We start from the raw sequence: 56,893 nt of genomic DNA, 5'->3' as shown, positions 1-56,893 counted from the left end.
GTAACGCTCGACCTCCGGACGCGACAACCGATCGAGGCGCAATTCGCTGCAATATCCGTGAATCTCGAGATCGCGGTGCAGGCGAGGGATGGGATGCCCGCCGACGGAACTGTCGGCCGGACGATAGGAGCAGAGGACCAGCACGCGTGCTTTGCCGTTCCCGCGCGCGAAGCGAGACAGTACGTCGAGTGTCGCGAAGTCGCTCCAGTGCAGATCTTCGAGAACAAGAACCCAGGGGCGGTCGATGCTCAGCGCTTCCAGAAGATCGCAGAATTCGCGCAGCATCCGCTCGCGCGTCGCGCCGAACACTTCGTCCTGGAAAGCCGCGCGTTCCGATGCGTCGATGACGCCTGGCAATTGCAGGATCCAGGTGGGGGCGTGGGCGCGAACGGCCGAAATCAATTCCGGACCGTTTGCGCGATAACGGCTCACCAGCGCATCGATGAGTGGAAGAAAGACTTCGTCTGTTCCGAACCGTTCGGTGCAGCGCCCATAGAGCTGATCGAAGCCCTGTTCCGTCAGCTGCTCGAGCGCCTTGGCGATGAAGGCCGTCTTGCCGATCCCGGCTTCTCCGGTGACAAAAGCCATCTGCCGTTTGCCAGACAGGACGTGCCGCGTCATCTGGTCGATCGTCTCGAAGGACGGGGTCCGGCCGACCACCAGAGCGGAGATTTCGGTTTTCAGAGGTACGACCGCGTTCTCGACCTCCCTGGCCGCTTCCCGAACCGTGCCGATAAAGCGGACGCCTTTGCGCGGCAAAGTCTTGATCAGCCGCTGCGCCTCGCCGGAATCGCCTATTCCGGTACGGGCCGCGTTGATGCGGGTGGTGAGCGCTGACTCCGAGACGATGCGCCCGCCCCAAATTGCACCGATCAGATCGTCCTTGGTCACCACCCGGGTGCGGTAGCGGATCAGATATTCGAGGATGTCAAAAACCTGGGGCTGCAACGGGATCGTACGTCCGTCACGGCGCAATTCCCGCCGGTCGGTGTCGAGGACAAACTCGTCAAATAGGTACAGCAAAACAATGCCTTCGGAGGTGTGCGCAAGGCGGATATTCAACCGGTACGCGGGCCCGAAAGCAAGCACACCCTTCAGAATCAAGGAAACGATAAGAACAAATTAAGCTCGCCTTAAAGCGTGGCCCCGCGTCCCGCTCGATACTTCCAGCCGTATCCGGTCACTCACACAAGGTGTTCGTGTCATGCGCTTGGAAGATAAGGCACGGCGTCTCACCCGCGTGTTCTATGGGTTGTTGCTTCACAAGATGTTTCAGTCGCTCGTGGCATCCTCCGTACCATTGTTTAACGGCAGAGCTTCACCCAGAGGCGATGCGTCAATTTCAGCGAGTTCGTTTGTCGCCTCCACGGGGTCTTCCCGAAAGGAAGGCTGGTTTGGGCGCCTCCTTCAAGCGCTCCACCATTCGCGACGGCTGCAGGCAGAGCGCACCCTTCGACAGAATCGTCACCTGACCGACAATGGGTGGCCCCAGTTTGCCTCTCGGTCAGATGTTGGAGGGCGAGACAATGCCGGTCAGTGAAAAGTCCCCCGAACGCAAGCTTCGGATTTCGGCGCCGGGCGAGAATACGCTGCTCGCAACGATCGCCATCTGCGTTATCATTTTTCACATCCTTGCAGCCACGACGTTGACGTCGACCCGCCAGAGCGATGCCGGGGCACCGCCCGAGCCGCCCGGACTGTCGTCCGGGGACTGATCGCCAGCTCGCTATTCCAGGATTTGACAGACAAGAAGGGTTAGCTCATGGGCGACGTGGCGTCGTTTTGCCTGCTCAGCATCGCCGTGTTTTGCGGCGCTTTCGTCTCGGGCCTCGCGGGCTTTGCCTTTTCGGCGGTGGCCGGCGCGATTCTCCTTCACGTTCTCCCACCACGGGAGGCGGTCCCGCTGATGATGGCCTGCAGCATCACCGTGCAAGCCGCGGGTCTTTGGGCCTTGAGAAAAAGCATTCGCTGGAAGCAGAGCTCGGGACTGGTCGTCGGCGGATTGCTCGGCGTTCCGATCGCCGTGTGGTTGCTGCAAGCTGCAGACGCCCGGATCTTCAGGGAGAGCTTTGGTCTCGCCGTCGCCTGCTACGCGGCCTACACGTTATTCCGGCCGGTGCTCTCTCATCGCTTGCAGATGAATGCGGGACGTAATGCATTGATCGGCTTCGGTGGAGGCTTTGTCGGCGGGTTGACGGCAATGCCGGGTGCAATACCGACCATATGGTGTGACATCCACGGCGTGCCAAAAACCGAACAGCGCGGAATGGTTCAACCCTTCATCGCCGCCATGCAGATATTCGCACTTGTTCTCATGCTGATCCGAGGAGATCTGTCGACAAAGGTCCTGGTTGACTTCGCCGTCGGCATCCCGGCGCTCGTTGCAGGAACGGCGCTCGGGATTTTTGTCTTTCGCTGCGTCGATGACGCGCTGTTCCGGCGAATTATCCTCAGCATCTTGCTGGTTTCGGGACTGTTGCTGGTATTGTAGTTACGCCGGTCGCGCCTCCAGTTACAATGGCAGCCATTCGAGTACGGCGCGCAGTAGCGCTGTCGCCGTAATCCCTTAAGCGTGAGCCGAACCATTCGGTGGGCCGTGCTGCTGCCCCGGTCGAGGGTCATCCTTCGCTTGCCAGAGGCTGCTGCTGGTCAAAACGCGCGACCTCGCGGGTGCAGCTCCGTTGGGCGGGTTGTCGACGGCGTCCGCCTCCTCCAAGTCAGGCAATACCTAAAATTCGATCGATCTGATTAGGCCGACCTTATGCCCGTTCGGAGGCGGCGGGAATGATTTTACCGCGTGTTCAGGTCTGGGTGGTGTCATCGCCCATTGCTTTGAAATCCCGCTTTTGTCGTTCGATCATTTTCAAACTGCGAGCGCATCAATGGCTGCTATCACGTCATTCCTGGCCGAGTTGGACGAAGCAGTTGCGAGAGGAAATCCCGAGAGTTGTCTGCGGGCGCTCTGGCATGCGGCGGACATCCTGATCGCCGGCACGTATTCCGAGGAGCAGATCTGGACGTTCGGTGAGGTCATCGGTCGTCTCGCGCAGGAGATTGAAACGAGCGCGCGGGCGAAGCTCGCAGGAAAGCTCGCATGCAGCTCAAACGCGCCCTATGCGTTGACCCGGCAGATGGCAAGCGACGACTGCATCGATGTCGCATGGCCGGTTCTCAGTCAGTCGGAGCGCCTTGACACCGAGACATTGATTGCGTGTGCCAAGAACAAGAGCCAGCAACATTTGCTTGCAATCTCCAAGCGACAAACGGTCCCCGAAGCGGTCACCGATGTCCTGGTGGTGCGGGGATCTCCCGAGGTCGTAACCTCGGTCGCTTCAAATGCCGGGGCGAACCTCTCCAAATCCGGATTTCTGCACCTGGTGCGGCGGTCGGAAGGGGATTCGATCCTCGCTGAATCGGTAGGACTTCGAAAGGATATTCCTCGACATCTCTTCCACCAGTTGATCGCCAAAGCCTCCGAAGAGGTGCGGCAAAAGCTGAAGAGGGAACGTCCGGATATCGAACATCAGGTCCATCGCGTCGTCGTCGATGTCACCGGGGCCATTCACGCCAGGTTTGGCCCGGCGTCGAAGGATTACTTCACGGCGAAACGCACGGTGGCCAAACTGCACGAGAGAGGCGAATTGACGGAAGACAAGGTCTTCGAACTTGCTCACTCTCTCAAGTTCAACGAGACCACCGTTGCCCTGTCGTTGCTCTGTGGGCTTCCAATAGACGTCGCGGAACGGGCATTGATCGAGAAGGATCGTGAGCCGGTGTTGATCCTGGCCAAGTCTCTCGATTTCTCATGGCCCACCACGATGGCGCTGCTGTTCCTGGGCGCGGCCAACTACCGGATAACCGTTGGCGAGCTGGATCAATTGAAGATCGATTTCCACCGGTTGAATGTCAAAGCGTGCCGGGAGGTCGTCACCATCTACCGAACGCGAAAGGAAGAGGTTTTCGGCGGCTCCTTTCAACAGCCTCGACGCATGATCTAGGACCGCAATCCCGACCTCAGACATCCGTGGATGTGGGGGCGGCTCACGCAATGGTGAGCGTGCCGATGTGCCGTTCGCGCAGCTGTGATTTTCCACTGCGTGTCTTTTCCCAAGCGCATACCTAGCTAATCCTTGTCAAAAAAATTCGCAGGAAACGCTTTCAACAGAGCAGCCGATTCTAGCCAGCGCGAACGCTCCGCACGAAAACAACAACCGTTCGGAGTACGATTATGATTGGATTCAGGACTTCCATTATTGCAGCGATGATGTCGATTGGCGCGATAAGCTCTGCAAGTGCCCAGTGCCCGACGTGGGCGACTCAAAATCCAGCTTCGTTTCAGGCGCAATATCCCAATAGGGATATATTGAACGACTGCGAGTTAACGCCAGCAGGCAGAATGGGCCTCGAACTCCCTGGCGGCGCGGCTCCCTGGTATGGGGCCAACAGGACTTATGGGGCAATGCCTGGCGTTGCTCAACACCACAGCTTTCAGCACCGATCGCGGTGAGTAGTGGCCGTTCTTTTCGGGACGGTTGCGTTGCAGGCCCAGAAATCGGGAGACAAGTCGATGACATCACGAACCGACGAGGCCGCGCAGTCCAGGCTTATGGCGGACATCCCGTACGATCAGCAGACGAAGATCACCATCGAGCGCAGAGGCCAAATTGTACTGATTGGCATCAATCGACCCTACATCGACAACCGGCTGGATCCGGATGCGACAGAAAGCTTGGCGAGAGCATACTACGAGTACGATCGGGATCCCTCGCTCCGTGCGGCGGTTCTGTTCGGCTATGGCGACCGCTTCTCCAGAGGTGTCGATGTCGATGCCTACAAGGCATTCGCTCAGTCTGGAAAAAAGATGATGGATGGGCCCGGCTTCATCGACCCTCTAGGGCGGACCAGGCCAGCGCTCACGAAGCCTCTGGTTGTCGCGGTGCATGGCGACACCTGGAATATGGCGCACGAGCTTTTCCTTGTAGCGGACATACGCGTAGCGTCGGAAGACACGGAGTTCGGTCAGGATGAGAACACGCACGGCCGTTTTCCCGGAGGCGGTGCAACGGTTCGTTTCCCCAGAGAAGCCGGATGGGGAAATGCCATGCGGTTCATTCTAACAGGCGATCATTGGGGTGCGAAGGAAGCCCTCCGGATGGGAACGGTTCAGGAAGTGGCCCCAAATCGAAATGCGGCTCTCGCGAAGGCTGTCGAGATCGCCAACAAGATCGCCGCATGCGGCCCTCTCGGCATTAAGACGTCCCTGGCCTCCTCCCATATGGCGCTCGAAGACTCTCAGACGGCGCTCGCTAAGCTCGGCGTCCAATATAGTGCGCTGCTCACGACCAGGGATTTCCAGGAAGGCCGTGATGCCGAGGCACAAAAGCGTCCACCCGTTTACGAGGGACGGTGACAACAAGCTCGCGAACGGTCGTGTTGCGTTCGCGTATCGCCAGCGTATTTCGTTCTACCAAGTCTCGCCGAAGGGCAGGCGCTCTTCGACTGTTTGGCGACGTGCCACGCCTCATTGGGATGGCGGCGGGCTGGATAAAGAAATCGTTGGGTGCATCGGGACGGCGAGCGCGCGTCCATTGGAGGTCAATCACCGCGTCGATCAGGACATAGGCGACGTGGACCCCTTTTGGCCCCAGATTCCCTGCGATCGACTCGGCACGATTACGGTGACAGTTTCATGAGCCATCGAACCCGCGAAAGCGGCCGGAGTCATTGAGTGCACTGTCACCGTAATCTCAGAATTGGTTGTTTCGCTGGTTGACGAAAGGGCGAAGCGGAAAGGGCGGGGCCAAGCGTCGCACGGTCCACTTCAGAGGGCTAAGCGGAATAGCGCCATAGAGCCGCCGAGGGCAGCCTTTGACCCATCTCGACCATCCCCCGGCGAATGCCGGTTGGGCAACGGGCTCGCTAAATTGCCGCACAGACCGCTGCAAGGTGCTAACCTCACCAGCCAATAGCGTGGCCCGTACAGGGGGGACGCATGCGACGGCGGGAGTTCATCGAATATCTCGGCGTTTTTGGCGCTGCAGCAGGATCGACATTGTTTGGTCAAGGCTCAAGAGCGCAGCCCGCGCGAAAACGTCCGCTCATCGCATGGGCAGGAGCTGCACCTCCGGAGGTGACGTTGCCCCAATTCATGGTGGACTTGGCGTTCGGCAATTTCGTTAAGGGGCTCTCGGAGTTCGGCTACGAGCAACGCCGTAACATCGATATCATTCGGCGAACGGACATCTTCCGGGACCGGGTACCATCGATTGAGGAGATGGTGGCTCTGCTCAAACCCGATATCATCGCTGTGCCAGCAACACTGGAAGCCGTCGCTGCCCGAAAGGCAACATCGACAATACCGATTGTCTGTCCCCGCTTGCCGATGCGGTCCATCTCGGCTTGATTGCCAGCGAAGCTCGCCCAGGAGGAAATGTAACGGGCATTGAGGCCTACATCGCGGGTTTGCCGACCAAGCAAATTGAACTCGCGCGAGAAATCGTGCCGAAGGCAAGGCGCGTCGGACTGCTCATCAACATGAACGATCCCAAGGGTCCGCCTCAAGTCGGGGATTTGAGGGCAGCTTGTGGGGCTTTGAGCCTCAGCGTGGTCGAAGCCGATGCCAGTACGGCGCAGGACATTCCGAATGCGCTCGCTGCGCTGGCGAACGAAGGGGTCGATGTCACCGTTGTCCTTCAGACGAACCTGCTGCTCAACATGAGCGAGCAGATCGGTGCTATCGCCCTTGAAAAGCTGCTGCCGACCGTCTTCGGATATCGCGAGCACGTTGTCCACGGCGGCCTTGTGAGCTATGGCGTTGACTTGCGCTGGTGCTATCGTCGCGCCGGCTATTTCGTGGACAAGATCCTTAGGGGGGCACACCCGGGCGATCTTCCCATCGAATTTCCAAGCAAGCTTTGGTTGGCAGTCAACCTCAAAACGGCAAAGGCTCTCGACGTGGCTGTACCGCCAGGGCTCCTCGCCCGCACCGACGAAGTGATCGAGTGAGGACGGCTTACTTCTACTGATGGCCCCAATGCGAAGTGCAAGCGAACGGCGAAGTGGTCCGCTTATCGGGGCGGACCGGAAGTGACCGGCCGACTTCCCAAGCGCCGTTTTTGACCCGTTGCGGACATTGCGTCGCACGGTTAGGGCGGGCTGCCAGCCCTTTTCTCGCTCGGCTCCCGGTTGAAAAATGCTAGGCTGTATGCCTCAGTCGGGCGCTTCAAACGAGTAACTCAATGAGGCGGCGCGAGTTCATCACGCTCGTCGGCGTTGCCGCGGTTATGGGCCCGAGCCCGGCGCGGGCGGAGCAGACGAGAAAGCTACCCATCATCGGATTCTTGGGCCCGGCCTGGTCGGCCCAGGATTTCGAGGATCGGTTGCGCGAACTCGGTTGGATCGCGGGGCGGACCGTTGCGATCGAGTATCGCTCTGCGGAGGGACATACCGAACGCTCCAAGGAAATTGCGACGGAGTTTGTCCGGCTCAAGGTGAATGTCATCGTCACGGTGGGGGGATCTCCGACTCTCGCGGTAAAACGCGCGACATCGCTCATCCCAATTGTCTCCATTTCTGGCGACCCTGTTGGCAGCGACCTCGTCGCAAGTTTGGCCCGACCGGACGGCAATGCGACCGGCCTGGCGCTCAACCCCATCAGTCTTGCCGGCAAGCGCCTCGAGCTGTTGCGCGAGGTTGTCCCAGGTTTCCGCCGCTTGTCCGTTATGGTCAATGCCAATAGCCCCGGTTTCAAAAACAGGATGGATGAGGTGCAAGCGGCGGCCTCCGCCCTCGGCCTCGAGGCGACGATATTGGAAATCCGGCGCGCAGAGGACGTTGCATCGGCTTTCGAGGCCCTCAGGGACCGTGCGGACGCACTCTATGCCGTCGGCGTCCCACTCACCTTCGCCATTGCGACCCGAGCGCTGACCGCGCGAATTCCAACGATGTTTGAATACCGAGAGTTCGTCGAGGCGGGCGGGCTGATGTCCTACGGCGTGGACGCAACCCACCTATGGCGGCTTGCCGCGACCTTTGTCGACAGGATTTTGCGCGGGGCGAAGCCCGCCGACTTGCCAGTCCAACAGCCGACCAAGTTCGACCTCGTCATCAATCTGAAGACCGCCAGGGCACTCGGTCTGAAAGTACCGGAGTCATTCCTGTTACGCGCCGACGAGGTGGTTGAATGAGCGCGGCTGCCGGGCAGCCAGCAAGGGACCGCGGCCCAGGAACTGGCTGGAACGTATGTCGGCCCGAGCTGCATGGTTTGAGACGAGAGCAAATATCGCTGCATTGGACAATAGGCCGAGATTTCGCGAGAGCGGCACGGCGGGCCTCCAGCTCTTATTTTGCGTTTGCGAATACATCCGCTGCGTAGATGAGCTTGCCACCCACGACCGTCAGCAGAGACGCCGTGGCGCCAATTTGCTCGACGGGGACGGACATGAAATCCCGGTCGAGAATCGCGAAGTCGGCGAGCTTGCCGTTTTCGAGCGTGCCGCGCCGCGTCTCGTCGAAGCTGAACCAGGCGCTTCCCACGGTGTAGAGGCGCAAGGCCTCTTCGCGGCTGGGTGTTTCGTCCGGGCCGCGCGTCGAGTGTCCACCGACGGTCTTGCCGTCGAGCATCCATTGCAGCGCCACGAACGGATTGTAGGATGCGACCCGATGCGCATCCGTGCCGGCCCCGACATGGACGCCCGTGCGCAATGCCGTGACGATGGGCGGCATCTGGCGCGCGGCTTCGCCGGCCTGCGCCACGATACGGTCGCCTCCGAGGTACATCGCGTCCTGCATGGTCCAGCCCACACCAAGGGCCTTCATCCGCGCCAGCGTTTCGGGCGAGGTGTTGTCGAGATGGGCGATGGACCAGCGCAGCGGCGCGATCGGCGTCTCCTTGTTGACCTCTTCATAGAGGTCGAGGAGCTGATGGACGGATTTGTCTTCCTGCCAATGGATGGTGACCGTCAGCCCTTGTTTTGCCGCCCAGCGAATGATCTCGAGGAACTTTTCCTTGGTGGCCGCGTCGGGCGCGTTGTTGTTGTACATGGCGCCGGTGATCCGCTCGCCGATTCCGTTGAATCGCAGCATGTCGTCGCCGAATCCCATCGGCAGGAACGGCGTGAGAGTCTTGTACTCCTCGAACTCAGCGCCGACATTCTGGGCGAACAGGCTGAAGGCGACCCGCACCGAAAGTGATTTTTCACGCCAGAGCTTCTGCAAGGCGGCGTAGTGGCTGGGATAAATGCTGAAGCCGCCGGGATCCACGATCCCGGTAATTCCGAGACGATTGAGCTCCGTGAAGAACTGCCGGGTTCCGGCGACATTCTCTTCGAAATTGGGCCTCGGCAGGCGATCGAACAGCGCGGAGATACTGACGATGGAGCCGTTGAACCAGCCCGTGGTTTCGCCCGATGTGGCACGCTCGGCCGTGATCCCGGCCGGCAACTGATCCGCGGAGATCCCGAGGGCTTGCTGCGCCTTCGGCGTCATCAGCAGCGCCGAATAGAACAGCTGGATGTAGGCCGGATTGTCGGGCACGGCCGACATCACCTCGGCGAGCGTCGGCCGCCGCTTCTCCGCAAATTGCAAGTCGCTCCAGCCACCGGCCACGATGATCCAGGACGCCGGGCGCGCTTTGGCCGCCTGGCGCAAGCGTTCCATGGCTTCGCCAATGGTCTTTGCGCCGATCCAGTTGACCTCGGTGGCGTAGGTGAGGCCGGCGCGCACGGCGTGAATATGGGAATCGATCAATCCCGGAATGATCGTGCGTCCGCCGGCGTCGACGCGGCGCGTCGCGGGCCCGATCAGGCCTTCCATGGCATCGTTGCCGCCAACTGCAACGATCTTGCCGTCGCGGACGGCGAGCGCCTGCGCGATCGTCGATGCAGGATCCAGCGTCACGATCTTTGCGTTCGTGACAATGAGGTCGGCCGTTTGTGCGTAAGCCGAAGTGGCCCAGCACGAGATCACCAAAATCGCCAGAAGCTTGCGCATGTTCAGTCCCGGAATGAGAGAGGCAGGAATGAGAGAGGCAGGAACGGCGCCACACATCCGCCGCTGGATGCGCTCGCGGGCATCGCGTGTCGCAACGGGGAGTGTCGCGATCTTGATCATGTCTGGCTCCAACAAAATCAGCCGGTCCACCGGAAAATTCGGTCAAGGCCCAAATCATTGATTTCGCAGCCCGCCTTCGCCCGTCGGGCTTCGGCGCGGCAGCCTTCGCCGCTTCGCTTGCCATTTGCGGCACCGGTTTGCCTAGCCGAAGCTCGCGAAGCGTGTCGGGACCAATCAAAAGCGAGTCGCTTAACCCATTGATTTATCGTGGCCTGCCAAAAATTCGCGAGTCGAGAAACCCAAGAATCATGAGTCGATTTTCACCAAAAGCCAAAACTCGTGAGTCGATAGGGGAAGCGCGCTCGATATTGAGTTCTGAGTTCGCGTTGCCCGCTAAATGTCGTAGGTCGAAGTCTCGTCAAAGGCAGCCTAGCGGGTCGCGACTCGTGAACTAGGCCGCGAATTCTGACAAAAGCTCGAGCCAACCACCTAGTCCTTGATGGATGGAACTCCGCCTGAACCAGGGGCTCGGCTCTTGATCCTAGCCACAACTCCGGCGGCGAACTCACTCTTGCTGCTCAGCCCTCTCAAGGCTGAAACAGGGGATCGATTCCCCTAGGGAGCGCCAGCAAGTGTTTTTCAGTCACTTACATCAACAAATAGCGGCGCTAGCGGCATTCGATAGCGGCAATTCGCGGGGCCGCCACGCTCGCCGGGCGAGTGCTTCGTGAAGTTGAATTTGGTTGGATATGGAAATCGACGAAAACCTGATCCGCCGCGACCTGACGTCGGCGCAACGGGCGAAGCTGATCTCCAAGCGAAAGGCGGCTTGACGGCCTTATGGACAGTTTCGCTAAGGACACGGCGGCAAAATCTGGCAAGTCCGAGCGATCGATTGAGCGCGACGTAACCCGCGCCAAAGCGCTAGGCTCCGACCTTGATCGCGTGGCCGGGACGTCGCTGGAGAAGGAGCGCTTAACTGGACGCGCGGGCGTGCTGCAGACCACAGTAGCGCTTGTTCCAGATTTAACCTTCCGCGACGACATCAAGCTTAATCCGCGTCTTCGATTGCACCCGAGCTGCGGAGCGCTAACCTCTCTGCACCGGACATTGCCCCGTCCGGGTTCACCATGGCGAGGTCGTCGCGCCAAGATACTCGGCGCGGCGGCTTCGTTTATCTACCGCAACGGTATGAGCTTCATTTGGCGAATAAGCCCGACGATGACCGGTTCGATCTCGTTGAGATGCGACGACAGATCACGAACTTACGCTCGCAACACTCTGACAATCTTCTCGTCACATCGCGATTGAACCGCTTCTTCGTGAAGATTGCATTTTTATCTGAGCCGAAGGATGCAGCACACGCGCAGCACCTGCGGTCCGAATTCGCGCGGACGCTGCAAGGTATTGAAACGATCGTCACCCGGAGGCCATCTGCGAAGCGATCTGGTATCGTTAAGCGGCCCAAGTAATGCTAACGCGGGTGCGCTCTTGCGCTCGCCGGGTCCGGGGCCGATGGTCGATGGAGTCGCGAAGTCGTCCTCGTTTCGCGTATCGAAGCCGCATCGCCGCGTTGGCGTTGATGCACCGCATTCCGAGCTTCGCAACATCGCCGGATTTCGTCGGGGAAGGTGGTCTACTCGCTTACGGTGCGTCGAGACGGCGTCTTTTTATTCGATCAGCTTACCACGTCAAAGGAATCCTTGAGGGTGCACGAGCCAGCGACTTGCCCGTCGAACAGCCGACACGGGTCGAGTTATGGATCAACGTTAGAACTGCAAAAGCGCTCAAGCTCGTAGTTCCGACGACACTACTCGCACAAGCTGACCAAATAATTGAGTAGACGCAAAGACGTCTATTGGCACGAGCCCGACCAGTCGCGTTGGTCTGGCAAATTCCGTTCACGCGAGTAGACCGGAAGTCACCGGCTCAAAGGTGGACCGGTGCGTACGACCCGGACCTTGGCACGGGACCTCTGTCCTGGGCTTTTCATTAGGACCACGGCGGCTCTTCGCTCGCCCCGATTGCCTCGTGGTGGATTGTGAAGCCCGCCGAACGTCAGCAACACAGTTCTTACAGAGGCAGGATCGAAACCAATATCCTTGGCGTTTGGTGGATGTGCCTCGCTGCCCTTCAATCGGAGCGTCAAGTGCAACTGCTCGCAAAGGTGCCGAACCACGAGATTGACCTGATCGTCAGTCATGATCTGCTTTTCCCGCTACCATCTTGCGGCCCAACTGGTAGCACATCTGATAGCCCTACACGCAACGACCCCGCCTCGCGAGTCGCGTGGTAGGGCCGCCTGCCGTCCGGACTTGGGCTGGATGAGTCGAGCCGGCCAACTCAATTTATTCCCGGTCAAAGTGAAGAGGTGACTGCGCAAAAGGAGCACTCCGTTGGGTATCCTAATGTGACAGATCGATTGTCCTAATTCGGACAGCTCCAGGCGGCTGGCCGCACGCTAAGGGTTCACTCGGGAGGGTCATTCCCCTTCGGCTCTTGTAAAAACTTTGGCGGATGAACTGACCCCTGAGCTGCGACCATCGATCTATCGGGCCTAGTGCGCGACCTCGGAGGTAAGCCGCTTCCCGACATCAGTAGTCACATCGTGACACGGTAACGAAGTCTCAACCCTACCTGGCTCGACCCTCATTTGTGTTTTGAGTTTCCTCGTTTGTATGCTTGAGCATCGCTTTGAGTTCTTCTTCGAGCGATCGCGGCGAAATTCCGAGTGAACCGAATCCCGGCCGGCTGCCCGAGACCATCGTGTCGATCTGCATAAGCTCAACCTGATTGCGCGTGAGCGGCGGGTGCGGCAGGATCTCAGCGAGGCCGGCGGCGGCATTCCAGAAAGCAAAGGGTACTCGCACCAGCATTGGCCGCAATCCGGCGGTGCGCGCAATGGTCCGCAACAGGTCGCCGTATGAGTAAACGCGCGGGCCGGCCAGTTCGTAGATTGGAAACGGTCTTTGTGTTTGCCGCAGGACCTGTGCGATCGCCGCGGCGACGTCGTCCACGTACACCGGCTGAAGCCTCGTCCTGCCGTCGCCGAATAGCGGATAAGCCGGCAGGGTCCGAAGCAGCCCAAGAATTGTCGTGAGAAAGGCGTCGTCCGGCGCGAACATTACCGCCGGGCGGATAACGACTGCGCCAGGGAATGCCGCTTGCACAGCCACCTCGCCCTCGCCGCGATTGCGAATATAGGGCGACGGCGATGTGGGGTCAGCGCCTATGCCTGATAGGTGCACAAACCGTTTGACCCCGGCCCGCCGTGCCACTCCAGCGATCCTGGCGGCAGCTTCGACGTGCACCGAATGAAATGTGTCGCCTCCATGCTCGGTGTAAAGGCTGATCGCGTTGACGACGCCGTCGGCACCCATAACGGCGGCCTCTACAGAGCGCTCGTCATGGGCATCAGCGATGACCTGTTCCGCGTTGTCGCCCTCGGCCCGCGCAGGATGCCGTGAGGCTATACGCACCGTAACGGTGGAGACGCTCAAATGGCGTACAACGCGACAACCAACGAAGCCGGTCCCCCCAAACACGGTCACGCGGTTCATTCCCCGGTCCATCCCACGATCCTGCGCAACGTTCTGTATTGACCCGCCGAGCGCCGCGCGCACTGCCTCAGTGGCCTCCGCCGGCGAACTGCCTTTGTTGAGATGATGTGAGATCACATCAATCAAAATGTGCGCTGCAGGGCCGACCGTTTGCCACTCTTTCCTAGCTTGATCGATTAGCGGCTGCGCCTCATTATAGAGCGTTTCCGCCTGTTCGATGATCGGATGTGCCTTACTGAGAAGATCGATCAGCGCCTTGGTCGCGGGCAATGACCGCTCAATTTGTTCAAGCTGCGCGTCGCTGAGACCGGAAACGTGACCAATGACTTCAATGAGCAAGTGTTTCAGCATAGCGCAACCTTGCTGGTAGCGACGCACTAACTCAGGGCAACCAAGCGAAAGTAGGCACGGGCTCGGGGGGCGTCAGTTGTTGTCTCAGCCGACAAGGGCCCGGCCGCCAAGCTCTCGGAGCTTGGAACAATCGCGCGCAATGGTGGATGATATTTGATCCACATCGTTTATGTCCAGCATCTGGACCCAAATTTTCGTTAGCTGCCTTGGGCAAGGCCTTTGGGGAGTGCAAGGCTGACAAGTCTTGGAACGTCCTAGAAAACACGACGTCGGGCCACTCTGTTAGGACACATCCGGCGGGGCCGCCTTGCCGAAAGAGGCGCGGTATTGAGAACTGTCCTGATGGACGGTGATGGGCCTCAGTGCCCAAGTCGAACGGCTTGAAGCGGTGGAGACGGGTCGGCGGCACCGCTGGTCCGAGGACGTGCGTGTGGCCATTTCCCGGCGAAACCGGTACGACACTTTCATTCAGGGATTATTTTTCGGGTCGGCAGAACCTTTAGCGTTACCCAGCCGATCTTGTCGTGACCGCCAATCTTCCGCCAAGAAAAACGATTCTTGTATCGAATACTTGGAGAGCTGTGAAAGGCGATGAGCGGAGAGGTACGTGGGCAACCGCGTGCACTGGCCTATTCTCTGAACCTCAGAGACGCGCTGGCGCGCGGAAAAAAACGTCGCGAAACCCGATAGGGGGTGGTCAAATCTCTGCGCGGAGCGCAGCAATCTTGGAGCTAGATGCATGAGATTATCCGGCGGAGCGAAGCGAACATCAAGCCACCGCTCATACAGCTGCCGTCGCACGTAAATGCGCAACAATCCGACCATCGTGCAAAAATACGGCGGCGTCTGTCTAGAAACCCCGGAAAAAATTCGCGCGGTTGCGAGGAGCCTCGCCGATTTGCACAGCCGTGGTCATCGCGTCGTGGCGATCGTTTCAGCGATGGGTAAGACGACCGACGAATTAATTAAGGCGGCTTATCAAGTAAGCCCGCATCCCAACCGCCGCGAACTGGATATGTTGCTAACGACCGGTGAGCGCATCAGCATGTCGTTGATGAGCATGGCCCTGTCTGATCTCGGTGCGCCAGCCATTAGTTTTACCGGGAGTCAGGCCGGTGTAATGACAGACGAATCTCATTCTTCCGCGCGAATTTTAGATGTGCGGCCTGCGCGCGTGCTCGAAGAACTCGGTCGCGGACGCATCGTGGTTTTAGCGGGCTTTCAAGGCGTGAATCCGCGAACCAAAGAGATCACCACACTAGGCAGGGGCGGCAGCGACACCACTGCAGTCGCCATGGCTGCGGCGCTAAAGGCCGAGCGCTGTGAAATTATCAAAGAGGTCGGCGGAATTTGCTCGGCCGATCCGCGCGTCGTGGCGAACGCAAAGCCATTGCGCCGGCTGGATTTTGCATCCTTATCCGAAATGTGTTTTTGGGGCGCCAAGGTTTTGCATTTTCGCAGCGTGGAGCTGGCACAAAGCCAAAATATCCCTTTGTTCTTACGAAAATGGGGCAATTCCGAACACAGCACGCGAGTGATGAAAGAGGTTATCGGAATGGAAAGCGGAAAAGTCTTGGCCGTCAACTCGATGGCTCGTATTGAGCATGTGGAGATCGCTTCGACGAATCTCAGTCACGGTTTTGAGAAATTTGCGCAGCATCTCAAGCAAAACGGCCTATCTTGGCCGCAAGTCCTCGTCTCGGCTTTCACGGCCGGAAAAACGCGCATCATGATGACTTGCGAGTCGGAAACGCTCGACACTCTGCTGCGCACGCTGGAAAGGAGCAAGGACTTGCGCAAAGGGCGTGAGACTTTGAGTTCGGTGAGCCTCACTTGCTTCGGCGGCGTTTCTTCAGACTTGCCATTTCAGGCGATGCAAATTCTGCAATCCCGTGGGATTGTCGTTGAAAAGTACGTTCTATCACCACATTCGATAAATTTGTTCGTTCCTGTGGCGACCCGCGAGGCCGCGGTCACGGCCTTGCATTCGCTGATCTAACAACCTCTTCGAGAAGATATCACGAAATCGCGTATGGGGAGGGATGGTCAAGAGGGACGGCTCGCCGGCTCGATGCGGCGACAACGAGAGTTCTTAATCTTGCTGATACGCGCCCGTCCGCCATCGTTGGTGTCAATTTTTTATAGTCGGGAGGCGTCGATCATGCCGGGCACCATTGGTTGGCTACTTCGCGAGGGCGAACGAATCATTGCTTGCAACACAGGTCTATTGGGTGACAAGCACCTTCTAATCGGCGCTACCCGCGTTCGTAACGAAGCGCTTATTCTCAGAGACACACTGGATTACGTGGGCAAGCAGGTCGATGCGATTGTCGCTTATGATGACGCGAGCACGGATCGTACGCTGGAGATTCTATGCGAACATCCGAAAGTCGCTCTGATTGTGACAAATCGGTCGTGGGAAGCTGACATCGAGGCGCGCCGGATTGCTGAGGGTCGGCATCGCGGCCTCTTGTTGCAGACGGCGCGCGAGCATTTGCAGTTCGACTGGATGTTTTGCTTCGATGCGGATGAGCGCGTTACCGGGGATTTACGCGGATTCATAGAAGGAACGCATTCTAGAGAATGCGACGGCGTGCGGGTTCAACTGTTCGACGCCTATATGACTCCTGGGGATCATGCACCCTATCAGGCCGATTGCGAACTGTTGGACTTTCGTCGTTTCTTCGGTCCGGAACGGCGAGACATTCTGATGTTGTGGCGAAACCGGTTGGAGGTCACCTTCGCAGAGCACCATGCGCGCGAGCCGGGTGGCGTTGAACGCGTGGCGACTGGCCTCTATTGCCAACACTACGGCAAATCGTTGTCGGTCGACCATTGGGAAGAGACCTGCGACTACTACATGCGACACTTTCCGTTCGATACCTACGGACGAAAATGGCGCGAGCGCAAAGGTCGAGCAATCCACACCCAATCGGACTTCATGCGGCCGTTGTACGAGTGGGGTGACAGGCTCTTTGCGAATGCGATCAAGATGTGATTGTCCGAAAACTGAGCCGCCCCCGTGCCAATGCGGCCGCTTCGAAGTCGGCTTCGTTGATCTGGACGCGTTTTGGTCTGCGTTCGGTCGTGTTCGTTGTGTTCCGGTGAGATCGTTTCTGGTGCGAAACTGGTGCGATAGATGGTCTGAGATTTTCGTGCCTGACGTGCTGTTTCGCAACGCCTCCCGAAGATTGTTCGTGACCAGCGCGCCAAACAAATCGCGCCCAACAAGCCTTGCCGCGCCGCGCGGTCGACGAACCTCGCTCCGGGGATGAAGCCGACTCTGACGGTTCCAAACTAGGAACCTGACAGGCGCTGAGCGCAAGAATCCCGGGAGGTGTGAGGCGGCTCACACCCCCACGTCAGGCTTCGCGCTAATCAGATCGCTGCGGGGATTTCTGGCGGACAGGAGATTTCGCATGAAGCCTTTGATCATTTGTTCCATCGCCGCTGTTGGTCTGCTTGCTGCTGTGACCGGCATCCCGCGATCACACTCGAACGCAACGGTCGGGCGCGCCGGAACATCAAGCACGTCGACATTGCAGGGCATGCAAAGCGGTCGAAGCGCAGACAAACTGCCGGTCGACGATTTTGACGATCGGTCATTGGTCTTTCCGCGGGATTCCAAGCGCTAAAGCATGATCCGGAAAAGTGCGCAGCGGTTTTCCGAAAAGATCATGCTCAAACAACAACCTAAAGCGCGATGACGATTCATCCCAATCTCATCGCGCTTTAGGCAGAAGGCCGCGCAGCAGACCGTTCAGCCAGGGCTCGCAAATAGATGCGCTTGAGCCTGCGAGGTCGAACGAAATCGTGGTCGAGAGGCGGGGCTACGGGCCCAGGAAAGCGGGCGGAATCGGGTAGTCGTTCCCCAAAAGGCCGAGCAATTCCAGTTCGCCTCGATGAGCGTCCAGTTCCAGAATGGCCAAGAGAAGCATCAGCACGGCCGCGGTATAGATGAGGAACGGTGACGTTTCAGCGGGCACATCGTCATGGTGTGGCGGTATCGCATTGCGAAGTGATCGCCACAACGAAATGAAATGCAGATACGTTTTAGGTCGTATTTGCATGACGTCGTCCTCGACGTGTCAGATCAAGCATAGGTTCAGGCTATGCCCGGTTCAAGCCGACAACAGCCGTTGCGGCATTGAGTAGCGGAGCCATGCCCGTCCTGCGGTGCAGCATGGAAACCGGATAACGGCTTCAATCATTGACGAGACCGAGCGAGTGCACGTACGCCGTGTCAACACCGACGACATGCCCGAACGACCTGTAAGCCGCAGATGAATTGGGTCCCACGTCTCAGCACCAGTCTCTGCATCGTTGCCGCTCTGCTGGCGATGCATTCAGCGCCGGCGCCAGCGCAATTGACAGGTCACGGTGGGCCCGTGCGGGCGATTGCGATTTCCAGTGATGGCAACAATGTTCTGTCGGGCAGCTTCGACACCGCCGCCATCCGATGGTCGCTCAAGACCGAAGCCGCCGAGCAGGTCCTTCGCTTTCACTCCGATGCGGTGAACGCGGTGGCCTTCCTGAAGGATGGGCGGATGGTGACTGCCGGAGCGGATGCGAAGGTAGCGATCTGGACGCCTGGCCGGCAGCAGCCGGATCAGGTTTTCGAGGGCCATGGTGCGCCGATCGCTTCACTTGCAGTCTCGCCGGATGGCGCAAGAGTGGCTTCTGCCTCCTGGGACCATACAGTTCGTATCTGGTCGCTCGGCGATGGCGCGCAGCAGGTGCTGGAGGGGCATGCGCAGAACGTCAACGGCGTCGCATTCACGTCGGATGGACGATCGCTGGTGAGCGTGGGTTACGATCGTGAACTGAGGATCTGGCCATTGGCGGGTGGCACCCCAAACGTCATCACGCTGGGCTCACCCCTTAATGCCGTGGCAGTCGCGCCTGACGGCGAGATCGTAACGGGTGGTGCTGATGGCAAGCTACGCTTTCTGATGTCGGAGGGCCGGGAAAGCGGCGAGGTGCAAGCTGGCCAGACGCCGATTGTCGCGTTGTCGATCTCTCCAGACGGCACGTCGGTCGCTGCTGCAGGAATTGGCGGTGTCGTGGCGGTCATCGACCGAAAGGCGCGAAGCATCGCGCGAAGCCTGGTCGATACAGGTTCGCCCGTGTGGTCGGTCGCTTTCCTGCCGGACAACGCAACATTGCTGACGGGCGGCGTCGACGGCAGGATCCGGCGCTGGAACGCGCTGACCGGCGCCCCCATCGGCTCATCGTTGCAAGCCACGCCGCGCGATCCGCTTGCAGCCTATACGGGAGATCACGGGGCCGAGGTGTTCAGGGCGTGCGTTGCCTGTCATACCCTGTCCGAGCAAGACGCGCAGCGCGCCGGCCCCACGCTTGCGGGCTTGTACGGCCGCAGGATCGCGTCGCTGCCTGGTTATCGCTTCTCCGACGCGCTCAAAGCGATGGACATCGTGTGGACGCCCGAGACCGTGTCAAAATTGTTCGAACTCGGTCCGAACGCCTATACGCCTGGCACAAAAATGCCGGAGCAGCGGATTGGATCCGCGAAGGATCGCAAGGCGCTTACGGATTCCCTGGCGCGCGCCACCGCCAAGTAGCTAACGCTTGGTCTCACGCTCACGGAGATAATCATCGGTCGTGCGAGGCGAAGCGCGTTCGGGCACGCCGGCGAACGGGTCGAACTGTTGTTCACTCATGGCGGTGACGCGGCAGTCCGCGCACATTCTGACCACGTCCAGCCGCTTGTCGCCCGCGGGATACATCCAGTGTCGGCCCTCGAGTTTCGCAGCGATCTTCTCGATCGTGCTCTTTACCCCAAAGGGTTTATTGCAGCGGATGCAAAGCGCCGGCTCTTCCTCCTTGATGATCCGTGCCGGAGCCCTTGAGGCCCGGAAATCGATCTGCGGCTTCAGAGTGATCACCTTTTCCGGGCAGGTGCTCTGGCATAATCCGCACTGCACGCACGCATCTTCGACGAATTTAAGCACGGGACGTTCGGGATCGTCGCGGAGAGCCCCGGTGGGACAGGCCGACACGCAGGCCAGGCACAAAGTGCATCCGTCCGTATTGACGGTAACCGTACCAAGCGGCGCGCCCTGGGACAGCGCAATGACGTCGGTCGGCACAGGCGCAACGCGGTGCAGTTCGTGAAGAGCGAAGCGAAGCAGGTCGCGCCGCTTGCCTACCGTCTTGAAGGTTGCGGGACGCTCCACGGCCGGCGCGGGTTCAATCGACCGCAGCACTTCGCCCAGCACGTCCGGGTCGTCCGTTTCGATAGTCGCAACCCGGCGCCCCGAAAAACCTAATCCGGAAACAATGGCATCAGCCATCGTTATGGTTTGAGAAAGCCCGGAGATGTCGTGCAGAGGTCTCGCGCGGAGGAGAAAGCGTATCCCCGCTGCGCCATAGGCGAAGGATGCCACGACCGCTTCCAATCCAACCTGTGTCACCTCGTTGACGGGGAACGGCAGCACATTGGCGGGAAGCCCGTCGCCGTGGCGGGCGAGCGCATCGATCAGCGTGCTGCCATGTTGGGTGTCGTGCAGCAGCACGACCGCACCGGAGCCGCCGGCTTCGCGGTAGGTCAAAAGCATTGCGCGCAATTTGTGCAGCAGCGCATCGGGCGGCGGAAGGGCATAGGTTGCTGCACCCGTCGGACAGGCCGCGGCGCACTGGCCGCATCCGGCGCAGACCTCAGCGTTGATCTTGACGTGATCGCCATGTGGCGTGATCGCTCCGGTCGGGCAGAGATCGAGACAGCGATGGCAACCCGTCAGCCTCGAGCGCGAATGGACGCAGATCTCTGCGGTGAAATTGACGTATTTCGGCTTGTCGAAGTTGCCGACGAGGTCGCGTGCCCTGAGCACCGCACGCAGCATCGCGGCCGGGTCCCGCGGATCCGCGCGGAGATAGCCGTCGCGCAAGTCATGCGCAGGAAAAAGCGGTTTCCCGCCGGAGAGATCAAGGACGATGTCGCAGCGCGAAGTCAGGCCGTCGCACGGAGCCTCGAAGACGAGCTTATCGCGCGAGGAGGGGCGGGGGGCCGCATAGTCGTCGACCGTCAACTCGAAGGCCCCCAAATGGCCCTTGGCGTTACGGATCGTTCCTTGGACGATCGGAAAGGATGTCGTCGCCGGCGGCATAATCTGTGACGGCTTTGTGATCATGATCGTCACGTCGAGATGATCGGCAAGCAATCGACCAGCTTCGACCGCAAGTTCGTCGCGGCCATAGATCAGGATCACCCCTTCGCTCGATAGGGTGACAAACGGAAAAGCAGGCGCAGCCTCGGACACAGCGGCGAGCAGTGCTGCCATTTTTGGGCCTGCCTTGGTTCCCTCCACCGACCAGCCGGCCGTCTCGCGAAGGTTGATGAAATCCAGTTTCCCCGAACGCCCCTTCGCCTCGTCGCCAAACAGTGGGGCCTCCTGGGTGCAGCCGACGATGAGCGGTCCTTCCGCCTTCGCCGCGTTGCGAAAATGATCGAGCTCGGCCCTGCAGAGCTGGCGGAACTCGGCGATTTCGCTTTTGCGGCATCCTCGCTTCACGGCGGCCGTATCGAGGCGCATCGTGTCTTCGCACGAGCAGATCAGGATCGTGTTCGGCGGATCAGGCATGCGCAGCCCTTCACCTCCTGAAGAGGTCCGGGAACGACGGCGAGCGGACTCGCGTCGCCCCTCCTGGTCGATTAAGTTATTCTCACAAGAGAAGAAAAGAAAGCTGGAGGTCCGCCTGACACCGACAGCCCCTGGGCACTCATCGGTCACGGAGCCAATCAATCTGCCTCCGCCATTCACGCTGGTGAGGCTGCGCGAAAGTCGTGACTCTTTCGCCCATGCCATGCATATCGCCGAAGAGAGTGGGGCAGGTACGCTGACCTACGTGGGGCGGTTCGATCTTGCCGAGTTCGCAGTCGTCCTTGAACCTGGCGAGCCGTTGCGTACCGCGCGCCGCGCTTTCTATGCGGGGATGGTGGCGCTGACCGACGCCTTGCGCGCGTATGCGCCGCCGAACAAGGAGATCGCGATCGACTGGCCGGACGCGATCCGTGTTGACGGCGGCCTCGTTGGTGGCGGGCGGCTCGGCTGGCCTTCGTCCGCAAAGGAGGACAAGCCGCCGCGCTGGCTGGTGTTCGGTGCCATGATCCGGACGGTTGCGATGAGCGACAGGGAAGCCGGCGTTTATCCGCTCGCTTCCGCCCTGGATCAGGAGGGTTTTGGTGAGGCCGGCGCGATTCAGGTGACGGAGAGCTTTGTGCGGCATCTGATGCGCGCTCTCGACGCCTGGCAAGCCGATGGATTCGACGGCATCGCACGCGAGTTTCTAAGTCGGTTGCCGTGTGCGCGGCAAACCACATATGTGATCGCTGACAACGGTGACCTTATTGCCCGCCGGATTGGGACAAACAGGACCGATCGGCACGACCTGAAGAAGGGCTTGCTATCGCCGTCATGGTTCGATTCAATACTCGGAGGACCGCGTCTGTGAAGCTCTTGCGCACCATCGCGCTCGATCCATCCGACACGTTCGTGTTCGACGTGCCGGCGCAGCCTGGCGATTGGGCGGTGTCGGGCGCCTTCCGCTTTTGTAATCGGGATGCAGCGAAGCTGAGCGGCAAGGACCGTTCGGCATTTCGAAGCGGTTTCCTCGGCGTGCAATCCTGGGGCTGGTCGACACTGGTGCAAATCGTCCCCGCGACTGAAGGCGATCGCCGGACGTTGGTGGAGCTCCTTGCGAAACAACTGGTCGAACGGTTCGGGGCGCCGGACCTTGCAACCGCGCGCCTTGCCGCTGAAGAGGAAGTCGCCTTTGCGCAATCACTCTGCACGCATCCCATCAGCGCGCTGATCGCGGTCCACCGCTCGGCGAGCAATGGCGAGGTCCGCGAGTCATTCCGCAGATTGCAACTGCGCGAGGGCCAGCGTCACGGCAAGGCGTTCTCGTTCATGGAAGTGGAGGATGACACCGAGCCCGACAAGGATCTCAATCTTGCGAATATGAGCGAGGAGCCGTCGCGCCGATGAGGGATTTCTGGATCGCCTGCGGCCACCATCTGCTCGATCACAATGCGAGCGGCGGGCTCGTGGTCACGGATGAGTTCCTGAAGGCCTACTTCGTGCGCCCCGAACTGATGCCGCCGGACGACGCCTGCGCGGTCGAACGCAGGTTGCACCAGGAGCTGCTCGCTGACCCGGGCCGGGCAGTCGCTGCGGAGGAGGTAGCTGCGATCGCCGATGCAGATGCGCGGGAGAACTGGCAATTCGTACTGGCATTTCGGAAGCTTCTGCTGCGCGAACCCACGTTGGAAGCGGCCTACCTTGCATTGGTTCGCTCACGTCACGTCAACCTGCCGCCGCTGTTTGTGAACCACCTTGTTCACGTGATCCTGCGAAATGCGCTTGACGGCTGCGAGGACCCGTTCGTGCTGCGCGCGGCCGAACTGTTCTTCCGGCCGCAGCGTATCGTGCCGCACGAACACTTGCTGCTGTTGGGCGACGAGGAAATCATTGGCGGGCCAAGCCAAACGCCCGTGTTGTCGCTGATGTCCATGTTGGGGGCAACAACCGGCGCGGAGGTCGACGTCCTCAGCGAGGGGAATGCCGACAGCTACTGGCAGCGCAGCGATCAGTTCGATCTTGCGCTCGATTTCACCGGCGGAACGCGGGGCCCCGCTGCGCTGGCAGAGGCCATGGGGCGCTGGATTACTCATTTGCTTGGATTTGCCGTCGGAATTGAGCCGCTCACCGCCCTGCGCGATGCGAAGCTCACCTGGTATGTTGGGCTCGATGCTGAAGCCACCCGGATGGGCGACCAGCTTTGGCATGGAGAGGCGCTGGACGACCGCACCGCAAGCCGTGTGCTGGCGCTGTTCCGGCTCGCTTTTCCAGATTCCAGCCTGGTCGTTGATGCGGTCGGGCGCGAGCCGGTCTACCTGATCCTTGCAACGACCTCCGATCAGCTGGTGCAGATGAAGCCGCAGAATCTGTTGACGGGGTTGCCGATCAAGCACCTGGAGGCTGCAACGTGAGCCCCGGCGCGCTGCCATTGTTGCGCATTCCGGTCGGCGTTGTCGTCGAGCGCCGCGAGGCGGATTCCCCATGGATTGATTTTGTCTGGCGCGGCATCGGCGTCTTGCCGGATGAGTCGGAGATGATGCCGTGGACTGTCCTACGGGCGCAGGAGGGATTGACGCTCTTTTATGCCGGGAACGCCATGGTCGATCTCTATCGCTCGGAAACCGAGCGCTACCGCGACAATCTTGCCACGGGCGCTCCCCGCATCTGGATCGTATTGACTCCCTCCGAGGGCGCCTGGCCCTATGCCGTTTCGGCCGTCACCGCAGATCCAGCGGAAGGCGAGGCATTCACGGAAGCAGGTGCCAATCTGGTCGAAGCGGTGCCAATGCCTGAGATACTGCATAAGGCGATTGAAAATTTCATCGCCGAGCACCACGTCGAGAGGGAATTCGTCAAGCGCGAGCGACGCCGCGCCGATCCTGAGGCGCTTGCGCGGCGTCACCACGACGGTGAGCACGAATGAGCGACGAGCAATTCCTGGCGCGCTGGGCGCGCCGCAAGCAAGAGGCGAAGGCCGGTCACGCTGAACCAGCCCCTGAAGAAGCCGCTGAGGCGCATGGGCCGGCGCTGTCCAACCGGGCCGCGGCAGAGCCGGCTCCCCCGGAGACGGAGCTGTCGAACTTGCCCCCGATTGAATCGATCGATGCTGCCACCGACATCACGGCTTTCCTGCGCAAAGGCATTCCGCAGGAGTTGAGCCGGGCGGCGCTCCGTCGCGCCTGGAGCGCCGATCCCACCATCCGCGATTTCGTGGGGTTGGCGGAAAACGCCTGGGACTTCAACGACCCGAACGCCATGGCTGGCTTCGGTCCGCTGGACTATTCGGCCGAGCAAATTGACGCTCTCGTCCGCCGCGTCGTCGGGGGCGTGGTAGAGGCCGCCGAGGGCCTCCCCGATCCGCGCGAGGCTGCCGAAAACGCCGCGCGATCGGCTCCCGCGGAGGCCGGTTTCGAGCAATCATCAAATCCGGTGAAGGCGATCAAGGAACCTCGACCGCTCGGCGAGTTCGCAGCCGCGGAATTGCCGTCGAATTCTACTGCATCGCAACCCGTAGCTGCGAGTGAAGAGACTCCCCTTCGGCACCGCACACATGGCGGGGCGTTGCCCCGGTAGACTGCGACTAAATGCGATAGCCTCAGGCTATGGCTATCAATTGACCGCTCCCGGACACGCGGCTAGTCTTTGTTACGCAAACGCAATCAAGCGCTTGGCCCCCTGGATGGGAGGTCGGCATGCGCGATGCGGGCCTTGAACGAGCCATCGATGCGGCGGGCGGCGTTGCCGAGCTTGCCCGAAAAATCGGTATTGCCCAGCCCTCGGTGTCGAACTGGAACAGGGTGCCCGCGCAACGTGTGATTGCGGTCGAAGGCGCGACGGGTGTGTCGCGCAAAGTGCTTCGTCCCGATCTCTATAGTGAGCCGGCCGCGCCGGACGACGCGGTTGATCCGACCGATGCCGCGCGCGCGCAGGAATACGCGCTGCTTGCAACCTTGCTCTCGTCCGCGCCGTCGGCCGCATTGCTCGAGCAGATCGCGCAACTGCATGGCGATGCGACGCCGCTTGGACGCGCCCACGCAACCCTTGCAGAAGCTGCATCGGTAGCGGCCGTATCCGAGGTCGAGCGCGAATATTTTGACCTCTTCGTCGGTCTGGGTCGCGGCGAGTTGCTGCCTTACGCATCCTATTACTTGACGGGCTTTCTCCACGAACGTCCGCTGTCGCGCCTGCGCGACGATCTCGCCGCGCTCGGCATTGAGCGGGTCGAGAGCAATTTTGAGCCCGAGGATCACGCGGCGACGCTGTGCGAGATCATGGCGGGCCTTGCGGTGGCACGCTTCCCGGTGCCAACGGAAGCACAGCGCACATTCTTCGAGAAGCATGTGTCCCGCTGGATGGGACGTTTGTTTGCCGACATGGAGAAGGCGGAAAACGCCAAATTCTACCGGTCGGTCGGAACACTTGGACGAAATTTTCTGGAAATCGAATCCGAGGCTTTCACGTTTGTCAACTGACCAGCGCCGCTGGTCCAGGAGAGATGCGATGAGGGACGAGCAGAGAACGACAGTCGGACGCCGCGATTTCCTTCGCAAGGTCGGCATCGGCACGGTCGGTGCGGGCGCGACGCTGGCAACGCCCTTGATCACGCCTGCTCAGGCGGACAGCGAGACCGACGATGAGAAACGCAAGGCGCGCTACAAGGAGACCGATCATGTGAAGGCGTACTACCGTGTCAATCGCTATCCGGGTTGAGAGGAGGCGGCCGTGCTGATCAGGAGAACACAACAGCGTTCCGAATCCGCTTCACGCGGATCAATCGCGGGAGGTTTGTCCGGGCAAACCAATGGTCTCGACCGCCGCACCTTCCTGCTCCGGTCTGGCCTTGGTGGCGGCGCTCTCGCTGCAGTGAGCACGCTGCCGGTCGGCGGCGTCCGCAAGGCGAAAGCAGCAGTGGCAGGTCCCCTCACATCGGGAGCAACCGTTCGCAAGAGCGTCTGCACGCATTGTTCGGTTGGATGCACCGTGACGGCGGAGGTGCTGAATGGGGTGTGGATCGGCCAGGAGCCGAGCTGGGAGTCCCCGATCAATCGCGGATCACATTGTGCCAAGGGCGCTTCTGTGCGCGAGCTCGTGCACAGCGAGCGGCGGCTGCGCTATCCGATGAAGCTCGTGGGCGGGCAGTGGACGCGTGTCTCCTGGGATACGGCGATCAACGAGATCGGCGACAAGCTCCTGGAAGTCCGCGAGAAATCTGGGCCCGATTCCATCTATTGGCTCGGCTCGGCCAAAATGACGAACGAAGGCGCCTATCTGTTCCGCAAGCTCGGCGCGTTCTGGGGAACCAACAACACGGATCATCAGGCGCGCATCTGCCATTCAACGACCGTTACCGGCGTGGCCAACACCTGGGGCTACGGCGCGATGACCAACAGCTTCAACGATATCCGCAATGCCAAGACCCAGGTCATCATGGGCGGCAATCCAGCCGAGGCGCACCCTGTATCGTTGCAGCATCTGCTCGAGGGCAAGGAGCTTCAAAAGGCCAACTTTGTCGTCATCGACCCGCGCCTGACGCGAACCGCGGCACACGCGACCGAATATGTTCGGATGCGGCCGGGCACCGACATCCCGGTGCTGTACGGCATGATGTGGCACATCCTCCAGAACGGGTGGGAAGACAAGGAGTTCATCCGACAGCGGGTCTATGGATTCGATGATCTCCGGAAAGAAGTGGAGAAGTGGAATCCGGCAGAAGTCGAGCGTGTCACCGGCATTCCCGGCGAGCAGCTCAAGCGCGTCGCCAAGATGTTTGCTACCGAGAAGCCGGCAACGCTGATCTGGGCCATGGGCCAGACCCAGAAGACCGTTGGCACCGCCAACGTGCGGGCCAGTTGCATCGCACTGCTGATGACCGGCAATGTCGGCGGAGCGGGCATGGGCGCCAACATCTTCCGTGGCCATGACAACGTGCAAGGCGCGACCGATGTCGGGCTCGATATCGTCACGCTGCCGTTCTACTACGGGCTCGCCGAAGGCGCGTGGAAGCACTGGTCGCGGGTTTGGGAAGTCGACCATGAGTTCCTGAAGTCGCGCTTCGACTCCAAGCAGATCATGGAAACGCCCGGCATCCCGCTGACCCGCTGGTTCGAAGCGGTCACGCTGCCGAAAGATCGGATCGCGCAGAGGGACAATGTGCGGGCCGTGTTCGTGCAGGGGCACGCCAGCAACAGCATCACCCGCATTCCTGAATCCCTTAATGGCCTGAAGGCGCTCGAGCTGCTCGTCATCGCCGACCCGCATCCGACGACCTGGGCCTCGCTCTCGGTCGAGGCGGGACGCAAGGATGGAGTCTACATTCTCCCGGTTGCCACGCAATTCGAGTGCAAGGGTTCGCGCGTTGCCTCGAACCGCTCGTTGCAATGGGGCGAGCAGGTCGTGAAGCCGATCTTCGAATCGAAGGACGACCTCGAGATCATCTATCTCCTGGCGAAGAAGTTCGGCTTCGCCGACAAGATGTTCAAGAACATCAAGGTCGAGAACAATCTGCCCGAGGCGGAGGATGTCCTGCGTGAGATGAACCGCGGCAGCTGGTCGACCGGCTATTGCGGGCAATCGCCCGAGCGCCTCAAGGCGCATATGAAGAACCAGGCGAAGTTCGACATGCTGACGATGCGGGCGCCCAAGGACGATCCCGAGGTCGGCGGCGACTATTACGGTCTGCCTTGGCCGTGCTGGGGATCACCTGAAGTCAAGCATCCGGGCACGCCGCTGCTCTACAACACCAATCTGCACGTGATGGACGGTGGCGGCACGTTCCGTCCGCGCTTTGGCGTCGAGCGCGAAGAGAAGCTGCCCGACGGCACCACGCGCAAGGTCAGCCTGCTCGCGGACGGCTCGTACTCGAAGGGTTCGGCGATCGAGGACGGCTATCCGGAATTCACGCTGGCGAGCCTGAAGAAGCTCGGCTGGGACACGGAGCTCACGGAAGCCGAAATGGCTGTGATCAACAAGATCAACCCGGCCAAGCCAGACGTGGTGTCGTGGTCGCTCGACCTGTCGGGCGGAATCCAGCGTGTCGCGCTCATGCATGGTTGCGTGCCCTATGGCAACGGCAAGGCGCGGATGAATGCGTTCGGCTTGCCCGACCCCATTCCGGTACACCGGGAGCCGATCTACACGCCGCGCGTCGACCTGGTCGCGAAATATCCGACGTTGCCCGACGCCGAGCAGTTCCGGGTGCCCAATATCGGCTTCTCGGTGCAAAAGGCGGCGGTCGAGAAGGGGATCGCGAAGCAATTTCCGCTCATCCTGTCGTCCGGCCGTCTGGTCGAATATGAGGGCGGCGGCGAGGAGACGCGCACCAACCCCTGGCTCGCCGAATTGCAGCAGGACATGTTCATCGAGATCAATCCAGCCGATGCCGCCGAGCGCGGCGTCACGGACGGTGGCTGGGTCTGGGTCACGGGCGCAGAGAACAATTCGAGGGCCAGGATGAAGGCGCTCGTCACCGAGCGTGTCGGCAAGGGCGTTGCCTGGATGCCTTTCCACTTCGGCGGTTGGCTCGCAGGCAAGGATCTTCGCAGCAACTACCCCAAGGGCACCGATCCGATCGTGCTCGGCGAAAGCGCGAACACGATCACCACCTACGGGTATGATCCCGCGACGAACATGCAGGAGACGAAAGTCACTCTCTGCCAGATCGCGGCGGCATAAGGAGCAACGACGATGGCACGTATGAAATTTCTCTGCGACGCCGACCGTTGCATCGAGTGCAACGCCTGCGTGACGGCCTGCAAGAACGAGCACGAGGTCCCCTGGGGCATCAACCGGCGTCGTGTCGTCACCATCAATGACGGCAAGCCGGGCGAACGCTCGGTCTCGATGGCCTGCATGCACTGCACCGATGCGCCCTGCGCTGCGGTGTGTCCGGTGAACTGCTTCTACACCACGGCCGACGGCGTGGTGCTGCACTCCAAGGACCTCTGCATCGGCTGCGGCTATTGCTTCTACGCCTGTCCGTTCGGCGCGCCGCAATATCCGAAGGTCGGCAATTTCGGCTCCCGCGGCAAGATGGACAAATGCACCTATTGCGCCGGCGGTCCCGAAGCCGACGGCAGCAAGGAGGAATACGAGAAATACGGCGCGAACCGGCTTGCCGAAGGCAAGCTGCCGCTCTGCGCCGAGATGTGCTCGACAAAATCGCTGCTCGCCGGCGATGGCGAGATCATCGCCCAGATCTACAGAGAGCGCGTACTGAAGCGCGGCTACGGCTCGGGCGCATGGGGCTGGAAAACCGCCTATCGCGAGACGATCGAGTCCTGAAGCAGGCCGCGGCCACGCGGCGCAGATGCCGAGGAGGAGTTCATGTCGTCATCCGGAAGGTTCATTCCAGTCACCATCGGCGCGTGGGCATTGCTTCTGTTGATCATTGCGGCGCCGGCACCGTCACTGGCCCAGCAGGTCAATCCGACAGCGAGCTCGGTTAACGAGCGGCAGCTGCTCCAGGAAATGGACCGGATCCAGGGGCGCGTCAGCATTCCCGACCAGCGCTCCAGCGTGCTCATGCAGCCGGCTGGCCGCGAGTGGCGTGAATTCCGCAACGTGGCGCTGCGCTGGATTGGCGGGGTTGCCATCCTCGGCATGCTGGCGGTTCTCGTGATCTTCTATTTGACGCGCGGCATGGTCCGTCTGGAAAGCGGACGATCCGGCCGCACAATCGTGCGCTTTTCCTTATTCGAGCGTTTCGTGCATTGGATGACTGCGACCTGCTTTGTCGTTCTGGCGATTTCCGGATTGAACATCACCTTCGGCCGTCCGTTGCTCCTGCCGCTGATTGGCCACGAGGCGTTTTCCGAATGGTCGCAGTGGGCGAAGTACGCGCACAACTACCTCAGCTTTCCGTTCACCATCGGAGTCGTGCTGATCTTCCTGATGTGGATCGCTGGCAACGTCCCGAACAAGGCGGATGTCGATTGGATCAAGCGCCGTGGCGGTATTGTGGGTCACGATCATCCACCGGCCTATCGTTTCAACGCCGGCCAGAAGGCAATCTATTGGATCGTGGTCATTGGCGGAGGCCTGGTGGCGGCCACCGGATATGTGCTGATGTTCCCGTTCTATCTGTCAGGTATCGAAGGGATGCAGTTCGCGCAGATCGTTCACTCCATCGTGGCGATGCTCTTCATCGCGGCGATGCTGGCGCACATCTATATCGGGACGATCGGTATGGAAGGCGCGTTCGAGGCAATGGGCAGCGGCACTGTCGATGTCAACTGGGCCAAGGAGCACCATGGGCTCTGGCTTGAAGAGCAGAATGCGCGCGCCGAAGCGAATGCACGGCCCCGGCCGGCGGCCACCGCGGCGGAGTAGGGATCGCGCGGCCCATAAATGTGCCAGGCGCTTGGTCAGAGCCGCACGCCCGTCGTCGCAAACGCTTGTTGGACGGGTTCCTGGATCTGGTCAAGGACGACAAAACCGGCCGCCGCGATCACAATTGCGGCTGCGCAGGCGAGCAAGAAGGCTTTCATGGCAAGGCTCCGCCGGAGATCGGGGGGTAGTTTATATGAGCGAGCAACCTGCGGACAACTGAATCAGCACGTGCCGAAATCCGATCGTTGGTTGGCCGGTTGGCACGATAGCGCCGCCGAATCTACCACAAGAACGGAGAGACCATAGTCAGCTGTCGAGCAGTAGTTTGACGAAACAACATAGGCAATCATCGCGACTCGTTGGCGCAATCGCAGAGCCGTCAGGAAGAAACTGTCCGCAGATCATTTAGGTCGCGCCGATGAACGGCACATCGCGTGCCTTTGAATTATGACAAATTTTCTGCTGGCGGCGGCCTTAACGGACCGGGCAGCTCGATCCGCGGGCTGGACGAGCACCCGGTCGTGCATGTGGCGTTCAACGACGCCGAGGCCTTTGCCAAGTGGGCAGGCAAGGAACTTCCGACCGAGGCCGAATGGGAATTCGCGGCGGACCTCGCCACTTTGCGCTGTTTCGCGATCCTGGCGACCCAGGTTCGAGCACCCGTGCCCCCGCCTTGAAGCGCTATTCCGACCGCGAAATCGAGCGGCGGGCGTCCCTCATTTCCGCTATGATCAAGCCATGACGATCGGGATCACCGGACCCGAACGGAAGGTACCAAGGCAGAGTGCCGTGGTCGGGCTCACTATTGCGGCCGCTGTCATTGGGGTTTGCCTGATCCTGCTTTGGCTCGCGAGCGACCTCCTCGTCGACTGGCTGTGGTTTTCCTCGATCAATTATCCGCAGGTTTTTTGGACGACAATCGGTGCGAAAACCGTCATCTTTCTTGCGGTCTGGACCGGAACCGCCATCATCCTTTGGCTGAACGGATGGTTCGCCCTGCGCTTTGCCCGACGGCGGTCGACACAGCTTGTCACCGCTTCGGTGTGGAACTTCGCGGTCAACGCGCCGCCAGATTTGCTTGCGCTTTTACGCGGTCGACTGCCGTGGTCCCGGTTGACCGTAGGTGGGGCAGCTTTGATCGCTCTGCTCGTCGCCGCCGCAGAAGTCGGCAACTGGGGTGTCTTCCTGCGGTTTGTCTATCAGGTGCCATATGGCGCAGACGATCCGCTCTACAACAAGGACATCGGCTTCTATCTCTTCTCGCTGCCCGCCTATATCCTCATCAAAAACTGGATCATGCTCGTGCTCGTTCTCAGCGCGCTTTTCGCCGCGGCGATCTACTGGGTGCACGGCGATATCGAATACGACCTTCATCGCCGATCAATGTCGTCGATGGCGATTGCCCACGGCTCGGTGCTGCTCGGTCTTTTCTTTGCAGTGAAGGCCTGGTCCTATGGTCTTGATCGCTATCTGCTGCTCTACGGCGACAACGGTGTGGTCGTCGGCGCAAGCTACACCGATGTCCACGTGAGGCTCCCGGCCTTGTGGTTGGTGATCGGACTTTCGGTCATCGCGGCGTTCGCCACGTGGGCAAATTTGCGGGTGCGCACCTACCGGCTTCCTGCCGCCGCGTTCCTGCTTGTCGTGATCGGGTCTTTCGTGCTGTCTAGCGTGATTCCCGTGCTGTTCCGGGAGTTCTTCGTCAAACCAAGCGAATTGGAGCTGGAAAGGCCCTATATCGAACGCAACATTGCGCTCACCCGGCAGGCATACAATCTCGATCAGATCGCAGCCAAGCCGTTTGCGGCGGAACAGAAGCTTAGCTTCAAGACGCTCGACGCCAACAAGGCGACAATCGACAATATCAGGCTGTGGGACTGGCTGCCCTTGTCGGACACCTACGCGCAGCTGCAAGAGATCCGCACTTACTACAAATTCCATGATCTTGATGTTGATCGCTACTGGCTCGATGGCTCCTACCAAAGCGTAATGCTCTCGGCTCGCGAATTGCGGCCCTCCCTGCTGCCGCCGAATGCCCAGACATGGGTCAACCGCCACGTGCTGTTTACTCACGGCAATGGCGCGGTGATGAGCCCGGTCACGCGCAAAAGCACCGAGGGGCTACCGCTGCTCTATTTGCGGGATATCCCTCCGGTTGCGGATGGAGGCCCCAATATCCACGAGCCGCGCCTCTACTACGGCGAACGGAGCGACAACTACGTCATCGTCAAGGGGAGCACGCCGGAGTTCGACTATCCGAAGGGAAAGGATAATGTCTACGCGGCTTATGACGGTACGGGCGGCGTTCCGATAGGGGCGATGGTGTGGAGAGGCCTGTTCGCTTACTACTTCAACGACCCGAACCTACTGCTCTCAAGCTACATCACGACCGACAGCCGTATCATGATCCGGCGCAATATCGGGGAAAGAGTACGAACGATCGCCCCGTTCCTCAGGCTCGATCACGATCCTTATCTGGTCATCAGCAATGGGCGGATGTTCTGGATGCAGGACGCCTACACGGTGAGTTCCTACTTCCCCTCCGCGCAGCCGGCGCAAGACGAGGATATCAACTACATTCGCAATTCAGTGAAGGTCATCGTCGATGCCTATAACGGGACCGTCGACTTTTACCTGATGGAGACCGGCGATCCGATTGCAGCGACCTATCGGCGTATCTTTCCGAGCCTGTTCAAGCCATTCTCGGCCATGCCGGCGGATATGCAGAGGCACATTCGCTATCCGGAGGACCTGTTCCTGATTCAGGCGCAGCTCTATCAGAGCTATCACATGGAGGCCGCTGACGTTTTCTATAACCGCGAGGATCTCTGGCAGTTCCCGCGCCAGCCGGGCGGCGGCGGCATTGCGACGATGGCCCCATATTACATCATCATGCGACTGCCCGGCGAGCCGCAGGCCGAGTTTTTCCTCATGCTTCCCATGGTGCCAAGCCGCCGCGACAATATGATCGCGTGGCTCGCCGCGCGTTGCGACGCACCCGACTACGGCAAGCTGATTGTCTACGAGTTTCCCAAGGAGAAGCTCGTCTACGGGCCGTTCCAGATCGAAGCGCGGATCAATCAGAGCACCGATATATCGCAGCAGATCACGCTGTGGAATCAGATGGGCTCGCGGGTGATACGCGGTGCGAACCTGCTTGTGATCCCAATCGAGAACTCGATCCTCTATGTAACGCCGCTCTATTTGCGAGCGGAGCACGGACACCTGCCGGAGCTGAAACGCGTGATCGCAGCCTATGGTGAACATGTGGTGATGAAGGAGACGCTCGACGAGGCCTTGTCAGCACTGTTTATCGAGCCTGGCGCGGTGCGGCCGGTCTCGAGCACGAAGGAGGAAATGCCTGTCGCACGCCCGTCGGCAAGTCAGGCACGGGAGGCGCTCGACCGCTACAATCATGCCGTTGAACGATTGAAGTCCGGCGACTGGAAAGGCTTTGGCACGCAGTTCGACGCAATGCGCGAGCTTCTGGAGGAAATGAACCGGCACGCCACGGGCCACTAGCGTCGCGGCTCCTTTGGCGCTCATTGGGGAACACAGGGGCTGCATAGTTCGGGCTGAACACGCAACGAAGAGAGGCCTTGAGCTTGATCCGATACAGGCGGTGTTTGCACTCGCGGTACGAATGCCGCTGAGAAGCGAGGTGGACCGCAAGCAGGTCGAGCTGGATCTCCCCTGTGAACCAACCGACAGGCCCACTGTCGCGCCTACTGCTGTAGCCACTGACTGAGTTCATCTTCAGTTACAACACGCTCGAAATTCTCGGTTTTGCTTTTGATGCGGTATCGAATGCGTCCGTCCGCCTCAATCGGGAGGCATGCAACAATAGTGTAGACGGTCCGTTCGCCATTGTCGGCGCGGCCCTGCGGTCGCTGGGCTTGATGATGAACGTCGTCGTTGATCGAGAAGATGTAGGGCATTGTGTTCCTTACAGCATTTGGGGCGCGTGCGCCTCACAGAGAAGCCCGCCGGCCCGCTGATTGCAATCAAGGTTTTGCGGGCCGTGAACAGTCCCTTCGAGAAGGCCGCGGAACCCGAGGCCAGCCGCGGCGCCCTCTCATCTCATTCCCGTGGCAACCCATGCCACCGGTGGTATGGTGAAGGGGTTCGACCTATTGAATGACTTGATGGCCGCGCCCCGAGGGGGCCTTTCCAAGACATCGCTGGATCGAATTTGCTCACACGGATTGTGGGTAGCGAACTCTTTCGTGGGTACTGTTGGAGACGGATAATGGCAACGGGTGTCGTGAAGTGGTTCAACGGCCAGAAGGGCTTTGGCTTTATTCAGCCGGACAATGGTGGGCCGGATGTATTTGTTCACATTAGCGCCGTCGAGCGTGCGGGCCTTCATGGACTAGCCGAAGGGCAGAAGGTCTCCTTCGAGGAGAAGACCGATCCGAGGCGCGGAAAGACGAGCGCTGAAAATCTGAAGACCCTATAACATCGGTCGACGCTTCGGTTTCACGGATGTACTGAGAAGCAGGCTACAGGGGTGATATCATCGCCGACCTGCGGCGGAGATGCCGCACGATTGTTCGTTAAGTTTTATCGTTCATCCGCTAGGTCGTGGAACTTAGCACCAGCGGCACCGTCCCCAGCGTGCGCAGCAGCCGCCGCAACCCCCGCAGCCACCGCAACCACGCACAGCTCGGCAACCACGGCAGCCACGGCAACCACCGCAACCTCGGCGAACAACAACGGCGGCTAGCTGCACGTCGCTTCCAGCATTTTCCTTATCGAAGAGATAGAACGTGGCGAGACTGACGTCGGCCATTTCCTCTTCGCCAAGAACGAAGCGCTGATTGGGCGAGATGTTGTCAGAATGCGGGATATGAGCAGTGGGTATCGTGTGCGCGGATGCGCTCCCCGCCAGCGAGAGACCCAGTCCGGCCGTACCGAGTGCCGTGACGGCGGCGGCTTTGGTTGCGCGTACGTGCTTCGCAGCTTGCTTCACCCGTGGCATGGTCGCCATCCTTTCGGAAGTTGTCGTGAAAGGGTCAGCTTGACGTAGCAAGTGTGCCTGTACGTCTAGAAATGCGACCTAGCGCATTCGGTTCCCCTTCGCGCGCGGGTCTTTTTGAGTTGCAACTGGTGGCGGACCCGACTGACCGTCTGACGATGTCCGTTAACAGGGGCAGAGCGGAAGTTGGATTTCGCGGCGGTCAATGCGGATTTTGACCCGAAGCCGACAGGTTCGAACAGCTGGCGCTTTCCGCAAGGCTCCAGCCAGCGAGGCGACTGCGCAAGTGCTGCTCAAGAATTAAACGTCGATTGGTTTCTAATCTGGTGAGCGCGTAAAGGGTACAAACCGCACGAGGCTGGCGGCGCGCGTTGTTGTCTTGCCCGGGCCGGTTTTTTCCACCACCGTGAGCTGCTGAGTGGTGTAGGCAGGTCCCACCGGCATCACCAGCCGGCCACCCAATTTGAGCTGCTCAATCAGCGGCGCCGGTACGTGCCCGAGCGCTGCGGTGACGATGATTGCTTCAAAAGGACCGCAATCGGGCCAGCCGGCATAGCCGTCGCCAAGCCGAACGCTCACATTGTCATACGCGAGGTCCTTGAGCGTTTTGGCTGCGGCTGCGGCCAACTGCGGGATGATCTCGATGGTGCAGACCTTTCGCGCCAGGTGCGCAAGGATGGCAGCCTGATAGCCCGAACCCGTACCGACTTCGAGCACAACATCATCGGGCGCGACGTAAGCCAGCTGAGTCATCAAGGCCACGATGAATGGCTGCGATATGGTCTGGCCGGCGCCGATCGGAAGCGGCATGTCTGCGTATGCGATGGAGCAAGATCGCTCAGGGATGAACAGATGGCGTTGTGTTTGCCCCATGGCCTCAAGGACTCTCCCCGACAGCCCCTGCTGTCCCAAAACACTGACGTGGGACCGGGCGTAGGACCGGATGGTTTCGACCATGGCGGCGCGTTCGAGGACGCATTGAGCGTCCTGTGCGGTCACTTCGCGCACGACGGTCACCATAGAAAGCACGAGCAGCAGCAAGGTCCTCATGAGCCGTCTCCCCGATCTCGGTGGCGCGGCGGCGACAAGGCCGGTTGCGACGCACCCGCAGCAACCAGTCATGCCGGCGCTTGGGTCACCATCTATCTATGACGCGCGGTTGAGAAAGATCGGCAACCCCTGCTTGTTGCCGTAGATGGGGCGATAGCGCTCCGTGTTGTAGCTGCTGGCGACGTCCAATTTGCGCGGGCCGAGCTTGGCGTCAGGGATGGGCACGAGGTCGTAGCAGCCCTCTACCAGCGCCGACATGAGGCCGGTCTTGCCTTCCAGGATGGCATCGTAGGCCATGTTGCCGAAAGTCAGGGCCACAAGCTTGTCGATGAAGTCCGGATCGCCCGATCGCAGGTCGTAGGTGAGGTCGGAGGTGATCGTCTCCTCGCCGGCGCGCCGCTTGATCTCGTCGGCAAGCGATTCCGCCACGTTGGCCTTCTTGCGGTGACCGTAGGCGTCAGGCTCGCCGTATTCCTGCAGGTTGAAGCCCTCCCACTCGGCACCCTCGCTGAGCACGATCAGCGCGTAGTTGCTTGGGTTCGCTCGCTTCTCCTCGAGGAGCAGCTGGATCAGTTTGTCGAGGTTGACCTTGTACTCCGGTATGACGCATCGTATCGAGGTCGCATACGCGGCGTAGAGCGCTGTGAATCCAGCATCGCGGCCAAAGACGCGGAAAATGCCAATTCGCTCATGCGAGCCGACAGTGGTGCGCTGTCGCTGGATGGCATCGCTGGCGCGGGTGATCGCGGTCGAGAAGCCGATGCAGTACTCGGTGTTGCGGACGTCGTTGTCCATCGTCTTCGGGATGGCGATGATCTTGACGCCGAGTTCGTTGAGCTTGGCCGCATAGCTGAGCGTGTCGTCGCCGCCGATGGCGATCAGGTGTTCGATTCCGAGCCCCGAAAGGTTCGCCAGCACCTGGCCGGTGAGGTCCCAGGTCTTGGTTACGATGCCGTCCTTGGTACTCAGGGAGACTGGAACGTCCCTGCCGACGAGATGATCGGGCAGCTTTTGTATTTTGGACGGATTGATGCGGCTCGAGTGCAGCACGGTGCCGCCGCGCCGGTCGATAGTGCGAGTGTTTTCACGGTTGAGCGGGATGACATAGTGAGACCTGCTGGTCGGGTCCTCGAGGTTCAAGTGCGTGAGGGCCTCCCAACCACGGCGGAGACCGACGACCTCGATGTCGTTCTCACTGCCGCGATAAGTCACGCTCTTGATGACTGCGTTGAGGCCGGCGACGTCGCCGCCGCCCGTGAGAATGCCGATGCGTCTTTTCGCCAAGCCAAACCTCCCAGCATTGGCAGGTCGTAATAATGCACAGCGCAGCTTCGCTACTCGGCCGCTTCCGGCTTGCGCTCCTCACGCAGCCGAAATCGCTTCACGAGTGCGGATACGGTGTCGCGGAAGCCGCCATATTCCAGCTCAGAATAGGGCAGCATCGCAGCGCCGGACCAGCCCTGGCTGCGCATCTCGATTGCCTTGCGTTGCGCGCGCCGGCGCACCTCGTCCCACGCCGGGTTGTCGAAGAAATCGGTATAGGACTCGGAAAAGCGGCCGTCCTTGTCGACCGAAAAGCCAGCGCAAGAAACGATCGGCAGGCAGTACATGCCAGTGACCGGTGTATTGAGCGGCACGGGCATCAGCGGCATCACATGCGAGCCGCGCGCATCGCCGCCCACGAAGTGTGCCTTGGCGAAGGGCGAGATAATTTCCTCGGGCGCCGGGAAAATTCCCTGGTTTCTGATGATTGCGACCGGATCGTCCTTGCCGGTGTACTTGCCTGCGATTGCGTGAAGACGTTGCGCCGACACGGCGGCGGCAACCTCGCCATATGTTTGAGAAACGATGCGATCAATGCCAAAGCGCTCGTTGTCGCGGAGCAGCGCGGCAATGTGGTAGTTGTCCTCGGGCGCGTCGAGTTCGATCACGCTGTCGCCCGCCGTGTGGTCCATGTCGATGACATGGAAACGGAATCCCTTGATCATCGGGGGTAGCATCAGCCCGGCGCAATACATGGGATCAGCGAAGGCGAGGTAGAGCGGCAGGTTATAGGCGCCGGGGCCGCATTTGTCGGCGGCAAACACCATGAATGATTCCGCGGGTCTCGGCCCCGAGAGGCTGTGGTCGAAGCTGAGCTCGGCGACGCCCGGGCCGGCACCGCGAATGTTTCCGGAAGGTGCGTCTGCGAGAAGATCCTGGCCGGCGCCGTAGAGACCGGAAGTCCTTGCAACCGAAGTGGCCGCAAGAAACGCCTTCCAGGCGAGTTGATGGATCTCGGAGCTCCCCTCGCCCCGAGTGTGCGTCATGATGATCGCAATGTCGTCGCCGGTGTGGCAGACAAAACCGTCGATCAACAGACCATTGCAGATCGCCTTCGCGACCTCGCCCTCGACAGCTGCCATCATGCGTGAAGATGGTTTCGTATGCCCGCCGACTGAGCCAACGTCAGCCTTGATGACCGAAAGAGTGAGTCTCATGAGCTTTCTCTCCGACCAGCACAGCGCGACGCCTCTGCGCAGGCTGCGCCGGGGCGACGGCGCTGCTCATACGCCGGAAGAACGTCTGATGTTACGTTAGGTTCCGCAGATGCCCTTCCTGCTCGAAAAATCCGCTTCCCGAGATATTCAACCACCTTAAGGATCATACCAGAACCGATAGGATAAGTAGATCATGCGCCATCATTTTCTACGGTGCACGAGTCCGGTTTTGGCCCGCGTGATACATGCCGGTGCAGTCTGACGATTTCCGTTCACAGGGGTAGACCGGAAGAGAGCGGCATTGTCCGCCGCTTGTGCCCGCACTGTAGGTAAGAAGGTGTCGAAACCACTGGAGAAGCGGCAGCCCAAAGAGCTCAGCAAGCGCCAGCTTTACGCCATACTAGCTGAGGCGGTCAGGAATACGGACTAAGAGCTAGCCCGCGAAGCGCGCCCGCCCTCCATAGTCCTGAAACGGGAAATGATATTGCCCGTCAGAATGCGGCGTCTATTGCAGATCGTGCCAAGACCGGGAAAGTTCGGCAATCTATGACGGCGTGTTCCGCCCGTGAATACACCGTATGGTTGGCCCAGAACAAAACGGGCCACGTTGTCATTTCAAACTAGGCCACTGTCGCCGGAAACAGGCCAGTGCCAAGACTTTGACAGTGGTCCGACCAGATCGACTTGCTTGAGGATGGGAGACCGCTTGGCCTATCACACAGCCCCTCAAAAGTGACCAACGGAAATTATTCGCATTTTCGCAGTGCCGTCATCATCTTCTCAGCCAGCAACAACAACGGCGACGGTCTCTACCTCGTCATCGCGATTGCAAGAACTGGTGCTACCGGTACTGGAAAGAAGGTAAGCCGCGCTGGCTCGGTCTAGGATCGCTCAAGGACGTGTCGCTAAAGGACGCGCGGCTTGTCCGCGACGCAGCGCGTCTTCGTGTCAAAGGCGATCGCAGCGCACCCGGCGTCGACATCGTGTGGAGAAGCGAGCGGCGCCTGAGGAAGCGAAAGCCGGAGAGACCAAGGTCACCCTGCCTACTTTCGAGCTGTGCGCCGAAATCTACATGCGCAAGCACTGGTCGATCTGGAGCACGAAGCATCGCGTTCAATGGCCGTCGTCGCTCAAACGGTACGCTTACCCGGCAATTGGAAACTCACGATCCCAGAGATCAAGCCTAGCCACGTCTACGAATTGTTGCGGGCGATCCGGGTTGAAAAGCGAGAGACGGCTACAACTTTCAGAACAATGCACCACCTAGCAGGACTTTGGGGCGATCCGAAACCGCCGGCCGTCTCCCTAAGGAGGGCAAGAGCGTCGCGCGTGCCGTGAGTGAGACGGGGGCATCCTATCGAGAAACATTCTGCGGGGTGGACTTGAGCATCGTAGCTCATTTGATCCTGCCGCTGCTGTGGGATCCGTTAGTGCTCCCAATCAGCATGATCCAAGGCATTAGAAAGCTGATGTAAAAGTTGCGACAATTGTTGTTTGTCGGCGGTTGGGAAATCTTTGAATAGCCGAGCCTCGCGCTTACGCGAAGCTTCGGCCATTCTCGTGGCGAAATCTCTACCTTCGCGGGTAAGCTTGGCGATGGCGGCTCTGCCACGGGAGCGAGTTTGCTCGATCGAGATCAGCCCTCGATCCGCCAGGACGGCGAGACTGCGACTTGCTGCAGCCTTGTCGATGTCGGCGGCGTCGGAAAGCTCACTGACATTGAGGGATTCGATGCTCTTGAGCGTCATGAGAAGACGCCATTCCACGATGCCGATGTTCCAGGCCGCGCGGTAATACGCGGTCGCACCTCTGTTGAGGCGCATGCCGAGGGTCGACACCAGCACGGCCACATGCTCACGAGCCAGCATTCCGGCACTCCGAGAACGTTCGTCCGAAGCTTTCTCCCTCTCGAATTTCTTGGTCGCCGGCATTTTCGAAGATCTCCAATGGACTTCGTTCCAAGTCCCGCATTTTGCAGCGCATTGATCCAGATCAAATTTCTTGACAAAACATTTATTGACATATCAACATAGAGCCCAATCTCCCAATTCCAAGAAAAAAGTGGCGAGAGTGACATGGAAGGAAACGGCTTGGTCGCCGGTCTTGATGAGGCGAGGACGTATGCCGGCGCAATCGATTGCGACCTTCACCCGGCGGTGCCCGGGATGGGCGTCCTCCTGCCCTATCTGGACGACTATTGGCGCGAGATGGTCTCCGTCCGCGCGCTCGATCGTCTCAATCTGAGCCTGACCAGCTATCCGCAGAATTCGCCGCTGTCCTGTCGTCCAGACTGGCTTCTCCCGGGCGGTGCGAAGGCTGGCTCCTCGCTCGAAGCGATGCAAGACCATGTGCTCGATCGGTTTCGACCACGCTATGGAATTCTGAACTGCCTCTACGGCGCGCAGGTCCTTCACAGTGAGGATATGGCGGCAGCGTTCTGCCGGGCGACCAACGACTGGATCAGAGATCACTGGCTCAACCGGGATCCGCGGCTCCGCGCCTCGATCGTGATCCCGTCGCACAACGCGGAACTCGCCGTGGCGGAAATCGACCGCCGCGCCGACGACTTCCGGTTCGTGCAGGTGCTTATGCTGGTGTCCGGTGAAACGACGCTAGGCCGGCGACATCTCTGGCCCATCTACGAACGCGCCGAGCGCCTCGGCCTGACGATCGGAATTCACGCAGGAAGCGCCTATCGATGTGCGCCTACCGCGGTCGGGTGGCCGTCATACTATGTCGAGGACTATGTGGCGCAGTCCGCAGCATTCGAGAGCCAGCTTCAAAGCCTGATATCGGAGGGCGTGTTCGCGAAATTCCCCCGGCTCAAGATCGTTGCAATCGAATCCGGATTGACGTGGCTGAGCGGATTCATCTGGCGCGCCGACAAGACATGGAAAGGTGTGCGAGCCGAAGTTCCGTGGGTCACGCGCACGCCGTCGGAGATCATCCGCAACAATGTGCGTTTCACCGTCCAGCCGGTCGATGCGGCGGACGACGGCGAGGCCATCATGCGGCTCGCCGATCACATCAAGTCGGACGAGCTGTTCCTGTTCTCGACCGACTATCCGCATTGGCATTTCGACGGGGAGGCGGTCCTCTCCGGCCGGCTCCCTGATGCGCTTTTCCGCAAGATCGCCAGTGAAAATGCGCTCGCCACTTACTCGCGATTGGCCACGGCCGATCAGATCATGGAGGTTGTGCCATGAGCACCGTTGAGCTGGAGCGGCCACGGGCCTCGAACTACAAGCTGAAAGTCATCGATTGCGACATCCATCCGGCGATGACGTCCTGGACCGAGGTGCATCCTTATCTGGAAAGGCAATGGATCGAGCATCTCACGGTCTATGGCAGCCACCTGCGCCACGCCTTCTCCGAGGCACTGTCGCATCCGCGCATGTCGCCCGACGCTGCGCGGATCGATGCCTATCCGGAGGAGGGCGGGCCGCCGGGATCGAGCCTTGACCTGATGAAGAAGCAGCACCTCGATCCGAACGGGATCGAGGTGGGCATGTTGATACCCCTGCGCTGGAATCCGGGCAGTCAGAGAAATCTCGACCTTGGCGTCGCATTGACCCGCGCGATGAATACCTGGCAGGTCGAACGCTGGGTGAAGCAGGAGCCGCGTTTGAGGGCCTCGGTGCTGATCGCCCAGGAGGACACGGTTGCCTCCGTCGCCGAGATCGATGCCAGGGGAGGGGATCCCAACTTTACCCAAATCCTGATCCTGCCCAAAACGGACGAGCCGCTCGGACGCCGGCGCTACTGGCCGATCTATGAGGCGGCCGTGCGCAACAACCTGCCGATCACGATTCATGTCGGTGGCACCAACGGCCATCCGTCGACCGGCGGCGGATGGACATCCTATTACATGGAGGAACATCACTCGGTCGCCCAGACCATGCAGGCGGTCGTGGCCAGTCTCGTGTTTGAAGGCGTCCTGGAGCGCTTTCCCGAGTTGCGCGTCGTGATCATGGAGGGCGGGTTGGGCTGGGTGCCGTCGCTCAATGCGCGCATGGACAAGCACTGGGCACGCCTTCGGAGCGAGGTTCCTCACGTGAAGAAGCCGCCGTCGGAATACGTGTGCGAGCAGGTGTGGTTCAGCACGCAGCCGATGGAAGAGCCGGCGACGTCAGCCGAATTGATCGATCTGTTCGACAGGATCGGATGGGACCGGCTGCTGTTTTCCACCGACTACCCGCATTGGGATTTCGACGATCCGCGCTACGCGTTTCGCGCCAATCTCACGCAGGCCCAGCGCGAGCAGCTTCTCTACGAGAATGCGCGCAAGTTCTACAGGCTGGACTGATGGCGCGGCATGTGGTTGCGACCGTGGATCAGATCCCGCCGGGCCAGCGCCTGCTGGTCCAGGTCAATGGACGCGAGATCGGCATCTTCAATGTCGAGGGCGAGTATTTCGCCGTCGGCAATCGTTGCCCGCATGAGGGGGCGTCCCTGTGCAAGGGGCGCATCGTCGGGCTCGTCGAGGCGACGGGGCCCGGTGACTATCAATACAGCCGTCGCGGTGAGTTGTTGCGCTGCCCGTGGCATGGCTGGGAATTCGATCTGCGAACCGGGCGGTCATGGTGCGAGCCAGATCGCACCAAGGTCCGAAGCTATGAATTGAAAGTCGAGCCCGGAGGCGCGCTGATCGAAGGTGAGCTGCGCGCCGAAACGTTTCAGGTCACGATCGACAAGCAATATGTTGTCCTGGAAGTCTGAAGACCAGCGGATTGCCAAAGCAAAAAAGAGCATTGGGAGGAGTAAGTGTTGTTCAAGCTAGGGATGTCGGCGGCTGTCGCCTGTTTCGTGGGTCTGTTGAGCTCCGCGCACGCCGAGGACGGTTCTTGGGACAAGGTCGTCGAGGCCGCCAAGAAGGAAGGCAAGGTCGTGGTCTACAACATGGCCTTGGGCGCTCCCTACTTCACGGCTGTCCTCAAGTCGTTCGAAGCGAAGTACGGAATTCCGGTCGAGAGTCTCGACCTCCGTGCCAGTGAGCTCTCCGAGCGCATCCGCACCGAGCAGGCGGCCGGCCGCTTCCTGGGCGACGCGGAAATGGTCACGACGACCATGATCGAGGAGCAACTCAAGAACGGCGATTTCGTGCAGAAACTGCCGCCGATCCCGAATGCCGCCCATTTGCGACCGCCGTTCAAAGCCAATGAATACAGCGTGCCGGCCTTCATGCAGCCGATGGGCATCCTCATCAACACGCGGCTGGTCAAGGAGCAGGACATCCCGACGAGCTGGAACGATCTCAACGATCCCAAATGGAAGGGCAAGATCCTCTCGGACGACATGCGGCCGCTCGGCAGCGGGAATACCATGTTCGCCATCCTGGAAAAGACCATGGGCATCGACTTCAATCAGAAGCTCGCCGAGCAAAAGCCCGTGTTCAGCCGCGATATGCGAAACGACGCGCGGCGCGTCGCTCGCGGCGAGTACGCCATCTATATCCCGCAGATCTTTGCCTTCACGTCCGATCTGAAGGGGCTGCCGGTGAAAGTCGTGATTCCAAAGGAGGGTGCACCTTTCGCGGAGATGGATCTCGCGGTGCTCAAGAACGCGCCGCATCCCAACGCTGCGCGTTTGTTCATCGACCACTTCCTCAGCGTCGAGTCGCAATTGCTCTACGCGAACGCCTGGATGCTTCCGGTGAACGCCGCGGCCGCCGAGCGCGCCAATCCGGACGCGCAGCAGTTCGTGAATGCCAAGATCATTGGTCCCGCCAAGCTGGCTGAGCGCTCCTCGATGATGGATCTCGCCAAGAAGCTCTATCCCTGAGAGACCCATGAGCGTTTCAGCCGGAGAGGGAGTGAACAACCTCGTCGAGAGGCGTACGACCGGCCTGAGCGGGATCGGGCGGTGGCTGCAGGCGACTGCGGCAGGCCGCCTTGCGGCGCTCGCTCTGCTCGTCGTCGTTCTCGCCTTCCTTTCCGTCTATCCGCTGTCGATGCTGCTCTATGGAAGCCTGCATTCGACGCCGCCGGGAATGGCCGGCACTTTCAATCTAGACGGATATCGCGACGTCATCACGCTGCAAAGCGCGGTGACACTCCTCAACACCGTCGGCATATCCCTGGCCAAGACCATCCCTTCGGTAATCCTGGCCGTCCTGCTCGCCTGGATACTGGCGCGAACGGACACGCCATTCCGGGCGGCTCTGGAAGTCCTGATCACGCTGCCATTCTTCATTCCCCCCATCCTGACCGCAATGGCGTGGGGCATGCTCGGCAATCCGCAGGTCGGATTGCTCAATCAGCTCTATCAGTGGGTCACGGGATCGGAGACAGCGCCGATCAACGTCTATTCATATGGCGGCGTAGTCTGGCACATGATGCAGTATTCCGTGCCGTTCCTGTTTCTTCTTATCGTGGACGCCTTCCGAGCGATGGATCCGAGTCTCGAGGAGGCGGCGACCATGTGCGGCGCATCACGCCTGCGAACTTTTCGCTCTGTCACGCTGCAGCTTATGCTGCCCGCGCTGACCGGTGCGGCCATCCTGAGCTTCATTCGCGGCATCGAGAATTTCGAGTCGCCGCTCTTCTTCGGCTCACCGGCGGGAATTCGGGTCATCACGACGGACATCTACGACTCGATCAACCAGCGGTCGCCGCCGCAATATCAGTATGCAACCGCGATCAGCTTCGTCATCATGGCGCTATTGTTCCTGATCGTTCTTCTGCAGCGGCGGATGCTGCGCGGCCGAAGTTTTCAGACCATCACTGGCAAGGGCTATTCGCCTTCGGTGATGAAACTCGGTGCATGGCGATGGGCAACCTTTGCCTTTTGCGTTCTGTTCTTTGTGGTGACGGTGGTTCTCCCGGTCGGACAACTCGTCATCGGCTCGTTCTTCAAGTTCTTCGGGTTCTACCAGTGGGACATGCTGACCCTCGAGCACTATCAGGCGGTATTCGGCAGCAGCGAGTTCTGGCGCGGGTTCAGCAACACGATGTTCCTGGGCCTCGTCGGCGCCACGCTGACGATGTTGCTCGGCGCAACCGTCGCCTATGTCTCGGTCCGAACGAAGTGGCGAGGCCGGTTGCTGATCGATTCGATGGCTTGGCTGCCGTGGATGATGCCCGGTATCGTCCTTGGTGTCGGGTTTCTCTGGGGGTTTGCTCTGCTGCCTCACGCGATTCCGATCTACGGCACGATCTGGGCGCTGCTGCTGGCCTATATTTCGCTTGGGACGCCGCTTTCGGTGCGCGCCATGTCGAGCGCATATGCGCAGCTTTCGTTCGACCTCGAGGAGTGCTCCCGGGTGCATGGCGCAAGCTGGCTGCAAACCATGAGGCGCATCGTCCTTGCCCTGGCCTGGCCTTCCTTCGCCGTCGGATGGGTGCTGGTGTTCTTCGGCATCATGCGCGAGCTGAGCGCATCCGTTCTGCTCTATTCTGTCGGCTCCGAGGTGTTGTCTGTCGTGCTGCTGAAGCTGTGGGCGAACGGCAATGCGGAGCAGGTCAGCGTGATCGGGCTCATCATGATGGTTCTCGTGATCGTCTTCCGGTGGGTTCAACTCAAGTTCATCAGCAGCCGTATCGGTGGAATGTGACCAGGCTTGGATCGTGCCATGTCGAATGTCGTTCTTGAGAAAGTAAGCCGGAGCTTCGGTAATTTCGTCGCGGTCGACGGCGTCGACCTGCGGGTCAGCGAGGGTGAATTCGTCACCCTGCTGGGGCCGTCGGGGTGCGGCAAGACCACGACGTTGCGGATGGTCGCGGGCCTCGAGCAAAATTCCGGCGGCCGCATCAGCATCGGCAACGAGGTCGTCAGCGATGCGGCTCGCGGCGTCTTTGTTCCGTCGGAGCGCCGGCGGCTCGGCATGGTCTTCCAGTCATACGCGATCTGGCCGCACATGACCGTCTTCGAGAACGTCGCCTATCCGCTGCGGGTGCGCCGCAAATCCGCGGCCGAGATACGCGATCTCGTCGCCAGGGCACTTCGCCTCGTCGAGATGCAGGATTTTGCCGAGCGGCCGGCACCGGCGCTGTCCGGCGGCCAGCAGCAGCGGGTCGCGATCGCGCGGGCCCTCGTCTTCGAACCCAAGGTGCTGCTGCTCGACGAGCCGCTCAGCAATCTCGACGCAAAGCTCCGTCTGCAGATGGGCGACGAGTTCCGTTCGATCCAGAGACGGCTTGGGATGACGAGCCTGTACGTGACACATGATCAGGCCGAAGCGATGGCGTTGTCCGACCGTGTGGTCGTGATGGATCGCGGTCGAATCCAGCAGATCGGAGCGCCCGAGGAGATTTATCGCTATCCCGCAAACCGGATCGTGGCAGCCTTCTTCGGAACACCGAACCTGCTGGAGGCCAGTGTGGAGGCCTGCACGCGGATCGACGATCGCCGGGTGCGGCTCAACGTCGTCGGCAAGGGCTGGCGTGGAGCGTGCCAGTCGGCAAGCGAGATCCGGCCCGGGCGGCCCGTGACCGTCATGGTTCGTCCCGAGGACGCCCGTATCGCGGCCCCAGATGCGGCTCACAGTGACCACGAACTTCGATGGTCCGGACAGATTGCGCATACGATCTTCCGCGGTCCGATCCGGTCCGTCGTGGTGCAGACGGACGATAGCCGCCTCAATGTCGATGCGCCGCCGTTCGGTGGCTTCTCCGTCGGAGACAATGTGACCGTCGTCGTTCCGCAGCAGTCGGCTTGGGCTGTGCCGGAGCAGGCCGGCGCAGCCCCTTAAGCCGGGAATGCCTCTCAGCGATAGATCTGCTGAGCCAAAGACAGCATCTCGTTCATGCGTTCTGGATCCGTGGTGCCGAGAAGCTTCGTTGTTTCGATTTGTGCCACCGCGGGATCGACACCGGTCAGCGCGTCCGCCGTGGTCGGCAGCAGCCCGAGCCTCGCAAGGTTCTGCTGCATCGTCTTGCCCAGATAGTATTCCATCAGCAGCCGCGCCGCGTTGGGGTGGGGTGCATTCTTCAGCAGCGCGAGATCGTAGCCGACATAGGGCAGCCCCTCCTTCGGCGCGATGAACTTGACCGGGAGGCCCTTAAGTTCGAGCAGCGACGTCAGGCTGTCGGGGATGTAGAGCGGGTATTCGCCGCGCGCTACGCGGCGCTCATTTGCGGGTATCTCCCGGCTGAACTTCAGGTCCTGCTGGGCAAGCTTCTCGTGGAAGGCGCGCCCGTAGAGGTCCTGCAGGACCGAGAAGAGCACGCCGCCGCCGCCGAGCGTCCGCGGATCGTCGCTGAGGATTTTTCCTTTCCAGCGCGGATCCGTCAGGTCGAGCCAGCTTTTCGGCTCGTCCGCCGGCTTGACCAGCATGGTGTTCGCCAGGATGCCGTATACGATGGCAAAGACAGGGAGCCGCATGCCGTCGCTTGGGAAGTCCGTCTTGAGACGGCCGAGGCTGGGGAGGGGGCCGTGCGGTTCGAAGACACGCTCCTCCTTGATCTGCAGCGTGGTCGTGGTCCGCCCGTTCTCGGAGACGTCGGCTGCGTTGCGGCCCGCAGCCTGCTCGATGCGGATGCGCTCCCGGACTTCGCTCGCGCGTGCTTCGAGAATGTCCACGGTGATTCCGTAGGCGGACTCGAAGTCCTTCTTGAGCTCCTTGTGCGCGGCAAGGCCGACGAACGCGCTGTAGAGCACCACGCGGCCTTCCTTCTTTGCGGCGGCGACCAGCGAGGACCATTCACCCTCCGCTCTCGACGGAGCCATGATCGACGGCAGGATCGAAGAGGCCGTCAGTCCAAACACCGTAGCGCGGCGCGTGATGCGCGCGCGCGTTTCCCGGTCCGGCGTGGCCATTGTCGCTACTCCGCGGCTTGCGGGCTCGGGGCACGCCAGCGAATGGCGGTCTTCAACTTGTCCTGATAGGCCTCGAGCCAGTCGATCTTCGCGTCAGCGTAGTAGGAGCCTGCGCGCGCGTTCCAGAACACCTCGGCATCGTCGACGCCGGGCGGCACGGTGCCGCTGTTGGCGAATGCCCGTGCAGCGTTGAGCAGGCGCCGCCTCGTCCGCGCGATCATCACGTCGCTCGGTGCGAGATGTTCCTTGGTGTGATCGACGATCGGCCCCATGCTTTCCGTGACGGCTTGGTCCTGCATCACGATGTTGCGGATGCCGGTGTAGATCTTGTTGGTGCGCTGAGCTTCGCGATCGATCTGCCAGTCGTTGCCGATGTTCTGGACCGCACGCCAGCGCCCATACCAGTCCGTGGTGTTGGGTAGATAATCGAGACCGTCGGCCCCGGGGATGCCACCACCGGATTTCAGCTTGGAACTCGAGTAAGTCGCCCCTTTGGCGCGGCCGCCATAGATCGAGATCAGCATCGTGTGAGTGTCGTCCATGGGCACCCACGCCTTGGCGACCACGTGGTCGGCAAAGTCGGCGTTCGGGGTCTGGGTCCAGAACGGCAGTGAGAAATGCGCCATGCGCCAGTGCATTCGATCGTCCGCTTCCGGCCGAAACGCGCCGTACATCGTGCCCCAGTCGGTCTCGGTGACCTTGTACTCCGGCGCTCGGTTGGAAACCGTGTGACGGGCCGGGTGGCCTTCCTCGAAATCATCAGGGTTGATGTGTCCGGCATGCAGGAAGCCGAAATGCGACGTGTCGATATCGCCTTCGAGGCCCTGGAGCCAGTTGGCTTCGCGTTGGAGGATGGTGACGGTCAGATCCTGCTCCGGAACGAACAGCGCTTCGTGCATCGGCATCGGCGGCGCCTCGGCCCGCGCGCCCATGTAAACCCATATGAGGCCCGCGCACTCGCGAACCCTGTAGCTTTTTGCGCGGACCTTTTCCTTGAAATCCTGCGGAGGGGGGACGTTCGGCATTTCGAGGCAGCGGCCGTCAACGTCGAACTTCCAGCCGTGATAGACGCAACGGATACCGTCCTGCTCGTTACGGCCGAGGAACAGCGAGGCACAACGGTGCGGACATTGATGATCCAGCACGCCAACCCGGCCCGAGCTGTCACGGAAGGCAATGAGCTGCTCACCGAGCAGCATCAGGCGCATTGGATCGCCGTCGACTGATAGTTCCGAAGAGAGAGCGGCGGGTATCCAGTATTGCCGCATCATCTCGCCCATGACCGTACCCGGGCCAACCAGCGTCAGATCCTGGCCGTCAGTCGATTTCGACATGGTGATCCTCCTTGGTTCTTTTGAATGCTTATTATTTGCATTATGCAAGTAATTCGCCCCTGCGTCAATGACGCGATCGTCCGGAAAGCGAGCGGTTGAGCGGTGCAGTGCAACTCGTTATGGTTCTGCTCCCTTCACCGCGAGCAAATTGTCTTGATGAACAAGGTCAGCACGATCCTCCCGCTCGAGAACTGGACCGGGTACCGGTTCGGTCTCATCGCTTCGCGGCTGGGCAGCTTCATCTCCCCCATGTACGAAGATCGTTACGAGCTGACGATGCCGGCCTGGCGAAGCCTTGCGGTCATTGCCAGGCATCAGCCGCTGACGGCCACGCAACTTGCGACATTGACCTCGTCCGACGCGTTCAAGGTCGCGCGCTCCATCGAATTGCTGGTGCGTCGAGGGCTGATTCATCGTGACGTGGATAAGGCAGACCGCCGCCGCGCCAGCCTGAGCCTCACGACCGATGGCCGCAAGGTCTACAAGGATATCGAGAAATTCGTGGTTCGGGTCGAGCGCAAGCTCATGGCCGCGCTCGATCCGCACGAAGTCGAGGTTTTGAGGCGAAGCCTAGACAAGCTCGATCAGCAACTGGAGACCGAGATCAAAGCGCAGGGCCGCGAGAAATTCCTGTAACGGTCTTCAACACTACTCATTTGTCTGCTCGGCGCGCCGGGAATTTCGTTGGCCGCGGACGCCAAGGGGGACGTGGAGAAGGCTTACGCCGCTTGGGATGCCGCATTTAATAAGCACGACGAGAAAGCCATCGGCGCCTCCTATGTCGCGACGGCAAAATTGATGCCGCCCACACATCAGGTCGCGTCGGCGCCGGCCGAGATCGAGAAGTTCTTTGCCGGACTCTTCGCGAGCGGTGTGACGGATCACAAGTTGGAGATGATCGATGCCGGCGGAGACGACAAGGTAGTCTTCGGCGCAGCCAAGTGGAGCGCTACGGGTAAGGACAAGGAGGGCAAGCCGTCTCCCTTCAGTGGTTTGGCGACGCACGTCTTCGAACGCCAAGCCGACGGATCGCTCAAATTGAGGCTGCAAACATTCAACTAAAGCGGTCGAACCTTAATCGGTCCGGCGAGGCGGCGGCCTTACCGGACGCCCAAAGGGCTACTTGTCTCCGGTGCAAGATATGTCTGGGTTGGGTCAAACTGCGACTTAACGGGGAGGGCAGTTCTTGGCGAAACGTGGACATTTGCCCTGATCGGCACGTCTCCGAAGAGCCAAGATCAGAGTGATCGTCGCATTCGGTCGCGGCGTGGACTTGCTACGATGACGTGAGGATTCCGCAGCTATCCTCTCATACAACGCCACCTCTACGCGCTAGTGCGGCAGAAGAGCTATCTGCTGGGGTCATTTGGAGCAACGGCCTCCTCGAACAGCTCAATCTTACCGCGCGTGTTGTCTGTTAGCGCAAAAACCTCGTAAAAATCGATCTGCGGCTTCATGCCGTAGCGCTGGATGATGCCCTCGAGCCACGGCCCGGTGTAGAACGCCGTAGCGTCCTCGATACGCTCCCACTGGTACACGCCGCCCGCCCAGCCGCTTTCGGACCAGATGAAGTGCTTGCTGATCAGCCCCGTCACCCCGCGGAAGTTGGGGGCGATCATGTGAAAGTGCTCGCGACACGCGGCGTGGTCGATCTGCGGCGGCAGTGTGTATCGTACAACGGCGGTAATCATGCGACCTCCTTGTAAGTATGCCCCGGCGCAACATTGATGCCATTCCCGGGATCAAGCTAGCGAAGCGGGAAGCCGACCATTCCAAAGCATGCTGAACTTAGCGTCGAAGTTCAGCCTATCCTGCATGATCTCGGTCCGGGCGTTGCTCAATTCGCGCAACGCAGGCTCCATGCATGCTGGTGCGTGTCGACTCAGATATTGACCATCTACTCGCGCCGATCGCGATCAAATGCGACAGACGCCGCCGTGAGTAGGTCAACACGATTGACAAGAGCCTTAATCGCCGCGCGGCTATCTCCTTCCAATTTTTTGCGTTAATGTGAAGCTCTTCACACCTGTGTAGCAGACGGGCTCGGATGATGCCCAAAGAGAGGTGAGCTAAGGCCCCGCAAAGCGCCGCCCAGTTCTATTCCATTCACACGCGAGTTTGGGAGTGACACATGGAAAAGCGCGAAATTGGCAACAGCTTGACGAAAGGTCTGTCCGAAGCGAAGCGGGGCGCCTTCTCCCGCCGCTCGGTGTTGACGTTGGTTTGCACCCTCGGCGCCACGGCGCCGCTTGGAATGTTTGGAGCGGCTCGCGCGCTGACGGCATCCGGGACTGGATCGCTGTCTTATATTCCCGGCGAGCCTCTTATTTGTCGCGCCGCAGCGAGCAGTGAAGAGCTGCAGGGCCCACCCCGCCAACTCAAACTCGCCTGGAATGCGAACGCGGCGTGCACCGTCGCTGCGGCAGTCGCAAAGGAGCGGGGTATCTTCGCCAAGCACAACCTCGATGTCGAATTCGTCAATTTCGGCGGTTCGACCGACCAGTTGTTGGAGGCGATTGCAACTGGCAAGGCGGATGCCGGTTTGGGATTGGCCCTGCGCTGGCTCAAACCGCTGGAGCAAGGTTTCGACGTTCGGATCACCGCCGGTGTGCACGGCGGCTGCATCCGGCTCCTCGGCTCCAAGGCTGCGAATATTGACAGCCTGGAATCCCTGCGCGGCAAGGCCATCGGGATTAGCGATCAATCGAGCCCAGCGAAGAACTTCTTTTCGATCTACCTCGCCAAAAAGGGCATCGATCCGGCCCAAGAGGTAGAGTGGCGCCAGTACCCGGCCAATCTGCTCGCGCTTGCCGTCGACAAGGGCGAAGTGCAGGCGCTGGCCGAGATAGATCCGCTGCCCTACCTCTGGCTCAAGGAAGGCAAACTCAACGAGATCGCGACGAACTTGACGGGTGAATTCGCCGACCGCACCTGCTGCGTTCTCGCGATACGTGGCAGCCTCACCCGAAGCGAAATGCCGGTGGCGGCCGCTCTGACCCGATCGATACTGGAGGGGGCAGACCTAGTTGCCAGCGATCCCGCCGATGCCGCAGCAATCTATTCGGGCTACGGCGGGAGAGGATCCGTAGAGGATCTCGCCACCATGTATCGTAGCCATACTCACCACAATCACCCGGTCGGGGCCACGCTCAAGAAGCAGCTTCTACTCTACACCGACGAACTCAAGGCAGTGAACGTCATGAAGCGAAGCACTGACCCGGCCAAGTTCGCCGAGCGGATTTATCTTGACGTTCTAAGCTGAGCCGATTGGGAAGATCCGCAGTGAGCTCGGTCATCGATGAAGTGCCGAGGCCATCAGAGAAATCGGGTTTCGGCTTTTTTGAAAGTTCGACCACTCGGTCGTTGATCGGCGGACTGTCTGTTGCCGCCGCATGGTCTATGGTCGCCGTGCTCACTGCGCTCTGGCCGGATAAGCCCGAGAGCGATTGGGCCTACACGGGCGGCTTCGCGATTGCCTGCGGCGCGTTGGCCCTTGCGCTCGCCCTGGCAGCCTTTGCCGGCGTTCGTTTTGTTGCTTTTCAGCGTCTCCAGCGGCTCTCCCCGTGGCTGTTTGCGCTCGCGCTGTTTTTTGCTGCCTGGGAGGCCGTCACAGCAAAGCTTGGATTGCTGCCGTTGCCGTTCTTTCCGCCGCCGCAGGCCATTGTCGAAGTCGTAATCGATGATTGGGGGCGGCTGGCTGAAGGCATCTTCGCCTCAGCGCGTCTGCTCGCGACCGGTTACTTTCTCGGTGCGGCGGTGGGGTTCGTAACCGGCGTGGCGATCGGCTGGTCGCGGCTCGCCGGTTATTGGATCCACCCAGTTTTGCGGTTCATCGGGCCGCTGCCCGCGACAGCTTGGCTGCCGCTCGCATTTTTCGTTTTCCCGTCGAGCTTCAGCGCCAGCATTTTCCTGATTGCGCTCGCCACCGGGTTTCCGGTCACCGTGCTGACCTGGTCGGGCGTCGCCTGCGTGAAGAGCGCCTATTACGATATTGCGCGGACATTGGGAGCAACCCAGCGCTTCCTCGTGCTCAAGGTTGCCATTCCGGCGGCAATGCCACATGTCTTTGTTGGCCTGTTCATGGGTCTCGGCAACTCGTTTGCGGTTCTTGTCGTAGCCGAGATGCTGGGCGTGAAGGCGGGGCTCGGCTGGTACCTGCAATGGGCGCAAGGTTGGGCGGCCTATGCCAATATGTACGCCGCGCTGCTGCTCATGGCGTTCTTGTGCTCAGGGCTGATCACGCTGCTGTTCCGCTTGCGGGACCGCCTGCTATCCTGGCAGAAAGGTCTGGTGCGATGGTAGCGGCGATCGCAAGCGATCACGCGGTCCGTGGATCGACGCTAACGCTCCGCGAAGTGAGCCACAGCTTCGATCTCGAAGGGCAGCCCCTGCCGGTATTGGACCGCATCAGCCTTCAGGTCGGCCGCGGCGAATTTGTCGCTCTCCTGGGGCCGAGTGGGTGCGGAAAATCGACCCTGCTGCGGCTGGTCGCGGGGCTCGACACTCCAACAGCCGGCTCCCTGCTAGCGGAGGGAAGAGAGATCGAAGCACCCGATCCGTCGCGTGTCGTCGTTTTTCAAGACCCAACGCTCTATCCATGGCGGACGGTACGGAGCAACGTTGCGCTCGGTCTGGAAGCCCGCGGGTTGCTACGCACTCATGGCGGGCGTATCGAAGACGCCTTGCGCCTGGTGGGGCTCACGGGCTTCGCCAATGCCTACCCGCACCAGCTTTCCGGTGGCATGGCGCAACGCGCGGCTCTGGCGCGTGCGCTTGTCAACGACCCAAAGCTGCTCATTCTCGACGAACCTTTGGGCCAGCTCGACTCGCTGACTCGCATCGCGATGCAGGCGGAACTCGTATCACTTTGGCAGCGCTCGCGCTTCACGGCGCTGATGGTCACGCACGATGTCGAGGAGGCGCTATTGCTTGCTGGCCGTGTCATCGTGCTGAGCGACCGGCCTGCACGGGTCAAGGCTGAAGTCGTCAACAGCCAGCCCTATCCTCGCCACCGGGGCGATCCGCACTTCGTTGAGCTTCGTCGCGAGGTGTTTGGGCAACTCGGCCTCGATGAGGCATGGTAGCCCTCAAAAGGAGCTCGCCGTGACGGATCTTCTCATACGCATCCACAGAGCAAGCAGCACGGCGTTCTCGCTGCGATCGCAATGCGATTGCGTTAGCGGCTGTGCAGCCACCTCCTGGAAATCTAAAAATCTGGGAAGCGCACGGAGACTTCGATGACCTCAGAATTCAACGTCCACAGCGCCGCGGGCTATGAGCAGCTCATGGGCCGCTGGAGCCGAAGACTCGCGCGGAAATTCATCGACTTCACAGGGATTTCCGACGGCGAAAGGATTCTCGAGATCGGCTGCGGCACCGGTAGCTTGACCTTCACGCTCGCCAAAGCTGCCGACCTCGCCGAGATTACCGCGGTCGACTATTCGCCAATCTTTGTCGAGGAGGTAATCCGGCGCAACACAAACCCGCGAATAAAAGTCCGACAGGCGGATGCCTGCGCCCTGCCCTTCGAGGGCGGCACGTTCGATCGCGCTTTGGCGCTTCTCGTGCTCCAGTTCGTTCCCGAAGCCGGTAAGGCAGTAGCCGAGATGCGCCGCGTCGTTCGGCCGGGCGGCGTGGTCGCGGCAGCGGTGTGGGATCATCTCGGCGGGATGCCCGGCATGCGCATGATGGTCGACACGGTGGCGGCACTCGGTGAAAGCGGGCGCCAGCTGCGCAGTCGCTATTGCTTTCAACCAATGATGCAGCCGGGCGAACTGAGACGGACTTTTGCCGAACAGGGTCTCGTGAGCATTGCGGAAGTAGAGCTGATGATCCGCATGGACTACAAAAGCTTTGCCGACTATTGGACGCCGATTGCCGCTGGCGAAGGGCCGCTCGGCAAGTATGTGGCAGCGCTCGATGCTGCGGAGCGAGCGCGCACCGACGCCGCCGTGCGCGATGCCTACGAGGCCGGCCGGCCCGATGGCCCGAGGTCCTTTGCAAACGTCGCGTGGGCGTGCCGAGGCATCGTTCCCTAACTCGACGGCCAGAGCGGTCTCTTCCGAGGTCCTGGCTATCTGAGTGCCCGGGTGGAAAGTCGATGAACGTCTGGGCTTAACCAGGACGAGCAGGCTTGCTGCTCTGCTACGCGGACACGAGAAGATTGGCGAAGTGGAAACTTTTCATTTTCTGCTTGAAGTCAGGTGAGTGAGCGTCTATGCGTTTGCCAGCGTTGCCCGTCTGTCGGGCGCTCTCTTTGGCCTAGATGCCAAGGGAAGCATGCACGCTCTTGATGCTCCTCACCTTGTTGAGTGACACAACAGTCGACATAAGTCGATTGGAGTTCATTCATCGTCGGTGAGGGTGTCGGGAACCCTTCCACTCTGGAAGGTTGGGGCCACCTGGT

At 60.5% G+C, this 56,893-nt stretch carries 52 protein-coding genes, 1 tRNA gene and 1 pseudogene (1 of these 54 cut by a window edge); 40 read left to right on the top strand and 14 right to left on the bottom strand.

From position 1 onward, the window contains the following. On the bottom strand, positions 1-1,062 hold the 5' portion of the coding sequence (locus AC0L3X_RS12450; protein ID WP_063985323.1) for an ATP-binding protein. The gene continues 2,043 nt to the left of window position 1, outside the view; the window shows 1,062 of its 3,105 coding nt (coding positions 1-1,062); the start codon lies at positions 1,060-1,062; its stop codon lies beyond the left edge, outside the window. Positions 1,063-1,526: 464 nt separating this feature from the next. Between AC0L3X_RS12450 and AC0L3X_RS12445 the strand changes: the two genes are divergently transcribed. The 7 genes from AC0L3X_RS12445 (at position 1,527) to AC0L3X_RS12415 (ending at position 8,186) form a co-directional block, all read left to right on the top strand. Continuing rightward, entirely contained in the window at positions 1,527-1,715 is a 189-nt protein-coding gene (locus AC0L3X_RS12445; protein WP_187387810.1) for a hypothetical protein, read from the top strand. A gap of 47 nt (positions 1,716-1,762) precedes the next feature. Then, entirely contained in the window at positions 1,763-2,491 is a 729-nt protein-coding gene (locus tag AC0L3X_RS12440; protein ID WP_063985321.1) for a sulfite exporter TauE/SafE family protein, read from the top strand. Positions 2,492-2,882: 391 nt separating this feature from the next. Next, positions 2,883-3,998, top strand: a complete 1,116-nt coding sequence (locus AC0L3X_RS12435; protein WP_063985320.1) for a DUF2336 domain-containing protein — start codon at positions 2,883-2,885, stop codon at positions 3,996-3,998. A 569-nt stretch (positions 3,999-4,567) separates the two neighbouring features. Further along, a complete protein-coding gene (locus tag AC0L3X_RS12430) occupies positions 4,568-5,410 on the top strand; it encodes an enoyl-CoA hydratase-related protein (protein ID WP_231144269.1) in 843 nt (280 codons plus the stop codon). 582 nt (positions 5,411-5,992) lie between these two features. Beyond that, a complete protein-coding gene (locus tag AC0L3X_RS12425; protein ID WP_231144270.1) occupies positions 5,993-6,403 on the top strand; it encodes a type 1 periplasmic-binding domain-containing protein in 411 nt (136 codons plus the stop codon). Continuing rightward, positions 6,400-7,005 (top strand): ABC transporter substrate-binding protein, encoded by a 606-nt coding sequence (locus tag AC0L3X_RS12420; protein WP_231144271.1) that lies wholly within the window; start codon positions 6,400-6,402, stop codon positions 7,003-7,005. The genes AC0L3X_RS12425 and AC0L3X_RS12420 overlap by 4 nt, the downstream gene beginning before the upstream one ends. 233 nt (positions 7,006-7,238) lie before the next feature. Beyond that, positions 7,239-8,186 carry an ABC transporter substrate-binding protein gene (locus AC0L3X_RS12415; protein WP_063985317.1) on the top strand — a complete coding sequence of 316 codons (948 nt, stop codon included), beginning with the start codon at positions 7,239-7,241 and terminating at the stop codon, positions 8,184-8,186. Between the two features lie 154 nt (positions 8,187-8,340). On the opposite strand, the gene AC0L3X_RS12410 is transcribed toward AC0L3X_RS12415, so the two are convergent. Continuing rightward, a complete protein-coding gene (locus AC0L3X_RS12410; RefSeq protein WP_231144272.1) occupies positions 8,341-10,110 on the bottom strand; it encodes an amidohydrolase in 1,770 nt (589 codons plus the stop codon). Positions 10,111-10,593: 483 nt separating this feature from the next. Here AC0L3X_RS12410 and AC0L3X_RS12405 point away from each other — a divergent pair. The 3 genes from AC0L3X_RS12405 to AC0L3X_RS12395 all read left to right on the top strand — a co-directional run bounded on the left by AC0L3X_RS12405 (position 10,594) and on the right by AC0L3X_RS12395 (position 11,893). After that, a tRNA-Glu gene (locus tag AC0L3X_RS12405) sits at positions 10,594-10,678 on the top strand. Positions 10,679-10,890: 212 nt separating this feature from the next. Continuing rightward, complete coding sequence (locus AC0L3X_RS12400; RefSeq protein WP_167768314.1) at positions 10,891-11,361, top strand: hypothetical protein; 471 nt, start codon at positions 10,891-10,893, stop codon at positions 11,359-11,361. Between the two features lie 160 nt (positions 11,362-11,521). After that, positions 11,522-11,893 (top strand): ABC transporter substrate binding protein, encoded by a 372-nt coding sequence (locus tag AC0L3X_RS12395; RefSeq protein WP_084795292.1) that lies wholly within the window; start codon positions 11,522-11,524, stop codon positions 11,891-11,893. Between the two features lie 790 nt (positions 11,894-12,683). Here AC0L3X_RS12395 and AC0L3X_RS12390 read toward each other — a convergent pair. Beyond that, a complete protein-coding gene (locus tag AC0L3X_RS12390) occupies positions 12,684-13,961 on the bottom strand; it encodes a complex I NDUFA9 subunit family protein (protein WP_231144273.1) in 1,278 nt (425 codons plus the stop codon). 805 nt (positions 13,962-14,766) lie between these two features. Here AC0L3X_RS12390 and AC0L3X_RS12385 point away from each other — a divergent pair. From AC0L3X_RS12385 to AC0L3X_RS12375, 3 genes are all read left to right on the top strand, one after another. After that, positions 14,767-15,960: an aspartate kinase gene (locus tag AC0L3X_RS12385; protein WP_473316425.1), complete on the top strand. Its 1,194-nt coding sequence runs from the start codon at positions 14,767-14,769 to the stop codon at positions 15,958-15,960. Between the two features lie 162 nt (positions 15,961-16,122). Beyond that, complete coding sequence (locus AC0L3X_RS12380; protein ID WP_063986658.1) at positions 16,123-16,959, top strand: glycosyltransferase family 2 protein; 837 nt, start codon at positions 16,123-16,125, stop codon at positions 16,957-16,959. A 421-nt stretch (positions 16,960-17,380) separates the two neighbouring features. Next, a complete protein-coding gene (locus tag AC0L3X_RS12375) occupies positions 17,381-17,596 on the top strand; it encodes a hypothetical protein (RefSeq protein ID WP_085403297.1) in 216 nt (71 codons plus the stop codon). A 195-nt stretch (positions 17,597-17,791) separates the two neighbouring features. Here AC0L3X_RS12375 and AC0L3X_RS12370 read toward each other — a convergent pair whose 3' ends face one another. Continuing rightward, positions 17,792-18,031: a hypothetical protein gene (locus AC0L3X_RS12370; RefSeq protein WP_063985314.1), complete on the bottom strand. Its 240-nt coding sequence runs from the start codon at positions 18,029-18,031 to the stop codon at positions 17,792-17,794. 213 nt (positions 18,032-18,244) lie between these two features. Here AC0L3X_RS12370 and AC0L3X_RS12365 point away from each other — a divergent pair, with 213 nt between their 5' ends. Then, positions 18,245-19,543, top strand: coding sequence for a c-type cytochrome (locus tag AC0L3X_RS12365; RefSeq protein ID WP_354132294.1), 1,299 nt, complete (start codon positions 18,245-18,247; stop codon positions 19,541-19,543). On the opposite strand, the gene AC0L3X_RS12360 is transcribed toward AC0L3X_RS12365, so the two are convergent. Continuing rightward, positions 19,544-21,514, bottom strand: coding sequence for a 4Fe-4S binding protein (locus AC0L3X_RS12360; protein ID WP_063986657.1), 1,971 nt, complete (start codon positions 21,512-21,514; stop codon positions 19,544-19,546). A gap of 211 nt (positions 21,515-21,725) precedes the next feature. Between AC0L3X_RS12360 and AC0L3X_RS12355 the strand changes: the two genes are divergently transcribed. The 10 genes from AC0L3X_RS12355 (at position 21,726) to AC0L3X_RS12310 (ending at position 30,889) form a co-directional block, all read left to right on the top strand. Further along, entirely contained in the window at positions 21,726-22,433 is a 708-nt protein-coding gene (locus AC0L3X_RS12355; RefSeq protein ID WP_354132303.1) for a biotin/lipoate--protein ligase family protein, read from the top strand. Beyond that, positions 22,430-22,969 carry a DUF6505 family protein gene (locus AC0L3X_RS12350; RefSeq protein ID WP_063985312.1) on the top strand — a complete coding sequence of 180 codons (540 nt, stop codon included), beginning with the start codon at positions 22,430-22,432 and terminating at the stop codon, positions 22,967-22,969. Before AC0L3X_RS12355 ends, AC0L3X_RS12350 begins: the two co-directional genes overlap by 4 nt. Continuing rightward, on the top strand, positions 22,966-23,973 hold the full coding sequence (locus AC0L3X_RS12345; RefSeq protein WP_063985311.1) for a DUF6352 family protein: 1,008 nt from the start codon (positions 22,966-22,968) through the stop codon (positions 23,971-23,973). The genes AC0L3X_RS12350 and AC0L3X_RS12345 overlap by 4 nt, the downstream gene beginning before the upstream one ends. Further along, a complete protein-coding gene (locus AC0L3X_RS12340) occupies positions 23,970-24,485 on the top strand; it encodes a DUF3305 domain-containing protein (RefSeq protein ID WP_063985310.1) in 516 nt (171 codons plus the stop codon). Before AC0L3X_RS12345 ends, AC0L3X_RS12340 begins: the two co-directional genes overlap by 4 nt. Then, complete coding sequence (locus tag AC0L3X_RS12335) at positions 24,482-25,135, top strand: DUF3306 domain-containing protein (protein ID WP_063985309.1); 654 nt, start codon at positions 24,482-24,484, stop codon at positions 25,133-25,135. The genes AC0L3X_RS12340 and AC0L3X_RS12335 overlap by 4 nt, the downstream gene beginning before the upstream one ends. Before the next feature lie 119 nt (positions 25,136-25,254). Continuing rightward, positions 25,255-26,034 carry a molecular chaperone TorD family protein gene (locus AC0L3X_RS12330; protein WP_063985308.1) on the top strand — a complete coding sequence of 260 codons (780 nt, stop codon included), beginning with the start codon at positions 25,255-25,257 and terminating at the stop codon, positions 26,032-26,034. Between the two features lie 28 nt (positions 26,035-26,062). Beyond that, positions 26,063-26,272 carry a twin-arginine translocation signal domain-containing protein gene (locus AC0L3X_RS12325; RefSeq protein WP_063985307.1) on the top strand — a complete coding sequence of 70 codons (210 nt, stop codon included), beginning with the start codon at positions 26,063-26,065 and terminating at the stop codon, positions 26,270-26,272. A 12-nt stretch (positions 26,273-26,284) separates the two neighbouring features. Then, the gene (locus AC0L3X_RS12320) at positions 26,285-29,233 is read left to right on the top strand and encodes a formate dehydrogenase subunit alpha (RefSeq protein ID WP_063985306.1); all 2,949 of its coding nucleotides are present in this window, start codon (positions 26,285-26,287) and stop codon (positions 29,231-29,233) included. Positions 29,234-29,245: 12 nt separating this feature from the next. Then, entirely contained in the window at positions 29,246-29,842 is a 597-nt protein-coding gene (fdh3B, locus tag AC0L3X_RS12315; RefSeq protein WP_063985305.1) for a formate dehydrogenase FDH3 subunit beta, read from the top strand. Positions 29,843-29,884: 42 nt separating this feature from the next. Then, on the top strand, positions 29,885-30,889 hold the full coding sequence (locus AC0L3X_RS12310; protein WP_063985304.1) for a formate dehydrogenase subunit gamma: 1,005 nt from the start codon (positions 29,885-29,887) through the stop codon (positions 30,887-30,889). A 35-nt stretch (positions 30,890-30,924) separates the two neighbouring features. On the opposite strand, the gene AC0L3X_RS12305 is transcribed toward AC0L3X_RS12310, so the two are convergent. After that, positions 30,925-31,047 carry a hypothetical protein gene (locus AC0L3X_RS12305; protein WP_256376430.1) on the bottom strand — a complete coding sequence of 41 codons (123 nt, stop codon included), beginning with the start codon at positions 31,045-31,047 and terminating at the stop codon, positions 30,925-30,927. A gap of 321 nt (positions 31,048-31,368) precedes the next feature. Here AC0L3X_RS12305 and AC0L3X_RS12300 point away from each other — a divergent pair. Then, positions 31,369-31,497: pseudogene (locus tag AC0L3X_RS12300) on the top strand (formylglycine-generating enzyme family protein); the annotation flags it as partial. A 130-nt stretch (positions 31,498-31,627) separates the two neighbouring features. Continuing rightward, positions 31,628-34,411, top strand: coding sequence for a UPF0182 family membrane protein (locus tag AC0L3X_RS12295; protein ID WP_063985302.1), 2,784 nt, complete (start codon positions 31,628-31,630; stop codon positions 34,409-34,411). 203 nt (positions 34,412-34,614) lie between these two features. Here AC0L3X_RS12295 and AC0L3X_RS12290 read toward each other — a convergent pair whose 3' ends face one another. Further along, positions 34,615-34,827, bottom strand: coding sequence for a hypothetical protein (locus tag AC0L3X_RS12290; protein WP_063985301.1), 213 nt, complete (start codon positions 34,825-34,827; stop codon positions 34,615-34,617). A 311-nt stretch (positions 34,828-35,138) separates the two neighbouring features. On the opposite strand from AC0L3X_RS12290, the gene AC0L3X_RS12285 reads away from it, so the two are divergent. After that, the gene (locus tag AC0L3X_RS12285) at positions 35,139-35,348 is read left to right on the top strand and encodes a cold-shock protein (RefSeq protein WP_038945713.1); all 210 of its coding nucleotides are present in this window, start codon (positions 35,139-35,141) and stop codon (positions 35,346-35,348) included. An 837-nt stretch (positions 35,349-36,185) separates the two neighbouring features. On the opposite strand, the gene AC0L3X_RS12280 is transcribed toward AC0L3X_RS12285, so the two are convergent. The 3 genes from AC0L3X_RS12280 to AC0L3X_RS12270 form a co-directional block, all read right to left on the bottom strand. Beyond that, positions 36,186-36,917, bottom strand: coding sequence for a protein-L-isoaspartate(D-aspartate) O-methyltransferase (locus tag AC0L3X_RS12280; RefSeq protein ID WP_084795290.1), 732 nt, complete (start codon positions 36,915-36,917; stop codon positions 36,186-36,188). 96 nt (positions 36,918-37,013) lie between these two features. Then, the gene (locus tag AC0L3X_RS12275; RefSeq protein WP_063985300.1) at positions 37,014-38,201 is read right to left on the bottom strand and encodes a 6-phosphofructokinase; all 1,188 of its coding nucleotides are present in this window, start codon (positions 38,199-38,201) and stop codon (positions 37,014-37,016) included. A 50-nt stretch (positions 38,202-38,251) separates the two neighbouring features. Then, entirely contained in the window at positions 38,252-39,397 is a 1,146-nt protein-coding gene (locus AC0L3X_RS12270) for a fructose-1,6-bisphosphatase (RefSeq protein ID WP_063985299.1), read from the bottom strand. A gap of 713 nt (positions 39,398-40,110) precedes the next feature. On the opposite strand from AC0L3X_RS12270, the gene AC0L3X_RS12265 reads away from it, so the two are divergent. After that, positions 40,111-40,584 (top strand): Arm DNA-binding domain-containing protein, encoded by a 474-nt coding sequence (locus AC0L3X_RS12265; protein ID WP_346283416.1) that lies wholly within the window; start codon positions 40,111-40,113, stop codon positions 40,582-40,584. Between the two features lie 240 nt (positions 40,585-40,824). Here the strand turns inward: AC0L3X_RS12265 and AC0L3X_RS12260 are convergent, their stop codons facing one another. After that, a complete protein-coding gene (locus AC0L3X_RS12260; RefSeq protein ID WP_063985298.1) occupies positions 40,825-41,328 on the bottom strand; it encodes a MarR family transcriptional regulator in 504 nt (167 codons plus the stop codon). 144 nt (positions 41,329-41,472) lie between these two features. Between AC0L3X_RS12260 and AC0L3X_RS12255 the strand changes: the two genes are divergently transcribed. Genes AC0L3X_RS12255 through AC0L3X_RS12230 form a run of 6 tightly spaced genes read left to right on the top strand, consistent with a single transcriptional unit; the run spans position 41,473 to position 48,086 of the window. Then, a complete protein-coding gene (locus tag AC0L3X_RS12255; protein WP_354132690.1) occupies positions 41,473-42,603 on the top strand; it encodes an amidohydrolase family protein in 1,131 nt (376 codons plus the stop codon). Beyond that, positions 42,600-43,703 (top strand): amidohydrolase family protein, encoded by a 1,104-nt coding sequence (locus AC0L3X_RS12250; RefSeq protein ID WP_063985296.1) that lies wholly within the window; start codon positions 42,600-42,602, stop codon positions 43,701-43,703. The genes AC0L3X_RS12255 and AC0L3X_RS12250 overlap by 4 nt, the downstream gene beginning before the upstream one ends. Beyond that, a complete protein-coding gene (locus AC0L3X_RS12245; protein ID WP_063985295.1) occupies positions 43,703-44,116 on the top strand; it encodes a Rieske (2Fe-2S) protein in 414 nt (137 codons plus the stop codon). Before AC0L3X_RS12250 ends, AC0L3X_RS12245 begins: the two co-directional genes overlap by 1 nt. Before the next feature lie 45 nt (positions 44,117-44,161). Continuing rightward, the gene (locus AC0L3X_RS12240) at positions 44,162-45,178 is read left to right on the top strand and encodes an ABC transporter substrate-binding protein (protein ID WP_231144277.1); all 1,017 of its coding nucleotides are present in this window, start codon (positions 44,162-44,164) and stop codon (positions 45,176-45,178) included. A 7-nt stretch (positions 45,179-45,185) separates the two neighbouring features. Beyond that, positions 45,186-46,949, top strand: coding sequence for an ABC transporter permease (locus tag AC0L3X_RS12235; RefSeq protein WP_231144278.1), 1,764 nt, complete (start codon positions 45,186-45,188; stop codon positions 46,947-46,949). An 18-nt stretch (positions 46,950-46,967) separates the two neighbouring features. Then, a complete protein-coding gene (locus tag AC0L3X_RS12230) occupies positions 46,968-48,086 on the top strand; it encodes an ABC transporter ATP-binding protein (protein ID WP_063985292.1) in 1,119 nt (372 codons plus the stop codon). A gap of 14 nt (positions 48,087-48,100) precedes the next feature. Here AC0L3X_RS12230 and AC0L3X_RS12225 read toward each other — a convergent pair whose 3' ends face one another. Both AC0L3X_RS12225 and AC0L3X_RS12220 read right to left on the bottom strand, forming a co-directional pair. Further along, entirely contained in the window at positions 48,101-49,153 is a 1,053-nt protein-coding gene (locus AC0L3X_RS12225; protein ID WP_231144279.1) for an ABC transporter substrate-binding protein, read from the bottom strand. Positions 49,154-49,158: 5 nt separating this feature from the next. Next, positions 49,159-50,487: a Rieske 2Fe-2S domain-containing protein gene (locus tag AC0L3X_RS12220; RefSeq protein ID WP_063985290.1), complete on the bottom strand. Its 1,329-nt coding sequence runs from the start codon at positions 50,485-50,487 to the stop codon at positions 49,159-49,161. Positions 50,488-50,643: 156 nt separating this feature from the next. On the opposite strand from AC0L3X_RS12220, the gene AC0L3X_RS12215 reads away from it, so the two are divergent. Both AC0L3X_RS12215 and AC0L3X_RS12210 read left to right on the top strand, forming a co-directional pair. Beyond that, positions 50,644-51,123, top strand: coding sequence for a MarR family winged helix-turn-helix transcriptional regulator (locus AC0L3X_RS12215; protein ID WP_063985289.1), 480 nt, complete (start codon positions 50,644-50,646; stop codon positions 51,121-51,123). Positions 51,124-51,171: 48 nt separating this feature from the next. Next, positions 51,172-51,549, top strand: a complete 378-nt coding sequence (locus tag AC0L3X_RS12210) for a YybH family protein (protein ID WP_231144281.1) — start codon at positions 51,172-51,174, stop codon at positions 51,547-51,549. Between the two features lie 287 nt (positions 51,550-51,836). On the opposite strand, the gene AC0L3X_RS12205 is transcribed toward AC0L3X_RS12210, so the two are convergent. Then, positions 51,837-52,178: a hypothetical protein gene (locus AC0L3X_RS12205; protein WP_473316422.1), complete on the bottom strand. Its 342-nt coding sequence runs from the start codon at positions 52,176-52,178 to the stop codon at positions 51,837-51,839. A gap of 440 nt (positions 52,179-52,618) precedes the next feature. Here AC0L3X_RS12205 and AC0L3X_RS12200 point away from each other — a divergent pair, with 440 nt between their 5' ends. The 4 genes from AC0L3X_RS12200 to AC0L3X_RS12185 all read left to right on the top strand — a co-directional run bounded on the left by AC0L3X_RS12200 (position 52,619) and on the right by AC0L3X_RS12185 (position 56,525). Next, positions 52,619-53,749, top strand: a complete 1,131-nt coding sequence (locus AC0L3X_RS12200; protein ID WP_081369351.1) for an ABC transporter substrate-binding protein — start codon at positions 52,619-52,621, stop codon at positions 53,747-53,749. A 101-nt stretch (positions 53,750-53,850) separates the two neighbouring features. Then, positions 53,851-54,789 (top strand): ABC transporter permease, encoded by a 939-nt coding sequence (locus AC0L3X_RS12195; RefSeq protein WP_224517721.1) that lies wholly within the window; start codon positions 53,851-53,853, stop codon positions 54,787-54,789. Further along, positions 54,783-55,571: an ABC transporter ATP-binding protein gene (locus tag AC0L3X_RS12190; protein WP_063985287.1), complete on the top strand. Its 789-nt coding sequence runs from the start codon at positions 54,783-54,785 to the stop codon at positions 55,569-55,571. The genes AC0L3X_RS12195 and AC0L3X_RS12190 overlap by 7 nt, the downstream gene beginning before the upstream one ends. Before the next feature lie 153 nt (positions 55,572-55,724). Further along, positions 55,725-56,525: a class I SAM-dependent methyltransferase gene (locus AC0L3X_RS12185; protein WP_063985286.1), complete on the top strand. Its 801-nt coding sequence runs from the start codon at positions 55,725-55,727 to the stop codon at positions 56,523-56,525. Positions 56,526-56,893: the final 368 nt, after the last annotated feature.

The sequence above is a fragment of the Bradyrhizobium sp. MI1.7 genome (genome assembly GCF_055811795.1).
The sequence above is the reverse complement of the archived record's forward strand: the minus strand, read 5'-3'. Positions and strand labels throughout refer to the sequence as shown.

Coding starts and splice junctions, on each gene's coding strand:
- AC0L3X_RS12400 (WP_167768314.1), top strand. CDS start 10,891: ATGGACAGTTTCGCTAAGGACACGGCGGCAAAATCTGGCAAGTCCGAG.
- AC0L3X_RS12425 (WP_231144270.1), top strand. CDS start 5,993: ATGCGACGGCGGGAGTTCATCGAATATCTCGGCGTTTTTGGCGCTGCA.
- AC0L3X_RS12335 (WP_063985309.1), top strand. CDS start 24,482: ATGAGCGACGAGCAATTCCTGGCGCGCTGGGCGCGCCGCAAGCAAGAG.
- AC0L3X_RS12290 (WP_063985301.1), bottom strand. CDS start 34,827: ATGCCCTACATCTTCTCGATCAACGACGACGTTCATCATCAAGCCCAG.
- AC0L3X_RS12365 (WP_354132294.1), top strand. CDS start 18,245: ATGAATTGGGTCCCACGTCTCAGCACCAGTCTCTGCATCGTTGCCGCT.
- AC0L3X_RS12440 (WP_063985321.1), top strand. CDS start 1,763: ATGGGCGACGTGGCGTCGTTTTGCCTGCTCAGCATCGCCGTGTTTTGC.
- AC0L3X_RS12325 (WP_063985307.1), top strand. CDS start 26,063: ATGAGGGACGAGCAGAGAACGACAGTCGGACGCCGCGATTTCCTTCGC.
- AC0L3X_RS12285 (WP_038945713.1), top strand. CDS start 35,139: ATGGCAACGGGTGTCGTGAAGTGGTTCAACGGCCAGAAGGGCTTTGGC.
- AC0L3X_RS12260 (WP_063985298.1), bottom strand. CDS start 41,328: ATGCCGGCGACCAAGAAATTCGAGAGGGAGAAAGCTTCGGACGAACGT.
- AC0L3X_RS12380 (WP_063986658.1), top strand. CDS start 16,123: ATGCCGGGCACCATTGGTTGGCTACTTCGCGAGGGCGAACGAATCATT.
- AC0L3X_RS12270 (WP_063985299.1), bottom strand. CDS start 39,397: ATGAGACTCACTCTTTCGGTCATCAAGGCTGACGTTGGCTCAGTCGGC.
- AC0L3X_RS12295 (WP_063985302.1), top strand. CDS start 31,628: ATGACGATCGGGATCACCGGACCCGAACGGAAGGTACCAAGGCAGAGT.
- AC0L3X_RS12205 (WP_473316422.1), bottom strand. CDS start 52,178: ATGATTACCGCCGTTGTACGATACACACTGCCGCCGCAGATCGACCAC.
- AC0L3X_RS12370 (WP_063985314.1), bottom strand. CDS start 18,031: ATGCAAATACGACCTAAAACGTATCTGCATTTCATTTCGTTGTGGCGA.
- AC0L3X_RS12305 (WP_256376430.1), bottom strand. CDS start 31,047: ATGAAAGCCTTCTTGCTCGCCTGCGCAGCCGCAATTGTGATCGCGGCG.
- AC0L3X_RS12390 (WP_231144273.1), bottom strand. CDS start 13,961: ATGCTGAAACACTTGCTCATTGAAGTCATTGGTCACGTTTCCGGTCTC.
- AC0L3X_RS12445 (WP_187387810.1), top strand. CDS start 1,527: ATGCCGGTCAGTGAAAAGTCCCCCGAACGCAAGCTTCGGATTTCGGCG.
- AC0L3X_RS12185 (WP_063985286.1), top strand. CDS start 55,725: ATGACCTCAGAATTCAACGTCCACAGCGCCGCGGGCTATGAGCAGCTC.
- AC0L3X_RS12220 (WP_063985290.1), bottom strand. CDS start 50,487: ATGTCGAAATCGACTGACGGCCAGGATCTGACGCTGGTTGGCCCGGGT.
- AC0L3X_RS12190 (WP_063985287.1), top strand. CDS start 54,783: ATGGTAGCGGCGATCGCAAGCGATCACGCGGTCCGTGGATCGACGCTA.
- AC0L3X_RS12250 (WP_063985296.1), top strand. CDS start 42,600: ATGAGCACCGTTGAGCTGGAGCGGCCACGGGCCTCGAACTACAAGCTG.
- AC0L3X_RS12200 (WP_081369351.1), top strand. CDS start 52,619: ATGGAAAAGCGCGAAATTGGCAACAGCTTGACGAAAGGTCTGTCCGAA.
- AC0L3X_RS12225 (WP_231144279.1), bottom strand. CDS start 49,153: ATGGCCACGCCGGACCGGGAAACGCGCGCGCGCATCACGCGCCGCGCT.
- AC0L3X_RS12280 (WP_084795290.1), bottom strand. CDS start 36,917: ATGAGGACCTTGCTGCTGCTCGTGCTTTCTATGGTGACCGTCGTGCGC.
- AC0L3X_RS12375 (WP_085403297.1), top strand. CDS start 17,381: ATGAAGCCTTTGATCATTTGTTCCATCGCCGCTGTTGGTCTGCTTGCT.
- AC0L3X_RS12385 (WP_473316425.1), top strand. CDS start 14,767: ATGCGCAACAATCCGACCATCGTGCAAAAATACGGCGGCGTCTGTCTA.
- AC0L3X_RS12410 (WP_231144272.1), bottom strand. CDS start 10,110: ATGATCAAGATCGCGACACTCCCCGTTGCGACACGCGATGCCCGCGAG.
- AC0L3X_RS12215 (WP_063985289.1), top strand. CDS start 50,644: ATGAACAAGGTCAGCACGATCCTCCCGCTCGAGAACTGGACCGGGTAC.
- AC0L3X_RS12430 (WP_231144269.1), top strand. CDS start 4,568: ATGACATCACGAACCGACGAGGCCGCGCAGTCCAGGCTTATGGCGGAC.
- AC0L3X_RS12395 (WP_084795292.1), top strand. CDS start 11,522: ATGCTAACGCGGGTGCGCTCTTGCGCTCGCCGGGTCCGGGGCCGATGG.
- AC0L3X_RS12360 (WP_063986657.1), bottom strand. CDS start 21,514: ATGCGCCTCGATACGGCCGCCGTGAAGCGAGGATGCCGCAAAAGCGAA.
- AC0L3X_RS12415 (WP_063985317.1), top strand. CDS start 7,239: ATGAGGCGGCGCGAGTTCATCACGCTCGTCGGCGTTGCCGCGGTTATG.
- AC0L3X_RS12435 (WP_063985320.1), top strand. CDS start 2,883: ATGGCTGCTATCACGTCATTCCTGGCCGAGTTGGACGAAGCAGTTGCG.
- AC0L3X_RS12230 (WP_063985292.1), top strand. CDS start 46,968: ATGTCGAATGTCGTTCTTGAGAAAGTAAGCCGGAGCTTCGGTAATTTC.
- fdh3B (WP_063985305.1), top strand. CDS start 29,246: ATGGCACGTATGAAATTTCTCTGCGACGCCGACCGTTGCATCGAGTGC.
- AC0L3X_RS12310 (WP_063985304.1), top strand. CDS start 29,885: ATGTCGTCATCCGGAAGGTTCATTCCAGTCACCATCGGCGCGTGGGCA.
- AC0L3X_RS12330 (WP_063985308.1), top strand. CDS start 25,255: ATGCGCGATGCGGGCCTTGAACGAGCCATCGATGCGGCGGGCGGCGTT.
- AC0L3X_RS12245 (WP_063985295.1), top strand. CDS start 43,703: ATGGCGCGGCATGTGGTTGCGACCGTGGATCAGATCCCGCCGGGCCAG.
- AC0L3X_RS12345 (WP_063985311.1), top strand. CDS start 22,966: ATGAGGGATTTCTGGATCGCCTGCGGCCACCATCTGCTCGATCACAAT.
- AC0L3X_RS12235 (WP_231144278.1), top strand. CDS start 45,186: ATGAGCGTTTCAGCCGGAGAGGGAGTGAACAACCTCGTCGAGAGGCGT.
- AC0L3X_RS12255 (WP_354132690.1), top strand. CDS start 41,473: ATGGAAGGAAACGGCTTGGTCGCCGGTCTTGATGAGGCGAGGACGTAT.